The organism is Methylobacterium gnaphalii (assembly GCF_007992215.1).
Classification (GTDB): Bacteria; Pseudomonadota; Alphaproteobacteria; order Rhizobiales; family Beijerinckiaceae; genus Methylobacterium; species Methylobacterium gnaphalii.
Map to the genome: position 1 here is coordinate 332,620 of NZ_BJZV01000002.1, position 55,621 is coordinate 388,240.

General features: G+C 66.7%; 58 protein-coding genes, 1 tRNA gene and 3 pseudogenes (2 of these 62 running past the window's edge). 24 read left to right on the plus strand and 38 right to left on the minus strand.

The window, feature by feature from the left end; genetic code table 11:
• The 3 genes from MGN01_RS03585 to MGN01_RS03595 form a co-directional block, all read left to right on the plus strand.
• A protein-coding gene (locus MGN01_RS03585; RefSeq protein WP_147045185.1) for a hypothetical protein crosses the window boundary here: on the plus strand, positions 1-323 show its 3' portion. The gene continues 31 nt to the left of window position 1, outside the view; 323 of the gene's 354 nt are visible here — the last part of the coding sequence; its start codon lies off the left edge, out of view; it ends in the stop codon at positions 321-323.
• 330 nt (positions 324-653) lie between these two features.
• The gene (locus MGN01_RS03590; RefSeq protein ID WP_147045186.1) at positions 654-920 is read left to right on the plus strand and encodes a hypothetical protein; all 267 of its coding nucleotides are present in this window, start codon (positions 654-656) and stop codon (positions 918-920) included.
• A 112-nt stretch (positions 921-1,032) separates the two neighbouring features.
• Complete coding sequence (locus MGN01_RS03595; RefSeq protein WP_147045187.1) at positions 1,033-1,329, plus strand: hypothetical protein; 297 nt, start codon at positions 1,033-1,035, stop codon at positions 1,327-1,329.
• A gap of 307 nt (positions 1,330-1,636) precedes the next feature.
• Here MGN01_RS03595 and MGN01_RS03600 read toward each other — a convergent pair.
• The 9 genes and pseudogenes from MGN01_RS03600 to MGN01_RS03640 all read right to left on the minus strand — a co-directional run.
• Positions 1,637-2,419: pseudogene (locus tag MGN01_RS03600) on the minus strand (cobalamin-binding protein); the annotation flags it as partial.
• A 6-nt stretch (positions 2,420-2,425) separates the two neighbouring features.
• Complete coding sequence (locus MGN01_RS03605; RefSeq protein ID WP_147045189.1) at positions 2,426-3,172, minus strand: phosphatase PAP2 family protein; 747 nt, start codon at positions 3,170-3,172, stop codon at positions 2,426-2,428.
• A gap of 242 nt (positions 3,173-3,414) precedes the next feature.
• The gene (locus tag MGN01_RS03610) at positions 3,415-4,251 is read right to left on the minus strand and encodes a Uma2 family endonuclease (RefSeq protein WP_170245827.1); all 837 of its coding nucleotides are present in this window, start codon (positions 4,249-4,251) and stop codon (positions 3,415-3,417) included.
• Positions 4,252-4,509: 258 nt separating this feature from the next.
• Positions 4,510-4,986: a DUF411 domain-containing protein gene (locus MGN01_RS03615; protein ID WP_147045191.1), complete on the minus strand. Its 477-nt coding sequence runs from the start codon at positions 4,984-4,986 to the stop codon at positions 4,510-4,512.
• A 16-nt stretch (positions 4,987-5,002) separates the two neighbouring features.
• On the minus strand, positions 5,003-8,170 hold the full coding sequence (locus MGN01_RS03620) for an efflux RND transporter permease subunit (RefSeq protein ID WP_147045192.1): 3,168 nt from the start codon (positions 8,168-8,170) through the stop codon (positions 5,003-5,005).
• A complete protein-coding gene (locus MGN01_RS03625) occupies positions 8,167-9,672 on the minus strand; it encodes an efflux RND transporter periplasmic adaptor subunit (protein WP_147045193.1) in 1,506 nt (501 codons plus the stop codon). The genes MGN01_RS03620 and MGN01_RS03625 overlap by 4 nt, the downstream gene beginning before the upstream one ends.
• A complete protein-coding gene (locus MGN01_RS03630) occupies positions 9,669-10,064 on the minus strand; it encodes a FixH family protein (protein ID WP_147045194.1) in 396 nt (131 codons plus the stop codon). The genes MGN01_RS03625 and MGN01_RS03630 overlap by 4 nt, the downstream gene beginning before the upstream one ends.
• Positions 10,065-10,145: 81 nt before the next feature.
• Positions 10,146-10,541, minus strand: a complete 396-nt coding sequence (locus MGN01_RS03635; RefSeq protein WP_147045195.1) for a hypothetical protein — start codon at positions 10,539-10,541, stop codon at positions 10,146-10,148.
• A 44-nt stretch (positions 10,542-10,585) separates the two neighbouring features.
• Positions 10,586-10,939: pseudogene (locus MGN01_RS03640) on the minus strand (MFS transporter); the annotation flags it as partial.
• Positions 10,940-10,943: 4 nt separating this feature from the next.
• On the opposite strand from MGN01_RS03640, the pseudogene MGN01_RS03645 reads away from it, so the two are divergent.
• From MGN01_RS03645 to MGN01_RS03685, 8 genes and pseudogenes are all read left to right on the plus strand, one after another.
• Positions 10,944-11,249 (plus strand): annotated as a pseudogene (locus MGN01_RS03645) (NADPH-dependent FMN reductase family protein); the annotation flags it as partial.
• A gap of 175 nt (positions 11,250-11,424) precedes the next feature.
• Positions 11,425-12,114 (plus strand): hypothetical protein, encoded by a 690-nt coding sequence (locus tag MGN01_RS23390; protein WP_170245828.1) that lies wholly within the window; start codon positions 11,425-11,427, stop codon positions 12,112-12,114.
• Positions 12,111-14,087 (plus strand): hypothetical protein, encoded by a 1,977-nt coding sequence (locus MGN01_RS03660; protein ID WP_147045198.1) that lies wholly within the window; start codon positions 12,111-12,113, stop codon positions 14,085-14,087. Before MGN01_RS23390 ends, MGN01_RS03660 begins: the two co-directional genes overlap by 4 nt.
• Positions 14,088-14,100: 13 nt before the next feature.
• The gene (locus tag MGN01_RS03665) at positions 14,101-16,026 is read left to right on the plus strand and encodes a hypothetical protein (protein WP_147045199.1); all 1,926 of its coding nucleotides are present in this window, start codon (positions 14,101-14,103) and stop codon (positions 16,024-16,026) included.
• Positions 16,027-16,125: 99 nt separating this feature from the next.
• Positions 16,126-16,563 (plus strand): hypothetical protein, encoded by a 438-nt coding sequence (locus MGN01_RS23985; RefSeq protein ID WP_147045200.1) that lies wholly within the window; start codon positions 16,126-16,128, stop codon positions 16,561-16,563.
• Between the two features lie 318 nt (positions 16,564-16,881).
• Positions 16,882-17,388, plus strand: coding sequence for a hypothetical protein (locus MGN01_RS03675; RefSeq protein WP_147045201.1), 507 nt, complete (start codon positions 16,882-16,884; stop codon positions 17,386-17,388).
• A 509-nt stretch (positions 17,389-17,897) separates the two neighbouring features.
• Positions 17,898-19,895 (plus strand): hypothetical protein, encoded by a 1,998-nt coding sequence (locus MGN01_RS03680; protein WP_147045202.1) that lies wholly within the window; start codon positions 17,898-17,900, stop codon positions 19,893-19,895.
• 439 nt (positions 19,896-20,334) lie between these two features.
• On the plus strand, positions 20,335-20,520 hold the full coding sequence (locus MGN01_RS03685) for a hypothetical protein (RefSeq protein ID WP_147045203.1): 186 nt from the start codon (positions 20,335-20,337) through the stop codon (positions 20,518-20,520).
• Here MGN01_RS03685 and MGN01_RS03690 read toward each other — a convergent pair.
• The 5 genes from MGN01_RS03690 to MGN01_RS03710 all read right to left on the minus strand — a co-directional run bounded on the left by MGN01_RS03690 (position 20,517) and on the right by MGN01_RS03710 (position 23,921).
• Positions 20,517-20,945: a hypothetical protein gene (locus MGN01_RS03690; protein ID WP_147045204.1), complete on the minus strand. Its 429-nt coding sequence runs from the start codon at positions 20,943-20,945 to the stop codon at positions 20,517-20,519. The two genes, MGN01_RS03685 and MGN01_RS03690, sit on opposite strands and share 4 nt — an antisense overlap.
• A 13-nt stretch (positions 20,946-20,958) precedes the next feature.
• A complete protein-coding gene (locus MGN01_RS03695) occupies positions 20,959-21,297 on the minus strand; it encodes a L5-gp82 domain-containing phage-derived protein (protein WP_147045205.1) in 339 nt (112 codons plus the stop codon).
• Complete coding sequence (locus tag MGN01_RS03700; protein WP_147045206.1) at positions 21,273-21,662, minus strand: hypothetical protein; 390 nt, start codon at positions 21,660-21,662, stop codon at positions 21,273-21,275. Before MGN01_RS03700 ends, MGN01_RS03695 begins: the two co-directional genes overlap by 25 nt.
• 15 nt (positions 21,663-21,677) lie before the next feature.
• Entirely contained in the window at positions 21,678-23,294 is a 1,617-nt protein-coding gene (locus MGN01_RS03705; RefSeq protein WP_147045207.1) for an AAA family ATPase, read from the minus strand.
• 99 nt (positions 23,295-23,393) lie between these two features.
• The gene (locus MGN01_RS03710; RefSeq protein ID WP_147045208.1) at positions 23,394-23,921 is read right to left on the minus strand and encodes a hypothetical protein; all 528 of its coding nucleotides are present in this window, start codon (positions 23,919-23,921) and stop codon (positions 23,394-23,396) included.
• A gap of 323 nt (positions 23,922-24,244) precedes the next feature.
• Between MGN01_RS03710 and MGN01_RS03715 the strand changes: the two genes are divergently transcribed.
• The 6 genes from MGN01_RS03715 to MGN01_RS03740 all read left to right on the plus strand — a co-directional run bounded on the left by MGN01_RS03715 (position 24,245) and on the right by MGN01_RS03740 (position 26,312).
• Positions 24,245-24,490 (plus strand): hypothetical protein, encoded by a 246-nt coding sequence (locus MGN01_RS03715; protein ID WP_147045209.1) that lies wholly within the window; start codon positions 24,245-24,247, stop codon positions 24,488-24,490.
• A gap of 92 nt (positions 24,491-24,582) precedes the next feature.
• A complete protein-coding gene (locus MGN01_RS03720) occupies positions 24,583-24,870 on the plus strand; it encodes a hypothetical protein (RefSeq protein WP_147045210.1) in 288 nt (95 codons plus the stop codon).
• 155 nt (positions 24,871-25,025) lie between these two features.
• Complete coding sequence (locus tag MGN01_RS03725; RefSeq protein ID WP_147045211.1) at positions 25,026-25,301, plus strand: hypothetical protein; 276 nt, start codon at positions 25,026-25,028, stop codon at positions 25,299-25,301.
• Positions 25,298-25,708 carry a hypothetical protein gene (locus tag MGN01_RS03730; RefSeq protein WP_147045212.1) on the plus strand — a complete coding sequence of 137 codons (411 nt, stop codon included), beginning with the start codon at positions 25,298-25,300 and terminating at the stop codon, positions 25,706-25,708. Before MGN01_RS03725 ends, MGN01_RS03730 begins: the two co-directional genes overlap by 4 nt.
• Before the next feature lie 101 nt (positions 25,709-25,809).
• Positions 25,810-26,028, plus strand: a complete 219-nt coding sequence (locus tag MGN01_RS03735) for a hypothetical protein (protein ID WP_147045213.1) — start codon at positions 25,810-25,812, stop codon at positions 26,026-26,028.
• 17 nt (positions 26,029-26,045) lie between these two features.
• Positions 26,046-26,312 (plus strand): hypothetical protein, encoded by a 267-nt coding sequence (locus MGN01_RS03740; protein WP_147045214.1) that lies wholly within the window; start codon positions 26,046-26,048, stop codon positions 26,310-26,312.
• 7 nt (positions 26,313-26,319) lie between these two features.
• Here MGN01_RS03740 and MGN01_RS03745 read toward each other — a convergent pair whose 3' ends face one another.
• Positions 26,320-26,535 carry a hypothetical protein gene (locus MGN01_RS03745; protein WP_147045215.1) on the minus strand — a complete coding sequence of 72 codons (216 nt, stop codon included), beginning with the start codon at positions 26,533-26,535 and terminating at the stop codon, positions 26,320-26,322.
• A 268-nt stretch (positions 26,536-26,803) separates the two neighbouring features.
• Here MGN01_RS03745 and MGN01_RS03750 point away from each other — a divergent pair, with 268 nt between their 5' ends.
• Complete coding sequence (locus tag MGN01_RS03750; RefSeq protein ID WP_147045216.1) at positions 26,804-27,253, plus strand: hypothetical protein; 450 nt, start codon at positions 26,804-26,806, stop codon at positions 27,251-27,253.
• A 10-nt stretch (positions 27,254-27,263) separates the two neighbouring features.
• On the opposite strand, the gene MGN01_RS03755 is transcribed toward MGN01_RS03750, so the two are convergent.
• The 8 genes from MGN01_RS03755 to MGN01_RS03790 form a co-directional block, all read right to left on the minus strand.
• Entirely contained in the window at positions 27,264-27,458 is a 195-nt protein-coding gene (locus MGN01_RS03755) for a hypothetical protein (protein WP_238258395.1), read from the minus strand.
• Positions 27,459-28,080: 622 nt separating this feature from the next.
• Positions 28,081-29,883, minus strand: a complete 1,803-nt coding sequence (locus tag MGN01_RS03760) for a DEAD/DEAH box helicase (RefSeq protein ID WP_210246061.1) — start codon at positions 29,881-29,883, stop codon at positions 28,081-28,083.
• Positions 29,884-30,208: 325 nt separating this feature from the next.
• Positions 30,209-30,284 (minus strand) — tRNA-Ile (locus MGN01_RS03765).
• 317 nt (positions 30,285-30,601) lie between these two features.
• The gene (locus MGN01_RS03770; RefSeq protein ID WP_280178531.1) at positions 30,602-31,630 is read right to left on the minus strand and encodes a sulfate/molybdate ABC transporter ATP-binding protein; all 1,029 of its coding nucleotides are present in this window, start codon (positions 31,628-31,630) and stop codon (positions 30,602-30,604) included.
• A gap of 13 nt (positions 31,631-31,643) precedes the next feature.
• Positions 31,644-32,540 carry a sulfate ABC transporter permease subunit CysW gene (gene cysW, locus MGN01_RS03775; RefSeq protein WP_147045218.1) on the minus strand — a complete coding sequence of 299 codons (897 nt, stop codon included), beginning with the start codon at positions 32,538-32,540 and terminating at the stop codon, positions 31,644-31,646.
• Positions 32,533-33,390: a sulfate ABC transporter permease subunit CysT gene (cysT, locus tag MGN01_RS03780; RefSeq protein ID WP_147045219.1), complete on the minus strand. Its 858-nt coding sequence runs from the start codon at positions 33,388-33,390 to the stop codon at positions 32,533-32,535. The genes cysW and cysT overlap by 8 nt, the downstream gene beginning before the upstream one ends.
• A 7-nt stretch (positions 33,391-33,397) precedes the next feature.
• The gene (locus MGN01_RS03785; protein WP_147045220.1) at positions 33,398-34,453 is read right to left on the minus strand and encodes a sulfate ABC transporter substrate-binding protein; all 1,056 of its coding nucleotides are present in this window, start codon (positions 34,451-34,453) and stop codon (positions 33,398-33,400) included.
• A 619-nt stretch (positions 34,454-35,072) separates the two neighbouring features.
• Positions 35,073-35,516, minus strand: a complete 444-nt coding sequence (locus MGN01_RS03790) for a DUF488 domain-containing protein (protein ID WP_147045221.1) — start codon at positions 35,514-35,516, stop codon at positions 35,073-35,075.
• A 189-nt stretch (positions 35,517-35,705) separates the two neighbouring features.
• On the opposite strand from MGN01_RS03790, the gene MGN01_RS03795 reads away from it, so the two are divergent.
• Positions 35,706-36,569 (plus strand): glycoside hydrolase family 25 protein, encoded by an 864-nt coding sequence (locus tag MGN01_RS03795; protein WP_147045222.1) that lies wholly within the window; start codon positions 35,706-35,708, stop codon positions 36,567-36,569.
• 167 nt (positions 36,570-36,736) lie between these two features.
• Positions 36,737-37,552, plus strand: coding sequence for a Crp/Fnr family transcriptional regulator (locus MGN01_RS03800; protein WP_147045223.1), 816 nt, complete (start codon positions 36,737-36,739; stop codon positions 37,550-37,552).
• A gap of 48 nt (positions 37,553-37,600) precedes the next feature.
• Here MGN01_RS03800 and MGN01_RS03805 read toward each other — a convergent pair whose 3' ends face one another.
• The 10 genes from MGN01_RS03805 to dapF all read right to left on the minus strand — a co-directional run bounded on the left by MGN01_RS03805 (position 37,601) and on the right by dapF (position 49,352).
• Positions 37,601-39,655, minus strand: a complete 2,055-nt coding sequence (locus MGN01_RS03805) for a methyl-accepting chemotaxis protein (protein ID WP_147045224.1) — start codon at positions 39,653-39,655, stop codon at positions 37,601-37,603.
• A gap of 320 nt (positions 39,656-39,975) precedes the next feature.
• Complete coding sequence (trpB, locus tag MGN01_RS03810; protein WP_147045225.1) at positions 39,976-41,223, minus strand: tryptophan synthase subunit beta; 1,248 nt, start codon at positions 41,221-41,223, stop codon at positions 39,976-39,978.
• A 184-nt stretch (positions 41,224-41,407) separates the two neighbouring features.
• A complete protein-coding gene (locus MGN01_RS03815) occupies positions 41,408-42,388 on the minus strand; it encodes a fumarylacetoacetate hydrolase family protein (RefSeq protein WP_238258397.1) in 981 nt (326 codons plus the stop codon).
• Positions 42,389-42,503: 115 nt separating this feature from the next.
• Positions 42,504-43,145: a phosphoribosylanthranilate isomerase gene (locus tag MGN01_RS03820; RefSeq protein ID WP_147045227.1), complete on the minus strand. Its 642-nt coding sequence runs from the start codon at positions 43,143-43,145 to the stop codon at positions 42,504-42,506.
• Between the two features lie 10 nt (positions 43,146-43,155).
• Complete coding sequence (locus MGN01_RS03825; protein WP_147045228.1) at positions 43,156-43,509, minus strand: lipopolysaccharide assembly protein LapA domain-containing protein; 354 nt, start codon at positions 43,507-43,509, stop codon at positions 43,156-43,158.
• A 37-nt stretch (positions 43,510-43,546) separates the two neighbouring features.
• Positions 43,547-43,864 (minus strand): integration host factor subunit beta, encoded by a 318-nt coding sequence (locus MGN01_RS03830; RefSeq protein WP_147045229.1) that lies wholly within the window; start codon positions 43,862-43,864, stop codon positions 43,547-43,549.
• Positions 43,865-43,915: 51 nt separating this feature from the next.
• Positions 43,916-44,887 carry a signal peptide peptidase SppA gene (sppA, locus tag MGN01_RS03835; protein ID WP_147045230.1) on the minus strand — a complete coding sequence of 324 codons (972 nt, stop codon included), beginning with the start codon at positions 44,885-44,887 and terminating at the stop codon, positions 43,916-43,918.
• Between the two features lie 368 nt (positions 44,888-45,255).
• Positions 45,256-46,971 (minus strand): 30S ribosomal protein S1, encoded by a 1,716-nt coding sequence (gene rpsA, locus MGN01_RS03840; RefSeq protein ID WP_147045231.1) that lies wholly within the window; start codon positions 46,969-46,971, stop codon positions 45,256-45,258.
• Between the two features lie 249 nt (positions 46,972-47,220).
• Positions 47,221-48,465, minus strand: coding sequence for a tRNA (N(6)-L-threonylcarbamoyladenosine(37)-C(2))-methylthiotransferase MtaB (mtaB, locus tag MGN01_RS03845; protein WP_147045232.1), 1,245 nt, complete (start codon positions 48,463-48,465; stop codon positions 47,221-47,223).
• Entirely contained in the window at positions 48,462-49,352 is an 891-nt protein-coding gene (gene dapF, locus MGN01_RS03850) for a diaminopimelate epimerase (protein ID WP_147045233.1), read from the minus strand. The genes mtaB and dapF overlap by 4 nt, the downstream gene beginning before the upstream one ends.
• Before the next feature lie 260 nt (positions 49,353-49,612).
• Here dapF and MGN01_RS03855 point away from each other — a divergent pair, with 260 nt between their 5' ends.
• The 3 genes from MGN01_RS03855 (at position 49,613) to trpS (ending at position 52,337) form a co-directional block, all read left to right on the plus strand.
• Complete coding sequence (locus MGN01_RS03855; RefSeq protein WP_147045294.1) at positions 49,613-50,326, plus strand: GyrI-like domain-containing protein; 714 nt, start codon at positions 49,613-49,615, stop codon at positions 50,324-50,326.
• A 55-nt stretch (positions 50,327-50,381) separates the two neighbouring features.
• The gene (locus tag MGN01_RS03860) at positions 50,382-51,146 is read left to right on the plus strand and encodes an endonuclease III domain-containing protein (protein WP_147045234.1); all 765 of its coding nucleotides are present in this window, start codon (positions 50,382-50,384) and stop codon (positions 51,144-51,146) included.
• A gap of 129 nt (positions 51,147-51,275) precedes the next feature.
• A complete protein-coding gene (trpS, locus tag MGN01_RS03865) occupies positions 51,276-52,337 on the plus strand; it encodes a tryptophan--tRNA ligase (RefSeq protein ID WP_147045235.1) in 1,062 nt (353 codons plus the stop codon).
• Here trpS and MGN01_RS24370 read toward each other — a convergent pair.
• Together MGN01_RS24370 and MGN01_RS03875 are read right to left on the minus strand one after the other, a co-directional pair.
• A complete protein-coding gene (locus MGN01_RS24370) occupies positions 52,334-52,507 on the minus strand; it encodes a hypothetical protein (RefSeq protein WP_307725951.1) in 174 nt (57 codons plus the stop codon). The genes trpS and MGN01_RS24370 overlap by 4 nt on opposite strands.
• Before the next feature lie 11 nt (positions 52,508-52,518).
• The gene (locus tag MGN01_RS03875) at positions 52,519-53,172 is read right to left on the minus strand and encodes a pyridoxamine 5'-phosphate oxidase family protein (RefSeq protein WP_147045236.1); all 654 of its coding nucleotides are present in this window, start codon (positions 53,170-53,172) and stop codon (positions 52,519-52,521) included.
• 149 nt (positions 53,173-53,321) lie between these two features.
• Here MGN01_RS03875 and MGN01_RS03880 point away from each other — a divergent pair, with 149 nt between their 5' ends.
• The gene (locus tag MGN01_RS03880) at positions 53,322-53,591 is read left to right on the plus strand and encodes a hypothetical protein (protein WP_147045237.1); all 270 of its coding nucleotides are present in this window, start codon (positions 53,322-53,324) and stop codon (positions 53,589-53,591) included.
• Positions 53,592-53,642: 51 nt separating this feature from the next.
• On the opposite strand, the gene ilvC is transcribed toward MGN01_RS03880, so the two are convergent.
• The 3 genes from ilvC to MGN01_RS03895 form a co-directional block, all read right to left on the minus strand.
• Complete coding sequence (gene ilvC / locus MGN01_RS03885; RefSeq protein WP_147045238.1) at positions 53,643-54,662, minus strand: ketol-acid reductoisomerase; 1,020 nt, start codon at positions 54,660-54,662, stop codon at positions 53,643-53,645.
• 27 nt (positions 54,663-54,689) lie between these two features.
• Positions 54,690-55,337: a TetR/AcrR family transcriptional regulator gene (locus MGN01_RS03890; RefSeq protein ID WP_147045239.1), complete on the minus strand. Its 648-nt coding sequence runs from the start codon at positions 55,335-55,337 to the stop codon at positions 54,690-54,692.
• A gap of 139 nt (positions 55,338-55,476) precedes the next feature.
• Positions 55,477-55,621 carry the 3' portion of an acyl-CoA dehydrogenase family protein gene (locus MGN01_RS03895; RefSeq protein ID WP_147045240.1) on the minus strand. The gene runs 1,079 nt beyond the window's last position, so 145 of the gene's 1,224 nt are visible here — the last part of the coding sequence; the start codon falls outside the window, past its right edge; its stop codon occupies positions 55,477-55,479.

Here is a 55,621-nt window from a genome sequence, read left to right on the forward strand (position 1 = left end):
TCGGCCTTGCAGTCCCTGCCCAGGCTCAGGTCACCAAGATCGTCGGCATCGGCGCGTCTCCCTGCTCGCGCTTCAATCAGGACATCGGGGAAGCGCCGGCCAAGGAGCGGGATTACCTCGCCTGGGCTCAAGGCTTCATGAGCGGTGCGCTGATACGGGCACCCGAAGGTGTGGACGGGGGCCTTGACCTCACGCCGTCCTCGATGCCGCTGAACGCGCAGGCGGACTTCCTTCGTTCGTTCTGCACGAAACGACCCGACCTCGACTTCATGGACGCGGTGCACGCCCTTTACCGCCATCTGAGAACACTGCAGACATTGTAGCGGCGGCCAGGACCGACACGGCAGGCTTGGACGACCTTGGGGGGACCTCCACCCTCGTGGCGGCTGGAGAACACTCGATGAGTGGCAAGAAGGCTGCTCGGGAGATTGCGGTGGACCGCGGTGCTCGGCGTCCAGCGCGGCGGCGTATCCACATGTGCGCGGGTCAGCCTCCTGCACAAGCGTTCCTTACCCGTGACGGCAAGTAGACTACGCACCTTCGGAACCCTCCCGGAAGCGGAGCCGTTCCTCGATGCTCCCGCATCGGCCTCGTGCGATCTCAGGGTCCGCCCGACGCCGATGCAAGCCATCGACAACACACGAGGAAGCTCCATGAGGAAGTCCCTGTTCGCCATCGCCGCCTTGGCCGCGCTGGGCGCCGTCGGCATCGCCGCTCCTGCCTCGGCCGCTCCCGGCATGATCGGCGCCGCGGATGCCACAACCAACATCGTCAACGTCCGCATGGACGGCATGCATGGCCACCGGGGCCACGGCCGCATGATGGGCCATCGGCACGGTCACGGTCATATGATGCGCCACCATCACCACCGGGGCCACATGATGCGCCATGGGCACGGCCATCGCCACCACCGCATGTGATCTCCAGGGGCCCTTCGGAGCCCCTCATCGTTTCGGCCGACCTTGGGCTGCCGTTTGTGCCGGATCAGGGATGCTGCCCTGGACGTTCGCTCCTCATCGAGGAGGATGATCCATGACGCGCACCTTTACCCTGGCAGCCTTGTCGGTCCTCGCGGCCCTGACGTTCGGGACGACGGCTTCCGCCGCGCCTTTGACCCTGGACGGGTCCGTCGCGATCCGGGACGGGACGGGCCTGCCGCAGACGGCCCAGTACCATTACCATCATCGCAGGCACCACCATCATCACGGCGGGGGATACTACGGGGGTGGCCACCACCACGGCTGGGGGCACCACCGCCACTTCCGTCCGCACCATCACCATGGCTGGGGTCATCACCATCACCATCGACGGCACCACCACCACTTCTAGGCGGTCCCTCGGGCCCGGGAGCACGTCGCCGTCAGGGTGACGGCATCCCTCCGGCAAGTGCCTCCCGGGCCGCCCGGGTGCGCTGAAACCCGTCGTAGCGCCTGCGCCCGAGCGGGTCACAATGCACGCGTCGGAGCCAGCCACGCCGGACGAGGACCTCCAGCGAACGCGCGTCGAGGCGGGCGCCCTCGATCCAGCCCTCGTCTGGGACCCTGAGGAGAAGCGTGCGGTGCCTCTCGGTCAGGGGCCAGGGCGGTGGGCTGGCGGCCTCCTGCCTGACCACCCCCGGCGAAGGCACCGCTTCCAGGAGGGGATGCCCGAGCGCCTGTAGGATCGCGTCGAGGCCGTCCGTCAGGGCCGCGGGGCCGGGCTGCAGGATCAGGGGCGACTTGATCTCGACGATGCGGCCTTGGACGACCGCCGGAATGTCGGACCAGCCGGGCCGCGAGGCGATGCGGGACGGCACCACCATCTTCCCGCACCAGGAGGCGAGGATGACCTCCGGCGCGGCGGCCAGCACCGCCTGCGGCGCCACGATGCGGTCCTTGGCGGCCGCCTGGTCGGCGAGCTCCGGGAACACGTCGTCCCCGCCGGCGATGCGCACGAGCTCCGAAACCCAGCCGATACAGGAGATGAGCGGCTCGTCCCACTCCTCGAAGTATACCCTCGGACGCGGTCGGCCCCGGGCTTGCGCTGCCACCTGCGCTAGCCGGTCCTCGTATCCCGCTGCCAGCGCCTCCGCCTTGTCGCGGGCTTCGACCAACGCGCCAACGGTGCGGATCATGGCGAGGATGCCGGCGACGTCGCGGTGGTTGAACGCATGCACGGCCACGCCCGCTCGGACGAGGTCGGCGACGATGCCGGCCTGCAGGTCGGAGAAGATGAGCACCAAGTCGGGTTCGAGCGCGAGGACCTTCGGGATGTCCGCGCTGGTGAAGGCCGAGACCCGTGGTTTCTCGCGGCGGACCTGCGGCGGGCGGACGGCATAGCCGGAGACCCCGACGATGCGGTCCTGCTCGCCCAGGAGGTACAGGGTCTCGACCGTTTCCTCGGTCAGGCATACGATGCGTTCGGGCGGGAAGCGGTGCATGGGGTCCTATGCGGTGATACCAGCCTCGGCCGCGCCAAGTCCCGGCGGCTCGACCTTGCCGCGCCGCTGAAGCCGAAGCGCCGCGACCCAGCACAGCACCGCCCAGGCCGATCCCACGCACCAGCCTGCCAGGACGTCGGTGGCATAGTGGACCCCGACATAGACACGGCTCGTCCCGACTAGAACCGTGAGGAAGACGGCGAGACCCATGAAGTACGCCTTCAGCCTTGCGCCCACGGCGACGCGCGTCATGAGGGCGCCGAGCGTCAGGTAGGTCACGGCGGACAGCATGGCGTGGCTGCTGGGGAAGCTGGCGGTGAACACCTGGATGCCGCCCGGGATCTCAGGACGCGGGCGATTGAACAGGAGCTTCAGCCCGAAGCTGATGACGGTCCCACCCAGGATCGAGCCCACCACCAGGGCCGCGGCCCCTCGCTTGCGGACCAGGAGCAGGTAGCCCGCCACGGCCGCGATGAGGAAGCACAGGACGAACATGCTTCCCAGCGAGGTTACGTCCCGGGCCATCTCGTGAAGCCAGTCCGGTCCAATCGGGCCGGTGGCGCCGTGGGGACGGAAGAAGCGCGCGACCCGGGTGTCGAACCCCATCGTGTCGCCCTCCATCACCTCGCCCGCCAGGAGGCCGAACCCGAGAACGAGGGCTGCGACGCAGAAAAGCGTCACGGGAAGACCGATCTCCCTCTTGCCTATGCGAGCCATGATGCCGCCCTGGGTCGACTGAGGGGATTGGTTCATCCGTCCGAACTCCCGTTACGGTCCTGGGGCGAGCTCGCGATCACGGTGCGATGGGCTCTCGTGCGGCCTCGCCAACGATGGGTGAACCCGCATGGGCACCCTCGGATCGATGACGCGGCAAAGCCTACCGAGGGGCCAACGGCGGCAGGTTGGTTTCATCAACTCCCCCGTCGCCCGGGACGATGGTCCTCGGGAAGGGCGCCGGTGCCCGCGTGTTGGAGCCGGCCGGCAGGCCGGGCGGATCAATCGTAGCCGTTGGCGCCCAAGACGGCATCCAGGCGGTCCTGGAGGCGCTCCGGCAGTACGGACTTCCATTCCTCCATCGAAGGTGTGCCCACCAAGCCGACGATGGACGCTATGGCCGACTCGCACTCGTCGGCGTCCATCTCCGCGACCAAGGCGTCGATGTCCGGCGAGCTTGGAAAACTCTTCATCCCGGCGATGCCCGACACCTGTGCGGGAGCGAACATGACTTGGGCGGCAAGGTCGCCGGCCTCCGTGGCCAGCATCGGAATGGCCGAGTAGAACTCGTCGAGTCTCATCTCGACCCCGATGGCGTCAAGCCGGAGGATTGCGTCCGGTCCTTGGGGAAGTTGGTAGTGCCATCCGGATCCCTGCCGGTGGAAGACCTCGACCCGGCGTTGGTCCTGCGCGACGAGGACAAAGTGCCGAAGGTCGGGCAGCGCCTTGTACTTGAGCCATTTCCTGCCGCGGTCACACCGTTCGGCGGAAGGGGACAGCACCTCCAAGATGACGGTCGCCGAATTGACGCTCTTGGTCTCCGGGTCTGGTTCGACGGTATCCCCGCAGGCGACGGAGACATCCGGGTAGAAGCGCGCCGTTCCGGCCTGGAGACGCATCGTCTCACGGAACGACGCGCACGGGCCGCCGGGAGCGAAGCGGTCGCCGATGAGGTTGTCGAGGCGCTGGGTCAGGGCGGGGTGGGCGGTAGAGCCCCCGACCATCATCCGGATGACCTGTCCGTCAATGTACTCCAGCCGCTCGCCTTCCTCCACTGCTTCGCAGAGGCGCTCATACTCATCCAACCTGATAAAATCGTCGCGCAACGCAACGGGCATGGTCCGGTCCCGAGAGGTTACTCCCATACCATAGGCCTGGCCGTGGCAATCCTAAAGCGCACGGACAGGTCCGGTGGGGCGTTCGCCTTGCCACGGACGCGGCGTCGTAGGCCGCTCGCCGCGACGGACCCGTACCCGACCGCGTCGTTCCCGACCTGGATGCGTCCGATGCGATCCGGCCATATCCTCGAAGCCCTTCCATGAACCGGTGGCTCGGCATCGGGCCGCCTCTTCCCATTCGAGGGCCGTAGCCGAGGCTCAGATAGGGATGCCGCCGCGGTAGTGTGCGAAGGCGCTGCGGCCAGCAGGTCCGAAGAGGACGACCTCGTAGGTGTCGGGCTCCATGCCCTCGACCTCCATGCCGGGGGAGCCGACGGGCATACCGGGCACCGCCAACCCGGTACCCTCGGGCCTCTCCGCCAGGACGCGCCTGATCGCCCCGGCCGGGACATGCCCCTCGACCACGTAGCCGCCGACCTGGGCGGTGTGGCAGGAAGCGAGGTCGCGCGGCACGCCGAGGCGGACCTTGAGCGGGTTCACGGGTCCCTCGGTCACCATCACCGGGAATCCGTTCTCCCGCAGGTGCGCGACCCATTTCTCGCAGCAGCCGCAGGACGGGTCCTTGGTCACCGCCACCGTCGGCAGGCCCTGAGCCATGGCCGTGCGTCCGAAACATGCCGTTGCCGCCAGGCCCAGGACCACGGCACGGCGGGTCGTCCTCGTCGTCTCGATCATGTTCTCTCTCCCATCCTCACTCGGCGGCCAATGGCAGATTTTGACGTTCGACGGATTTCCTAGCGGTATCGGATCCCGGCAGCCCCCACCCCTTCACCAGGCCGTAGACCGCCGGGATCACCACGAGGGTCAGGACGGTCGAGGAGACCATCCCGCCGATCATGGGAACGGCGATCCGCTGCATGACCTCGGAGCCTGATCCCGTGCTCCACAGGATCGGCAGCAGGCCGGCCATGATGGCGACCACCGTCATCATCTTCGGGCGCACCCGCTCGACGGCCCCGACCATGATGGCCCTGCGCAGGTCGTTTCGCGATAGGGGCCGGCCCTCCTGCTCGCAGACCGCCCGGATCTCGGCCAGCGCATGGTCGAGGTAGACCAGCATGATCACGCCGGTCTCGGCGGCGACGCCCGCCAGCGCGATGAAGCCGACCGCCACGGCCACCGACAGGTTGAACCCGAGCCACCACATCAACCAGACGCCGCCGATCAGGGCGAAGGGCAGCGAAAGCATCACGATCAGGGTTTCGGTCAGCCGGCGGAAGTTCAGGTACAGCAGCAGGAACACGGTCAGCAGCGTCAGCGGCACCACGACCTTGAGCCGGGCGGTGGCCCGGTCGAGGTACTCGACCTGCCCGCTCCACTGGATCGCCGTCCCCTGCGGCAGGGCCACCTCGCCGGCCACCGCCGCACGCGCCTCTGCGACGTAGCCCCCGAGATCCCGTCCGGTGACGTCGACGTAGATGAACACCGCGAGCCGTCCGTTCTCCGTGCGAATCTGGGTCGGGCCGCGTGTGAGGCTTATCTTGGCAACCTCGCCAAGTGGGACGGTCCCACCTCCCGGTAACGGAACCTGAACCTCGTCCGCGATGGACCGCGGGTCGGAGCGGAAGGCCCGGGGGTAGCGCACGTTCACGGTGTAGCGCTCGCGCCCCTCGACGGTGTTCGTGACGCTGTCCCCGCCGAGCGCCATGGCGACGACGTCCTGCACCTCGCCGACCGTCAGGCCGTAGCGGCCCAGGACCTCCCGGTCCGGGGTGATGTCGAGGAAGTAGCCGCCCTGGACGCGCTCGGCGTAGGCGCTCGCCGTTCCGGGCACCGCCTTGACGACCGCCTCGACCTTGCGGGCAACCTTCTCCATCTCGCCCAGGTCCGTCCCCAGCACCTTGACGCCGACGGGCGTGCGGATGCCGGTGGCGAGCATGTCGATGCGGGCGCGGATCGGCTGGGTCCAGGCATTCGAGACGCCGGGGAACTGCAGCGCCTTGTCCATCTCGGCCCTGAGGCTCGCCATCGTCACGCCGGGGCGCCAGTCCGCCTTCGGCTTCAGGTTGACGATGGTCTCGAACATCTCGCTCGGGGCCGGATCGGTCGCCGTATTGGCCCGCCCGGCTTTCCCATAGACTGACAAGACTTCGGGGAAGGTCTTCAGGAGGGCGTCCTGTCTCGCCAGGAGATCACCGGCCTTGGTCACGGAGATGCCCGGCAGGGTCGTCGGCATGTACATCAGGGTGCCCTCGTCGAGGTCGGGCATGAACTCCGACCCGAGCTGCACGGCCGGCCAGACCGAGACGCCGAGCACCCCGAGCGCGATCAGGATGGTGAGAACGCGTGCCCGCAGGACGAACGCTATCACGGGACGGTACAGCCAGATGAGGAGGCGGTTCACCGGGTTGCGGTGCTCCGGGACGATGCGGCCGCGCACGAACAGCACCATCAGGGCCGGGACGAGGGTCACCGACAGCACGGCCGCGGCGGCCATGGCGAAGGTCTTGGTGAAGGCCAGCGGCCCGAACAGGCGGCCTTCCTGGCTCTCCAGGGTGAAGATCGGCAGGAAGCTCACCGTGATGATGAGGAGCGAGAAGAACAGCGAGGGGCCGACCTCGCCCGCGGCCTCGATCAGCACCTCGATCCGGGGCTTGCCGGGGTCCGCCCGCTCCAGGTGCTTGTGCGCGTTCTCGATCATCACGATGGCGGCGTCGATCATGGCGCCCACCGCGATGGCGATGCCGCCCAGGCTCATGATGTTGGCGCCGAGCCCCAGGGCCTTCATGCCGGCGAACGCCATCAGGATGCCGACCGGCAGCATCAGGATGGCGACGAGCGCGCTGCGGACGTGGAGCAGGAACACCACGCAGACCAGGGCGACGATGACGCTCTCCTCGATCAGCGTGCCCTTCAGGGTCTCGATGGCCGCCTCGATCAGGTACGAGCGGTCATAGACCGGCAGGATTCTCGTACCGAGGGGCAGGCTGGCCTCGACCTCGGCGAGTCGGGCCTTCACACCCGCGATGACGTCGAGGGCGTTGGCCCCGAAGCGCTGGAGGATGATGCCACCGGCGACCTCGCCTTCGCCGTTCATCTCGGTGATGCCGCGCCGCTCGTCGGGGCCGAGCTCGACCCGGGCGACGTCCTTCACCCGAAGCGGGGTACCGGCCTCGGTCTTGAGGACGATGCTCTCGATGTCGGCGACGCTCTTGAGGTAGCCGCGGCCACGGACGACGAATTCGAATTCGGAGAGCTCGACGGTGCGCCCGCCGACGTCGGCGTTGCTCGACCGGATCGCCTCCCGGAGCTTGGAGAGGGTGATGCCCTGCGCCCGGAGCCGGCTCGGGTCGACGACCACGTTGTACTGCTTGACGAAGCCGCCGACGCCGGCGACCTCGGCCACGCCCTCGGCCCGCGACGCCCCGAAGCGGATCACCCAGTCCTGGAGCGACCGGAGTTCGGCCAGGGTGCGTTCCTTGGCGACCACCACGTACTGATAGACCCAGCCGACCCCGGTGGCGTCCGGGCCCAGGGTCGGGGTCACGCCGGCCGGCAGGCGCTTGGCCACCGTGTTGAGGTATTCGAGCACTCGGCTCCGGGCCCAGTACGGGTCGGTGCCGTCCTCAAAGATGACGTAGACGAACGAGACCCCGAAGAACGAGAAGCCGCGCACGACCTTGGACCGCGGCACCGTGAGCATCGCGGTGGTCAGAGGGTAGGTGACCTGATCCTCGATGACCTGCGGCGCCTGGCCCGGGTACTCGGTGTAGACGATGGTCTGTACGTCCGAGAGGTCCGGGATGGCATCCAGCGGCAACGTGCGCAGGGCGTAGAGCCCGGCCCCCACCGCGAACACCGTCCCGATCAGCACCAGCACCAGATTCCGGGCCGACCAGCCAATGATGCGGGCGATCATGGCGCCCTCCCATCGGCCGCCGCCTGCGGACCCGGGTCGGCCTTCGGCTCGGAGAGACCCTGGAGCGCCGCCTTGAGGTTGCTCTCGGCATCGATGAGGAAGTTGGCCGAGGTCACGACCCGGTCGCCCGCCGCGATGCCGTCCCGGACCTCGACGTAGCCGTCGCCCCGGGTGCCGAGCCGGACTTGGCGCGGTTCGAACCGACCCTCGCCCCTGTCCAACAGCACTACCTGCCTGACGCCCGTGTCGATGACGGCATCGTCGGGCACCGAAACCACCGGCCTGGCGTTCCCGGTCGCGATCTCGACGTCGGCATACATCCCGGGCCGGAGGTCGCCGTTCGGGTTGGGCAACTCGATCCGCAGGCGCGCCGTGCGCGTCCCCATGGCGAGGTGCGGGTAGATCCGGGTCACGGTGCCGGTGAAGGCGCGGTCCGGGAAGGTCCTGGCCCGCACGATGGCCGCCTGGCCTTCCGCGACGGAGGCGAGGTCGCGTTCGGGGACGTCGACGAGAACCCAGACCCGGGAATGGTCGACGAGCTTGAACAGGGTGTCGCCGGACTTCGCCCGCATCCCTTCCGAGACGTTGCGCTCGACCACCACCCCGTCGCGGGGAGCCGACCACGTGATGGTCGACGGCACCTTCCGGGTGCGTTCGACCTCGTCGATGACCTCGGGCGGAATTCCAAGGTTCTCCAGGCGGCGCCGCGCCCCCTCGTAACCGATGCCGGTCAGGTACTGCGCGGCGGCTGCATTCATCTCGGGCGAGAACAGGCGCATGAGCGGCTGGCCCTTGTGGACATGGTCGCCGGTGGTGACGGCCTCGACCTTCTCGATGAACGCGTCGGTTCGCATGGCGATGACGGAGATCCGGCGCTCGTCCTCCTCGATGGTGCCGGGTGCGCGCACCGGCCTTGATAGCACCCGGCGCTCGGCGGCAGCCGTTCGGACGCCCGTACGCTGCACCTTGCCAGGCGAGAGGGCGACCGTGCCGTCGTCGATGTCCTCACCCTCGTAGACGGGGAGATAGTCCATCCCCATCGAGTCTTTCTTCGGCACCGGCGAGGTGTCCGGCAACCCCATCGGATTGCGGTAGAAGCGGACCTTGCGGGCACCCGTCGCAGGCGCCGTAGCTTGCGCCATCGACATGTCGCCGTGCCCGGCATTGGGCATCGTCCCTGGCTCGTCGGGCTCGTCGAAGCGCACGTCCTCGCTGGCGCGCACGGCGCGATAGTCGCGACCGTCTGCCGTACGCGTCGGCTCCGAGGCGTAGGACGGCCTGCCGTCGGGGTCCTGATAGTAGACCACGGGACCTGTCGCCTTGGTCGATACCGGCAGAGGCACCGAGGAGCCCGGCCGGGCGCCCGGTAGCCAATGGGCGAACTCGGTCCGCGCCTGCCGGAGGAGCGCCGGCACGGGGTTGCCCTCATGCCCCGCGCCATAGCCCAAGATCCCCGCCGCGAGCGCGGCGAGGGTCCCGGCTGCCCAAGCCGACCGGCTCACTTGGTAGCCTTGAGCACCAGCTTGTTCTCAACGGTGCCGGTCTCGCCCTGCACCTTGGCCCCGAGCGAGAGGCGCCATCCGCCGGCCATCGTCAGCTTCGCCTTGAAGCGGTAGATGCCGGGCTCCGGCGAGGGCAGTTGCTCGATCTTGGAGGTCATCTCCTCCATGCTGTCGGGCGCCATGTCGATGCGCTTGGCGAAGATCACGGCGTTCGGCACCGGCTTGGCCGTGCGCTTGTCGACGAGGCGCACGTCGAGAATGGCCTCGCCCTGCTTGGCCTCGTCCTTCACGAGTTGGAACTCGTAGTCCGTGGTGTCGGCCCGCGCCGCGGCGGTGAGGGCGAGGCCGAGCAGCGCAGCCGGCAGGGCACGCGAAAACGATGTCTTGGTCACGATGGGAGATCTCCTGAAAGCGATGGAAGGTCACGCGCGGACGCGCGTCACCGTGCCGACGCAAGCGCCGGCGGCATCGGTTCAGGATCGGGGAGGCTCGGTGGGCGGCCCCTGCGAGAGGCTGTCGAAGGAGGCGATGACAGCCCAGGCAGTCCCCTCGACGACGGCGACGCGCCCCGGCAATCGGAGGGCGCCGGGCAGGCCGGTGGCCACCTTCGCCAAGCAGAGCGCCATCAGCGGGCAGCCCTTCGAGCAGTCGGGCATGTCCGGCCGCTCTTTGGGACAGCACGGCATTTCGTCCATGGCCATCCCGGCCATGTGGACCACGGCCTCGTCGGGCATCACCATCGCGTGACCCTGAGCGGCCGTCGGCGCAAGCATGCCCGCGGCGGCCGCGGATGCGGTCACAGGCGCAAGGGTTAGGCTGAGCACCGCGAGGAGCGGAAGCAGCCGCCGAAGAGCGAGCCAGAAGGACACGAACGGACGATGCCACATCTTGGAACGGCGAGGAAGAGAAAGAACTACCTGACGCGCCATAGAGATAGGGCGAGCGCGACGTTCAGCAGGGCAAGCGTGGTCAAGAGGGCGAAGGTCGCGTCGGCGCTCGCGTGCGTCAGCACGACCGCTTCGAGTGAAGGCGCAAGCGCCTGCGCCACCAGCCCCGGACGCGCGAGCCTTCCGACGAGCGGGGCGTACCGCTCGGGTCCGAAGAGCGCAAGAGGCACGGTGCCACGGGCGATGGAGTAGATCCCATTGCCGGCTCCGTAGAGGACCAGCGCCAATCCGACCACGGGCGAGCATACCGCTAACGCCGCGATCCCGATGACGACCAGGACCATCGCCGCGGTAAGGGTCCAGAGAGGGTGATGCCGGCCCTATACGGGCGGCTCGCAGTCGTTCAACGCGGTCAACAACCTGCGGGTCCTCGGGCGCTGGATGCGGATGATCATCATCCCGAACCAATCATCGGTGCCGATGGCGTACAAGGAGTTCGACGACGCCGGGCGGATAAAGGCGGGGCCGCTCTGCGACCGCGTGGTGGTTGTCCGCGAGGAGCTGATGAAGTTCACGCTGCTGACCCGGGAACGGGCCGACTACCTTGTGGACCGCTATTCCGAGCGCAAGAAGCGCGAACCGGAGCGCCTGGAAGCCGTCGCCACCGATATTGAGTTCATGAAGCGCTGAAGCCTCCTGGCTGACGGATGTAAGGCCAGGCCTGCATCGTTGGGCTCACCATCACGACGTTGATGGTCAAGTACAGCGGGCTTCGTGGATGGCCTCAGGGAAGGAACGGCTTGGCCATGCCGGCATTGTCCCCCTCGCACGCCTTTGAGGTTGCGGCACCAACGGTCCCGGGAAGATGACGGCGGGTACGAGCATTCCGGGAACGGCACCGACCGACGCCGCGCCCGCTCGCGAAAACCGCACCGGCTACAACAATCGCGACGCCATCAGGCTGCTCTTCATCCTGGCCCTGGGCAGCGAGCCGGTCGACCCCGCACGAGCCGCCCCGGGCGACCCCCGGGTGTTCCGCGGCGAAAAGCGGGCGATGGCCATGGATTTTCTCGTCCGATATCCCGACTACCTCGCCGATGCCCTGCTGGACCGCTACGAGGCAGAGGCCGACGCCTCCTTTCTCGCGCAGGCCGAGGCGATCTTCGATGCCGACGAGCCCAGCGTCAGGCTGGTTGGCATGGTGCGGTGGCACCGGGGCGCCTTCCAGAACATCGAGACCGCCCTCTCCATCCTCCGGGCCTACGGGATGGTGACGCCGCTGCGCCAGGCTGGCGGCCATCGGCGGCACGATTTCCGGATCGAGCCGCCGGCGTTCCCGTTCATGGAGGAAATGATCCGGGAGCATCCGTTGCTTGCCTGGTACCGGGACCGGGCCGGGCTGGTATCGACGCTCGCCGGCCTACGCAGCGGGTCCAGCCTCAAGGACGAGCAGTACCTCCACCAGGAATACAGGGACGCGCCGCTCGGCACCGAGATCCCGTCCATCAAGGACCGGGTGCTGGCCCGCATCCGGCGGCTGAGGAACAAGGCATGACGGCGACGCCGACGAATGCGGACGATTGGGTCGGGACGATTGCGACGAAGGCCAAGGTCCCGCCCGAGGAGGTCCAGGCCGTCCTCGACCGGCACGGCATCCTGCCTCAGGCGGCGTTGCCGCGTCGCCGTCAGCTTCGCCTCGCGTATATCGCGCTGGCCGGACGGAAGCAGGGCACCGACGACGATCGCGACATCGATTTTCGTTGGCCCCAGGGCGACGGCGAGATGGGGGCCGGGCTCTGGGCCTTCCTGTCGGACAGGAATTCGCGGGGCAAGTCGAGCCTGCTCAACCTCATCCAGGCCGCGTTGCGCGGCGAATTCCCCGGTATCGTGAAGCCCGACGTCTGGGGATGGCTCAGCCTCGTCGAGGTAGCCTTCCGCATCGACGCCACCCCCTATCGCGTACGGGTCGAGAAGGAGGTAGGCGAGGTCGATCCGCGCATGGCCCGTGGGACACTCTCGCGCGGCGAAGGCGATGCGCGGATCGACCTCTATGCTGGTTCGGCCGACAAGCCCTTCGAGAAGGCCGTGGCCGACAACATGATGGAGGAGTTCGGCTTCGGCTCCTTCCACGCCTTTAACAAGGCGTACGGTCCGCGTACCCACGGCTGGAACGCCATCGCCACCTCGTTCTTCGTCCACGGGCCTGGCTCGGCGGTCTTCGGCAACGTGACCCGCGACGGCGTGCCCCTGCGCCTGCTGCAGATGTTCATGGGCCTGCCGTGGATCACCACCTACTCAGCGGCGTCCACGGCGTTCAAGAAGGTGTGCGCCGAAGGCGAGAAGGCCTCGTCGGCAGACCCGGCCAGGGGACGGCTGGCCGAGCGTCTCAAGGCGACCGAACAGGAGCTGGACGACCTGCGGGCCCGAAGCGGGACGCGGGTCGACCGCCCGCGCCTTCGCTTGGACCTCGTGACCCGCGACAGGGAGACGATGCCCCTTCGCGCGGCGGTCGCCCTGGCGGAGGAACGCGTCGACACCCTCGACCGACAGGCCTCCGCGGCGCGGGGGTCGGTGGCCGAGCTCAAGCGGACCCTGCAGCAAATGCGGGACGAGATGGCGGCGGGGATGGTGTTCAGGCGGCTTCGACCGGTGTGCTGCCCGTCCTGTGACAACGGCATCGACGCGAAGCGTTTCAACACCGCGGAAGGCGGCGGGACGTGCGCCCTTTGCGGCGAGAAACATGTCGAGGAAGATGACGAGGGCCCTCGCATCGACGACCTGCAGGCCGACGTGTGCGAGGCCGAGCAGGTTGTCGCCCGCCTGAACGCGGAGCTCGCCGCGGCGAGGCGGCGCCTGCGCGAGTCTGAAGCGGAGCGCGACGTCAATCAGGCGCGCATCGGCGAAATCGCGGCGGAACTCGCCTCGGTCGAGGATCCCGATACGGAGTTCCGCGTCAGGGCCCTGGAGGCGCAGGCCGAGCAGCTCAGGGAGATCATCGCGGAGGTCGCGGCGCCGGCGGCGACCGCCGTGGCGGACGACGCCGCGGTCCTGCGCCAGGTCGAGAAGGTGACCCGCGAACTGTTCGACGACATGCAGCGAGACGTCCTGAAGGAGGTGTCCGACGAGGTAGCCGCCCTCTCCCGGCGCTTCGGCGTCCAACACGTCGAGGGCATGGATTGGTCCGGCAACAACACTCTCGCCATCCGGCAAGGCGGGGCTGACATCACGTTCTCGGACCTGTCACCCGGCGAGAACCTCCGGGTGCGCATCGCCGCGGCCCTGGCGGTCGTCGCCGTCGCGCGCCGCCGCCGCTTCGGGCGATACCCGGGCCTGCTCGTTCTCGACAGCCCGCGCTCGCAGGAGATGACCGACGACGATTTCGCCGCATTGATGGCGAGCGTGCAGGAGGTCATCAACGAGACAGGCGACGCCCAGGTCATCGTCGGAGCGGCCACCAAGCCCGCGCTGGTGGGAGTTGTCCCAGGCCAGCAAACGCTCCACGCTCAAGGCAACCGATTCCTTTTCTGAGACGGGTTCCACGGTGGCGGAGGACGTTCTGCGACGGCTTCTGACCGAGGGGAGCGGCGAACCCGCCGACCTCTCGTCCGTCTCGTCGGCGCAATTACGGGAGGTCGTCCGTGGATCGGCGCGGGGCTTCGGAGGGGCCGACCTGTTCGTCGCCCTGGCCTCCCATCCCAACGTCGAAAAAACCATTCTGGCCGCGGTCGAGATCGTCCGCGAGGCCGGCGACGTCGTCGCGATGGTCGGCATCGCCGCCTGGCTCAGCCATGGTGGCCGGTTGCGCCCAGAGGACGCGAGCGCGCTCGGGCGTGCGTTCCTGGAACGCGCCGGGGACCGCACCGGCGATTACGGCACGCGCGCCCACGCGCTCAAGGCGGCGATGATCCTCGCCCAGTCGGACCGCGCCCTCCTGCGACGGCTTCAGGCGGAGATGATCGATCTCGACCCGGCGGACGACGGTGACTTCCTGCGCCATGCCGCCGCGATCACGGGCGCCCTCCTTGCACGCGGTCCGGACCCGGATCTGCACGCGGTCCTGGGCAAGCTCCTCGACGTCGAGGAGGCGGAGGACGAGGTCGCCATGGAACTCGGGCTCGACGCACTCCGTGCCGGTCTCGACGCGACGACGCAGGACGATGCGCTCCGGTCGTTCCGGGAGGCCCGGGACTGGTTTGTGCGGTCCGAGGCGACGAGCGACGAGCGCCCGGACGCACGGCTGTATCGCCGCTGCCTGGACATGCTGGTCGCGTTCCAGACCGGCCGGCCCCAAGGCGATGTCCGTGTCGGCATCGACGGCATCAAGGAGGCCGCCTTCGCGTACACGGCCTACCTCTCGCCCTCCGACCGCCCCGAGGAGACGTCGTCCTGGCTCGGTGCCCGGGGCCGGGAGCGCGTCCACTGGTCGATGCTCGCACTCAGGCTGGGCGCCCTCGACACCAGCTTGGGTAAACGGGCCTGGCTCAACGCCGCCGCCGTCATCCAGGACGAGCTCGTGTCCGTCTACTCGGCGAGCCGCAGCATCATGGTGCGCCGCGAGGACGGCGGCCTTGAGGCCGTCCTCCAGCCCCGAATCGTCGGTGCCCTGAAACGCGAACTGCATTCCCTGGACACCCTCGGCCAATGGATCGAGGAAAATGCCAGTTCGGGCCTTTTGCCCGACGTCGCGGGGCTCCGTACCCTGGTTGCCGACGCCCACGAGGGAGTGGTCGCCCACCGCCCTACTGAGGCGGCGACCGGGAGCTCACCGGTCACCGCCATCCTGGAGAGCATCCCCGAGGCCGGCCGGGCATCGGCGATGGCGCGCGTCGCTGGCGCCATGACGACGCTCGTCGACGAGAGCACCTCCGTGGTGGTCTCGGACCTGTTCGACCGCATCCTGGAAGCCCTCGGCGGGAACGAGCACTACCGTAGGCACCAGGACGCCCGCAGCCTCTTCGAGGTCGCCCTCTGGATGACCACCCTGTTCGTCGTCCAGCGGAGCAATGTCAGTTCCAGCACGTTCAGGCGGGTCAAGTATCTCTTCGAGCGGGATCCGGCCAAGCTGCCGCTGGAGGAAGTCCTCCAAGAGGACTACCTCGATTTCCTGTGCGGCTCCCCCCTCGCCGGGATACTCGGCGCCGAGGCCAGCGACGTCGCCGGGGGGCGCGTCGACGTCCTGTTCAAGCACATGCGCACGACCTTCGTCGCGGAGTTGAAGAAGACGGACCGCAAGCTCACGAACGCGCAGGTCGTGGACGAGTACGGGCTCCAGAAGGTGGCTTACGACGTGACGAATGTCAGCTTCGGCATCCTGATGATGCTCGACCTTCACGACCTGGGCGGCGGTCAGCCGGACGTCGCCGAGCGGATCTCAGTCCACCACGTCACACCGCCCTGGGGCACTACGGAGCACGCCGTCGTCCTCTTCCGGGTCCAGGGGCGCCGTAAGACTCCGTCGAAACTCTGAGGATGCCGAGGTCCGGGCGCGGGCCCGTCTCCCGTCACCGGTCGGGCTTCGACGGGGCGAGCCGGGCTCGCTCCACATGAGCGGGCGATACCGGCCGCTTTGGAACTGCTCGCCGTCGGTGCGCTCGGCGAAGTAGGCGTCCATCGGCCTGACCCCCTGCGTCACCGTCTCCATGAGCGCTGTCACGAGGACCTGCCCTTCGCCGAGCAGCGCCTCCCGCAGCCGGTTGGCCAAGGCATCCAAGATTACGCCGCCGGGAAGCGGCACCGTCTCCGGCATCGCGAAGGACCGGACTTATGGATGCGCCTCGTCGAAGGTAACCAGTTGCTGCTGCCACGGGTCGATCGCCCGGCGTCCGAGAAGCCGTCGCAGCGTCTCCGCATCGACGTCGAACCGCAGCGCCTCGTAACAGCGCCGCCGTCCAAGTTCACCGGCGAGCGCCCTTATGACGCCTTGCGCACCGTCGAACTCTCGTTCGAGATCATAAGTTCGGAGATTCAGGTAAGGACGCACCATCGACTCGACCATGAATCCTAAGGCCAAGTTTCACGATTGAGTGGGATGCTGTTCAGCCGCAATCCTGCCGTGGCTGGTTCACGTCAAGCGCCTGGTCGCGTCGGGTCTGCACCCGGACGGCGAGCCGGACGCAACGAACGTAAAGCTGAGAAAGCATCTATTAAGCACTTTTGCTGCCACCTCTTGCATGCCCGGGGCGCAGAGGATATTATCTTATCATAAAATTTTATCAAAATCCGATAATTCTGTTAATCTTCGAGCCTAATGCCGCGTGCATCTACTTGCTGCATGCTTATGACTCCTGTCGGTAGGCCGGATGGCCACGCGCAGGAGGTTCAAATGACCGAAGATACCCTGGAAGAGCTACTGCTCAGAAGTGCGCAGGCAACGGACTTTGAGTTCCGTTCCTTCAGCATGGAGGCACAAGCCAAGCGCATCGCGCGGGCTTTTCAATACTCAAAAGTCGTTGTGGCGCTCTACCCAACGCACGACGAGACTGGCTTCGCTCACATGTTGCTCAAGGGCACACCGGCAAGGCTCGAGTTGGAAGTGCAGGAAGCCGCACGACTAATGGGGCCATTCCGCATGCTGCGGCCAACGTGGTTCGCATTGACGGTTACGAGTCCAGATGTAGCCAGAGCTATAAGAGATGTCCATGAAATGAAGCGACACGAGCGCGCAACGAAAGCCAAGGAGAGTAAGTTAACAAGCGAGTTCCGGGAGGAGTTGACCCCTCTAGGACTCAAAAGGTTTTCTCAGACGAATGTGGTCGCACGATACACGCACTACGTGCGATCGAAAGGCCTGACGCTCCGCAAAATTCGGATCTCAATGGAGCGAGCATAGCCGACGTAATGGCCGGATAAACTATAACAATCCGGCCATTTAAAAAATTAAGTCGAGGACTGAACGACTGAATAGTTCATTGCTTAGCTTGGCCAAGCCGCTGTTCTAAATTTACATCCGAACTATGTGGACAGGCGTTTGCGGCGCTAAGCGCACGCTCGTAGCAGGGCGCCTAAATCGTAAGCGTCCACACGCCGACTGCTCAACATTTCAGCACGTTCTTTATGCAGAACTGAGCGCCTGCCCAGCGGTGCAGGGGCGGTCAAAACTGCGGTTTTTGCCCCTTGGTAAGATTTTGGCGTCCGTGGTGACGAACGGGTACGTGGCGAGGCTGCCTGGTACGGTCTAGGGTCGCCAGAATCGCTCCACACCCACGCTGATGGGTGATGTCGGTTGAGGTGCTCGCCTGGATGCTCGCGGGTGCTCTGGCAGCTTTCCGGGCCGGATGAGATACTCGATGCACGTCGCGTCGGGTCGTGCTGCTCCGCCGCCACAGCCGGACCGTCGCCTTGCTCTACCTCCCGTCCTCGTCCTTCGTTCGCCTCGACGCCTATGCGCCCATGCTCCTGCCGCAGGCGGAGCAGCATCGCCTGGCAGAGACGTTCCGCGCCCGCGTTAACGTCGGCCCCCGCGCAGCCCACGCAAGGACGCTTCATCCCGACCTTGAGGGCGCCAAGGGCAAGGTGAGCCTGATGCGAGTGACCGGCAACGCCGGCGAGGAGCGCTGGGAGACCCGCGTCGTCACCGTCGGCGAGCTCGCCACGTCCGACGCCCTGCTTTGGGCGACACACATCAGCATGCAGCGATTCTACGGCGCCCGCGGCAGCACGAGTCTCGTCCAGCTTCGGTCCCTCATCGCGGACGCGGACTGCCACGACCAGGCCGCCTTCCGCGGACTCAGCCCCGAGGAGATGGCCGGCATCCTGATCGAGCGTCTGCGCGCGGCGGGCAAGCCCCTGCCGTCCTACGTTCTCTTTAGCGGCCGCGGCCTGCACCTCGTTTGGGTGCACCAGCCGCTCATGGCGACGCCAGGCATCACGCGGCGGCACCGCTCCGTCCAGCGCCACATGCACGGACCCAAGGGCGGCGTTCCGTCCGCGACGGTCCGGACCGCCTCGGGCACCCGTCTGCAGGACCCCGAGGTCATCGCCCACGAGGAGAGGATGGCTGCGGTCTGGCGCGGCACCGGCCTCGACCGCGGCGCCTCGGACACCGCTCGCGTCCTGCGCCTCGCCGGGTCGTACAACGCGAAATCCGGGCAGGTCGCGCGGCTGGTCTGGCCAGCATCCTGGACCGACGTGGTCGAGCACGATTTTGAGGACCTCGCGACGTCGTTCCTGCCCTACACCCGGGAGCAAATGGCGGCCATCAAGGCCGAGCGCGATGCCTCGTGGCGTCAGCGCGAGGCCGTCCGCCAGGAGCGACGCGCCGAGCAGGAGGCCGCCGGCATTACGCTCGTGGAGGAACAGACCCGGCGCCGGATTTCCGGCGGATACTGGGCGAGCGTCGTCGATGCCCTCGATGCCATCCGGGTGTGGTGGGGCGGGACGCCTCCTGAGGGCAAGAGGGAGTTGTGGGGCTTCCTCTCGGCCTGCGCCATCGCCCAGGCTGAGGGTGGCGACGCGGCAACGTGGGCCTCGCGCCTCTGCAGACCAGCCGGCCTAACCGAGGGCGAGCTCCGGACGTCCCTCGGCGCCCTGGATCGGCAACTCCGGCGGCATGAAAACGGCGAGACCCGCGATCACGACGGCACAGAGCGGTCCGTCATCTACGAATACTCGAAGGCCCGGATGCTCAGCCTCCTCGGCCTGTCCGAGGACGACGCCCGGGCCGCCGGAGCCGGCGCGCTGCTGCCCGGCGGCGTCGCTCGGTCTGAGCGGGAGCGCAGCGCGTCCCGTCGCGCCGAGGCCGGCGTCCAGCCCCGAGCCGTCACCGTGTCCGCCCGGCTGGCTGACGGTCGCGAGGCCCTCGCCATGCAGGCGGTCGGGAAGGCGATGCGCGAGATCGTGGCGGCCTTCGGCGGGCGCCGCGGCGAGACCAGCCTCCGCCGGGCGATGGCCGAGGCGGCTGCCGAGCCTCTCGCCGAGACCCTGCCCGAGACCGTCGTAGCGGCCCCCGTCGAACCCGTCTCCGAAGCCCGGGGGGAACAGTCCGTCTCGGCTCCTCACGGTTCGACCGCTACTATAGTGGCCATGCCGGGGGCCTTGCCCCCCTTGGGCGCCGAGACCGCTCCCGAGCCCTTCCACCACCCCCTTCTGGACCTGCCGGAGGGCGATTTCGACGCCCCGATCCTCTCACGGCACCTGGCAGCCCCGTACAGCGCATCGACTATCCGGATGAACGCGGACACCACCCCGTCGTCGCGAGCCCCGTTCCCGGCCTTCCCTGTGCCTCGGTCCGGAGCCGATCCGCTCCCGAACGCCCCGGTCTCCGATGCCGGAAGGGTCCCGGTCCCCGCCTTCCTCCTACGGTCTGCGAGAGTGTCCGGAGGGCGCGCTTCTCCTTGATGCAGGCTCGGCCGCGGGGTAGTATCCTCCCTGCCGACAGGTCCTAGGTGCAGCACACCTCCAGGGAAGCCCGCTCCAGCCACAGGCCGGGGCGGGCTTCGTCGTTTAGGGTTCCCCTGCCGGGACCGCGAGGGGCAAGACCTCGCCGGGTCTCCCTCCGTCGCGGTCCCGACGCGCGCACGCTCTCCTAACTACCCCTCAGGAGCCCTGCCGTGTAATTCGCCCTCGCTGCCGCCCCGCCCGCCGACCCGTCCCCGGCGACGGCATACGTCACGCACGACCGCTTCGGCGGCTACCGCGCCACGCTCACGCAACACGCCGTCCCCTGGTTCGCCGACCGAGTTCATGGGCCTGGAGCCGGTCCTAGAGGGCCTGACGGAAAGGCTCGCGGAACTTGAGGCGCTGGCGGGATGGCGAGGGTGCCCCGAGCGCCAAGACGATGGCATGGGCTCGGGAATGGGCGCTGGCAACTGCGGCTGACGTGCTCGCCGCGGCCTGGGAGCAGGACCTCGTCGATGACGTGCGAGCGCGTCTCCAAGGGATCAAGCGGCGCGCTGCCGAGCAGGGCCGCGCTATACATGCCGCGGCCCGAGCCAAGGCCGAGGCCGCGGCGTCGGCGACCTAATCCCCGGTCGAGAGTTCACCCATCCCGCGCCGGGGGCACTCGTTGACGCCGACCATCTCGCCGACGAGGCGCAGGTCCTCAGGTCGGGCGCGATCCTGGCTCACGACGAAGTTGCCGCACCGGCCGTCGCTTAGATCCCAGCGCCCTCCGAAGCCGGGGGCTCGCCCCCTGGTGCTCTCGCCGGTGCCGACGACGCGCCGGATGACGCGCCCGGTGCGCGTGTCGCGCACGCCGCACTCGACCCGGACGGTCCACCGCGCCGAGCGCCCCGGCTCCGCGTCGACGATGCCGTAGCGCTCCTGCGCGGGCCCAGCGGGCTCTTTCAGGACGTACTGCCAGCCGCTATCGAACGTGGGCCGCAGGTCGTCGCTGGCGAGCGCGACCGAGGGAACGAGGGCGGCAACTGCAAGGATAGCGACACGCATTCTTGGCGACCTTTCAGCGAGGGTTGACCGCCCAGCACGAGCCATCGGCGGCGAGATGGACGAAGGCGGCTGCGCTCACCGGCGTGCCGTCCTCCAGCGTGAATTCAGCCCCTCGGTAGGGGCAGAAGCACACCCGAACCGCCCCGGGCGGGGGCGTGTTCGATTCGACTGGGACGCCCCGGACGAAGGCGACGACCTCTCGGGCCCGTCGGGCCTGCACCCGGCGAACCCCGGCGGCCGAGACGCGGAACGAGACGTCCGCTAGGGCCAGGGTCGCCACCTGTCCGACCACGCGCCCGCGCTCGCGCAGGGACCAGACCTTGCGCCTCAGGTGCCAGTGCACGTCGGGCATCGAGCCCTCGCCACCGGCTCGCCGGGCTTGCGCCAGGACCCGTCTCTGCCCTCGGCGTCCCGGACGAGCGTGTTCTCCCTCCAGGGGAAGGGACGCGACGGCGCCGGCGGCGGTGCAGGCCTATCGCGGGGGACGTGCCGCGCCTCGTCCAGCGGGACCACGTGCGAGGCGAAGCGGACGACCCTATTGCCGAGGACGAGCCCCTCGGCGACGGTCATCTCGCCGCCGGAGATGCTTCGGGCCAAATGCCCGAGGTACTCGTCGAGAACGAGGCCGAGGCGATGGTCGCAGAGCCCGGCGCCCCGGTAGCCCCCAAGGGCCTCGCGGAAGAACTGGAAGACGGGGGCGTGCTGACGCTGGTTCATGCTCGCTCTGCCCCCTCAGTTCGCCGGGCCGACGTGCCGCCCGTCCAGGACGCACTCGACCAGGGCTTGGAGCGTCCGGACCGACCCGCCGCGCCAGTGTTCCGCCACCAGGTCGAGCTCGCCCGGCGTCAGGTCGGGCAGCCATAGCTCGTCGAGACCCCGCTCCCGGCGGACGTCGGCGGTGATGCCCTTGGCCAGGACGGGCAGCGAGGCGACCGTCGGTCGGGGCATGTCGATGACGCGGAACCGGGAGAGGAGCGCCGGGTCCAGGCCGTCCGTGCTGTTCGCCGTGGCGATGTAGGAGACGCCCGACAGGTCCACGGCGCACTCCAGGAAGGGGTCATGGAAGAGCTTGGAGGTCTCCTTCTCGGTCAGGTTGAGAATTCCGTCGGTCAAGCGGCCGTTGTCCGTCCGCGTCCCGGCGCGCGAGATCTCGTCGAGGACGATCAGCACCGACGCCGCACCGGCCCGCTTGATGGCCTGCAGGGGGACGCAGGCGCGCCCCGTTGACCACTGCCGCGACGTGCCGATGAACGAGCCGTCCGCGACCGCGCCGCAGCCGTAGACCGTAACCGCCAAGCCGAGCTCCTCGCCGATCCTCCGGGCGAGCCGGCTCTTGCCGCTGCCGGGCGAGCCCCGCAGCAGGATCGGGGCCAGCCACGCGTACGGGCGCCCGGCGAGCGGCGCTAGGATGGCATCGATGATCCTCTCGCAGTCGGGAAACTCCCGCGCGAGGCGCCTCGTCACGCGCGCCAGGTCGGGCGCGACGACGAGGGGGAGCTGCCGGCCCGCGACAGGGGCATACTCGCCACGGGCGTTCGACGAGACCGAGCCGGGCTTTCCGTTGCTGTCGCCGTCCTTCACGCTGCCAGGAAGGTGCGCGACGGACGCCAGCACGAGTAGGCTCGGGCCGTCCTCGATGGGCTCCCTGCGTGCCTCGGCGATGGCCTTGGCGAGCGCGGGCAGGCTTCCCACGGGGGCGGCCGACGCGACCGCGCCCCGGAGTTCGACGCGTCCGTGCCCGCGCCACTGCCCAACGACGTCCGTCAGCGCATGCTCCGGTAGCCATTGCACCCGGACCTCTCCCTGGAGAATGGTCCCGCCGACCGCGGTCGCGAGCAAGTCCTGCATGTCATCGTCGCCGGGGCTCGCGTCGCGGAGGGCCTGCCACGTCAGCGCGAGGAGATCCTGGGCAGCGGACCCTTCCCCGAGCCCGGCGCAGTAGAACGCGAGCCGGCCGCAGAGCTCGTCGAGCGGGTCCGAGAACCGACAGGACCGGTCGAAATCGATGTCAACCGCCGGCCGGAGGTCGAGCAGCCGTCCGAGCTCCGACCGCATCGCTGCGAGCTGAGTGTGGAAGGTTCGCATCGCACCGCGCCCTGGGCGGCCGCGCCGGCTGGCGTCGAGCAGGCGCGCAGCGGCGGTCCACGCTCCCTGGAGGAACTCGGCCATGGTCCAGGAATCCCCGACCAGCCGGTACAGGCCGAGGCGGTCGTCAACGACGAGGGGCGGCCACATCAGGGCGAGGTAGGCGTACAGGTCGCGGTGAACGCTCTCGCCGTAGAGCGGTGCGCCGGCGAGGAGTGCGCGCAGCGAAGCGGGCACCCCGAATGCGGGAGTGTTCTCGTCCATGTCGGTACATCCGGGTTGGCGCGAGCGGCACAGGCCTCTCAGCGCTAGGATGCACCCCTTCTATCAGGCGCGGCCCAGGGAAGGGTTAACCCGACCCATTCACTTGTCTGGATCGTCCCCGGGACGCGTCACCCGCCCGCGCCGGACCGCACGGAGGCTCGCTAGTACGTTGAGCGCACCCCGCTCGGCGTCGGCTAGGCGGTCGACCGGATGGTCCCGGTCCGAGCAGCGGTCCGCGTACCAGGCAAGGGCGTGCGCCAGCCGGCCGATCCCCTCGGCGTCGTCGTGGCAGGCCATGACGCCAAGCTCGCGAAGGACACCTGGGTGCATGCCGTTCTTCGCGAGGCGGTCCCGCTGCAGGGACCGTCTGTTGAGCCCGAACGCCTCCGCCAGAGCGTAGGTCCACCCCTCCGGCCAGAGCCTGGATGCCGCCTCCTCGACAGCCGGGGCGAGCGCGGAGTTCACCTCGACGGGATCGAGCGGCTCCGCGACGCCGCCGGCGATGCGGTGCGGACGGCGCGCCTCATCGTAGGCCAACGCGTCGCCTGCGCCGATGAAGCCGACCGCAAACCAGCCGTCGGGGATCTCGAACAGGGTGTCGTCGACGTAGGCGAGGCGGATCTCCATGCTCCGGCGTACCACAGGACCGTAAACGAGAAAGGCCCCGGCGCGTTGCCAGGGCCCTTTGGGTCTCGGTGTGCCCTCCCGCTGGCGGGAGGCTGGTCCCGCACTGAAGTGCGAGAAGTCAGGGTTAGAGTTGCCCTCCCGCGAACGGGAGGGTTACGGGCACCTCGCCGGGGGCGTGGCGCATGAAGGTTTGCCCTCCCGGCGGGAGGAGAATTTCGAAATCTAAGCGTACTGCCATCCCGGTCAAGGCCTTCACCACGCCTCCTTGTGGATAGCGACCCCTCGCGGGAGCCTCCCTCTGAGCGGAACGGGAGGCAATTCGCATGGACGGGCGGACCACGAGCATGGAGGGGCATGTACGCGCGCTCGGGGCCGCCATCTCGCGGCGCGAGTGGAGCGAGGTCGAGGCTGCGCATGCCGCGATCCGGGACCGCGCCCGCACCGCGGCGGTTTCCGACGCCGAGCTCTCGGCCATGGAGCGGATGGGCTGGCCCGAGATCAACGCCTTCCACCAGGAGCTCGCCCGCGGGCAGGACGTCCGGGAGTACGGGGGCGGCTACTGGTGCTAGGCGATCCGCCGCCTGTTCGGGCTGCCCTCCACGCTGGACACCGTCGAGACCTACCAGGACGTCGCCCGCGCCATGGTCTGGAGGGCCGCCTAATGCTGACCGACACCGAGCTCCATGGCCTCGCCCGCACCGTGGTCGACCTGCCGCCGGAGCAGGAGCGCGCCGTAGCCGACGCGGTCGCCGGCATCCGAGCCGAGCGCGCCCAGCGGAGGGAAGAGCGCCTCGCGGAGCTGCGGGCGATGTCCGACGAAGACGTCATGATGCTGATGTTCGCCCGGCATCACGACAACTGGCCGAACCCGGATGCCCTGACGCTCCTGCGCGAGGCCGGCTTCGTCCGGGGTGCCGTCCTGGAGAAGGCCTGCCGCGAGGGCTACTAGCGCTATGGCCACGAGTTCCTTGGCGACGGGCGCCCCCCATGTCGGACGAGGACGACCCCGATTAGGTGGCGGCGCGCGCCTATGACCTCGCCGACCTGATGAAGGGGGCCTAAGCTATGCGACCGCTGGACCCTCAAACTGACCAACCCATCGAGGTGACCATTCACCGGTACGGTGCAGGTGGCTATGAGCCGATGCGGCCGCTGCCCGGTTACCCCGACGATGTCGAGGGCTACCCTGACGACGAGCTCGGGGTCGCCGAGGGGGAGCCCGCACGTCCCCGCTTCGAGGGCAACCGCCGGGCACGCCGGAGGGCGGCCGCGCTGAAACGGAAGGGCGTCCGGGTCGTGGTGGGACCGCCGGTCTTCTACCCAGTGAGCCCGGACACGCTGCGCGTCGCCCGTGGGCAGGCGGAGGTGAGGAAGGCATGACCGAGCACGACGGCTATACCGACGCCGACCTCGCCAGCCATGGATGGTCTCCCGGCCTCTACTCCCTCCGAGGCCGCGACTGCCGGGAGCGCGCCATCGGCGACAAGCGGGCGATCCGCTGCCGGCCCTGCGCGGTCTCCGTACTCCGGCTGGCGGAGGCCTACCCGCCGTCGGCAGAGGCCGCGGGCGCGCCGGTTCGCCGCTACGCCGTCCGGGACGCTGCCTCGGGGCTCATGTTCCGCAGCCACTCCATGCACCCGCAGCGCCGGTCGTGGGACGGCCTCGCGACGGCGCAGGTCTACCTCCAGCGGTCCGCGGCCGAGGCGACCGCCCGCCAAGTGCGCCAGCCCTGGGAGCAGTTCCGGCCGCATCACCCGACGCTCTACTCGGAGCGCCTGGAGCCTTAGGTCGTCGAGGTCGTCGAGGTCGAGTTGAGGATCGCGCCATGAGCGAGATCCAGTTCTGGTAGGCCACGGTCCACGGCCACGACCGCCCCAAGGTCGTCGAGGTGATCATCGAGGACGGCAAGCCAGCGTACGTTTGCGAAGCGGGTGCGCCGAGCATCGCCGCAGACGATTTCGACCGGTGCGAGGTGCGCCTGATCGAGCGGGTGCTCCCGGCCGGGCGCGCCACGGCGGCGGTCGAGAAGCTGCGGGAGGCGGCTAACACTCGGTGCGGGGACGACATGTGGAGCCTCATCTGCGAGACGATTGCGCTCATCAAGTAGAGCGGCGGGAACAAGGCATGACGACCGACGCAACCGCGCTGGCCAAGCTCGACGAGTGGACTGGCATCTGCGGCGACGCACCGGAGTTCCTCGTCGAGGAGCTCGCCGCCCTTGGGTTCGTGGTCGCCCGGAGGGAGGACGTCGAGCACCACCGGCAGGAGCTCCGGGAACGGCGCCGCCGCGGCGAAGGCCACCTGGCAACGGCGTGGTGGCGTCCCTGTCCATCCCCTGTTCGCCGCCTGAATCTAACAGGGCCCCGACATCGCTGCCGGGGCCCCATCTGACGCCTGACTAGATGGCTGAGTTCTCGCACTCGGCGAGGAACTCGGCCACCTCCTCCAGGCTGTCCAGCCAGTCGGAGATCGCCGCAGCGCGGTCGCTCTCCTGCCAGCGCTCGGACATCTCGTCGAATGCCGCCCGCTGCACCTCCACGAAGGTTCGCAGTCCGCCTTCGGCTTGATCGAGCACTTTCGACAGCCCCGAGGGGATACTGGTCTTAACCGACATGCTGGGTTCCTCCACGGCCCGGAACCGATGCCGGGCACTTAGTGAGGACGGGTCCTCGCCGGCGTCGTCGGTGTATGAGCAGCTATGCCAAGCGGAGGGATGCCACGGTGCCGGTTGCAGGCCGGTTAAGCCGACCCGCGCAAACCGCTGGGGATGCCTCACCCGGCGGCAACCGTGGCCCTAAATGGCCCGCCCCGATTCGGATCCGGGTAACCCGCGACGCCTAGGGTTCGCGCACCAACAGGGGGGGCGCGGCATGAGCACTGAGATGACCGTGAAGACGGCGTGCGCCGTCTCAAGGGTGAGGGAGGCGCAATTGCGGCTCGCAAGGGCTGAGCGGGTCGCGAAGGCCGCCGTCGATGCGTGTAACGAGTGGCACGAAGGCGAGTTTACGTCGGCGCTTGTCTTCGTTCCCATGCCTGGGATGCAAGCCGCAGTCGATCTCGTACAAGTCGACCGCGTAGCTCTCAATGCGGTCTACGACCAGGTCCGGGTCACGTCTGACTTGCCGGAGGGCATCATGATGCATGTGCTCAACCGGCGTTTCCAAGTGATGTCCGTCAAGGAGTGGTGCGAGCAGGCGCGCGCGTTGGGGGGGCCAAAGATTGGCCATCACTGGCTGCGTTCCTACGTTTCCGACCGCCTCTACCGCAGCAATGGAAAGGACATCGACGAGCGTGTCCGGAGGGCGGCAATGCTTATGGACGGGCAGGTCTGAAGCCAGCGCATTATCCGCCGAATTTTCGGCGGGCCTCCCGACGGCGCGGACCGAGCGCCTTCGCTAGGTCCGCCGGCCGGGACGCCCGGACGAACCCGGGGCCGTCCCGGCGCGCGGCCGCCGCATCGGCCAGGTCCTGCGCCAGCGCTCGCCAAGCGGCGTCCCGCTCCTCGCCCGCGGCGGCATACGCCAGCATCTCGTCCATCACGCGATCCTCCATTGACTAGAACATATGGAGAACAAGATAGCTCGTTTAAGCGTGGCCGCTGATGGGCAAGGACGGGATGGGCGAACCTTCGAGCTTGGGGTCGTTCCCCTACCGGCGAGTGGTGGTCACATGCGCCTGGTGCCCCCGGCGTCGGGGTGACTACGACACCTAGCGCCTGATCGCCCGCCTAGGCGCCGGGACGTCCCTCGACGACGCGCTGCGCGTCCTCGTCACCCGCTGCCGGTGGCCGAAGCCCTGGGGCGTCCGGGGCCCGAACCACTACCGACCTTGGTGCCGGGCGCGGTACGAGGACCTCGCGAAGGGGTGGCCGCCGGACCGGGTGTCCGGCGGGTCATTAAAGCAGCATGACACTTACGCGACTTCTTCCGCAAACGGCATCTGTCCCGGGGCAGCAGCAACGTCCAACATCATTTGAAGCCGTGCCACGTCTTTGCTGAGTATCTGCTGCGCGCAGGCGATGCAGTAATGGTCCCAACTCCGACCATTCCGAACCTTCAACCTCATCTCACCCTTGACGATCCGGTGCTTCGAGTTTGCCTGGCATTCGTGCCCGCGTAGAGCGTGGTCGAAGGCTATCGTCTCGACCAGGGAGCGCACCCTAGGCATCGACGACGTCCGCAATGGCTCGGGCGACGATGCCATCAAAGTCCGCCTCGATGACATCGAGTTGTTGACGTGAGAACTCGCTTCGTTGGCCAGTGCCGAGCCCAACCGTCGCGTTGGCTTGGCGGTCTAGGGCTCCCTTCAGAATGACGTAGTTGGTCTTGCCCAGGTGCCGGCGGTCGAGGTCACGTCCATCATGGCGCAGGCCCCGCTCACCGAGGATACGACCCACTGCAGTGCGGATACGCATATCGAGGGACTGTCGCATGGCTTGGCGTTCCCGAGCGCGGGTCGTCGGGACGGCCTCCAGTTCAACCGAAGCCTGTGTGATCTGCTCGGTGCTGTAGCCCTGCGCGTGGAGCTGCCGGAGCAGGTCGAGCGCCTCTGGGTTGTCCCGGATCAGGGGAATCTCCTGAAGATCGATGCCGCCCTGGGCCTGGACGTGGACCTGGTCCGGGAAATCCCGCGGTGCGGGCTCAATCTCGATCTCGTCGCCCCGCCCGAAGTCGAGGCCCTCGACCGGCAGTAGCTGATCGAAATAGTCCCGGTCGGCCTCGGTGTAGGCCTGGAAGTCGGTCCAGCGGCTGGCGATGTTCGCGCCCGCATGGAACACCACGACGCCCCGGTTCACGGGGGCATCGGGTGCCCCTTGTTCCACCACCCGCATAATGCGGCCAACGAACTGCACGAAGGGCGACAGGTTCGCGAACAGACTGAACACCGCTGCAACGGCGAGCAGTGGATGGTCAAATCCCTCGCCCAACTTCCGCACCTGCACAATCACGTCAAGGCCGTTTGCTTGTAGGCGACCCATGACGCGCTCGTTCGCTACCGCGTCCTCACGGGAATGGACGTAGTCGGAACGGAGATTGCGCGCTCGGTAGGCCTCGACGACTTGGCGGCAGTGGTCAAAGTTCAGAACCGAGGCAATGATCTTAAGGTGAGGGTTGCCACTCTCGTTCCGAAGCCGCTGGAGTTCCCGGATTGACGCATCGACGATTGTCGTCAGTGTCTCCTGTGAGGTCACGATCCCGCGCCGGAAATCCGCGTCCGTCTCCCCCAGCCGGCGCACCTCTTCAAGGCTTACGTCAACCTCAACGCCGTCCTCCTGTCGAACGTAGCGGAGGGTCCGGGGATTCAGGACCACCGCCTTAAGCCGCTTGACGTAGCCCTCTCGAATAGCTCGGACGATAGGGTACGAGTAAATGATGCGGCCGGACATTAGCTGCCCGTCCGACCGAAGGGGGGTGGCACTGAAATTCAGGATCCTGGCCTGCGGGAAGGTTGCCTTGAGGGTGTTCCAGCTCTGCGCAACCGTGTGGTGTCCCTCGTCGAACAGGATTAGGTCGAAGAAGTCAGGCGGCAATCCCTGGAGCCAGCGGTTATCCGCACCTGCAAGCTGCTGAATATTCGTGATGACGACGTGCGCTTCGTCCAAGTCGGCGCGGTTCGAAGTGCGTCCCCTGATCTCGACAGGCTCTGGCCAAGGACCACCCTGAAGCACGTTGCACTTTCGATAGAACATGGTGGGTGATGACGGGTCGAAGTCAGCCGCCAACTGCTGCGCAATGGCGACGTTGGGGGCGACGACGAGTGTGCGGCCAGATCCAAATGCGAACGGGGCCAGCGTGATGGTCCCGGACTTGCCGCAGCCAACCGGTAAAACGATACCTGCCTCTCGCTCGTCCTCGGTCGCGAACGTCGAAATGGCCTCGAATGCTTCCCGCTGCGGGGAGCGGATGCGCGGATTGCCAATAATTGACGGCTGTCTGTCGGCGAACGGACTGGGCAAGGGCACACCTAATCGAGTTGAGCGGCCCGCCAGCTTATTGTGGTTCCCGTCCGCGGGAAGATGCCAACCTCAGATGTCCACCATCGCTTGCACACCGCCGCGACCGATCCGCTTATTGGCGTGGCCCGGAACGGGTCACGGGAGCGGTGGGACACTGCCCCCGTGACGCCCCAAGGGCCGGCCACGAGCCGGCGTCCCGCGTCGCCGACCACCCCGCCGGAGGGCCTCCGAGCGGGGCTTTCGCACGTTTGCGGTTCCGGTTTCGGTTCCGGTAGCCCCTGAACGCGCGCCCCAGCTGGTCGATTTCCAGGGCTTCGCAGAGGGGAAATAGTGGTGGGCCCGGCAGGACTCGAACCTGCAACCAGACCGTTATGAGCGGTCGGCTCTAACCATTGAGCTACAGGCCCACGCCATGTTTCCGTAGAGGGAAAGGGGGGCGGCCGTCCAGCGGGTCCGCTGGTGAGAGCCCTAAAATCTGCGCATCTCCGCCCGCTCTTGTACTGCGCTTCCAGGCATTGGGCAGCTTGCGCTGCCTGTACAAATTCAGGCATTTTTCCTGCGACCGCTGGAAGCGACGCGGCGGCCCGAGCCTAAAGGCTCATGACCCCTCTCGGAGCATGAGGATGCAACCGGTGCCGAGGTGCTGGCGGCAGCGACACGGCATCAGGTACGCTCGCGCCGTCTGCCACAGTGCCATGGGCGGCGGGCGATTTCCGTCCTCTTATCAATCCGCGAAGACGTAGCCGCTGTTGATCCTCAGCCCCACCGGCAGGCCGGCGGCGAGGCGGGCATTGTCCGACGCCTCAACCACGAGGAGCCCGCCGCCGGGCCGGTCGATCTCGATGCGCTGACGGCCTTGCGCTCGATAGGATGAGCGGACGAAGCCATTGAGATGGGCGTGCTCCTCGTTCGCGAACTGAAGCTGCCAAGGCCGCACGTAAAGCTTGACCGGGCCGACCGCGTTCGTAGGGGCCGTGACGGGAGTTTCTCGGCCGTTGACGAGCACCCGGCCCCCCTGGGCGATCGCCTCGACTTCGATCGTGTCGCCTAAAAATTTCAGCACCGTCGGCGAGGCCGGCTGCTCCTGTACTTCGTCGGGGGTGCCGATCTGCTCCAGGCGGCCTCTGTCGAGGACTGCCACGCGGTCGGAGAGTTCGAGTGCCTCGTCCTGGTCGTGGGTGACGAAGATGGTGGTCTGGCCGGTGCGGTCGTGAATCTCGCGCAGCCAGCGGCGCAGGTCTTTGCGCACTTGCGCGTCCAGCGCGCCGAAGGGCTCATCGAGCAGCAGCACGCGCGGCTCTACGGCGAGGGCGCGGGCGAGCGCGATGCGCTGACGCTGACCACCGGAGAGCTGCGAGGGGTAACGGTCGCCGAAGTTCGACAGCTTGATCAGGTCGAGCAGGTCGCTGACGCGCTTCTTGATCTCGGCCTTGGCCGGGCGTTCCGAGCGCTTCCGCGCATTCAGCCCGTAGGCGATGTTATCGGCCACGGTCATGTGCTTGAACAGGGCGTAGTGCTGGAAGACGAAGCCCACGGCGCGCTCCTGCACCGGCATCCGGGTGGCGTCGTCGCCACCGAAGATGATGCGCCCGGAATCCGGCCGGTCGAGACCTGCGATGATGCGCAAGAGCGTCGTCTTACCCGAGCCCGAGGGACCGAGCAGGCCCAAGAGCTCGCCAGCGCGCACGTCTAGCGAGAGATCGTGCAGCACGGCGGCCGTGTCGAAGGTCTTGGAGACACCCTCGACCCGGATCGCCGTCGAGCCGCTAGTGCCGTGCGGACGCTGCGAGATCGCCCGCGTAGCGCCACTCGAGAACGGATTTGATGACGAGGGTGACAAGAGCGAGGCCGGCAAGGAGGGAGGCGACGGCGAAAGCGGCAACGAAGTTGTACTCATTGTAGAGAATCTCCACGTGCAGCGGGAGTGTGTTGGTCAGGCCGCGGATGTGGCCCGAGACGACGGAGACGGCGCCGAACTCGCCCATGGCACGGGCGTTACAGAGCAGCACCGCGTAGAGCAGGCCCCAGCGGATGTTGGGCAGCGTCACGGTCCTGAAGGCGTGCCAGCCGGAGGCGCCAAGCGTCAGTGCAGCTTCTTCCTCGGCCGTGCCCTGCTCCTGCATCAGCGGGATCAGCTGACGGGCGACGAAGGGGAAGGTCACGAAGATCGTGGCCAGCACGATTCCGGGCACCGCGAAGATGATCTGCACGTCGTGCGCGAGCAGCCATGGGCCGAGGATGCCCTGCGAGCCGAAGACCAGAACGTAGATCAGTCCCGAGACCACCGGGGAGACCGAGAACGGAAGGTCGATCAGCGTGACCAGCAGGTCCCTGCCCCAGAACTGGAATTTCGCGATGGCCCAGGCCGCGGCCACGCCGAAGACGAGGTTGAACGGTACTGCGATGGCGGCCGTGACCAGGGTCAGCCGGATCGCGGCATGGGCGTCGGGCTCAGCGAAGGCGGCGAGATAGGCCTGCAGGCCTTTGGCGAAGGCCTGAACGAAGACGGTGACGAGCGGCAGCACCAGGAACAGCGCCAAGAAGATGATCGCGACCGCGATGAGCAGGGCGCGAACCCAACCCTTTTCGGTGACGACGCTCGCAGGCGGCCTGAGGCCAGCGTCGGCGACGGGGAAATCCGACGGGGTGATCGCCTCAGACATAGCCGAACCTCCGCCGGCTCCAGGCCTGGATCAGGTTGATGAAAAGCAGCGTCGTGAACGAGATCGCGAGCATGATCGTCGCGATGGCGCAGGCCCCCGCATAGTCGAACTCCGAGAGCTTGATGACGATCAGGAGCGGCGCGATCTCGGAAACGTAGGGCAGGTTCCCGGCGATGAAGATGATCGAGCCGTACTCGCCGACGCCTCGGGCGAAGGCGAGCGCGAAGCCGGTGAGGACAGCCGGTATCAGCGGCGGCAGCACGACCTTGGTGAGTGTGCCAAGGCGAGTCGAGCCGAGGATGGCCGAGGCCTCCTCGACCTCGCGGTCGATCTCGGCAATCAGCGGCTGCACGGTGCGCACCGCAAAGGGCAAGCCGATGAAGACCATGGCGATGAAGATGCCGACCGGGGTATAGGCCGCCTCGATGCCGACCTTCGCCAGTTGCGCGCCGATGAGACCGTTCGGAGCGTAAAGCGAAGCGAGCGCGATGCCCGCCACCGCCGTCGGCAGGGCGAAGGGCAGGTCCACGACCGCGTCGATGATCCGCCGTCCGGGGAAATCGTAGCGGGTCAGTACCCAGGCAACGATGCTGCCGAAGACCGACGCCGTCAGCGCTGCGATGAGCGAGACGCCGAAGCTGACCCGCAGGGCGCTGAACACCCGCGGGTCGGTGGCGACCTCCCAGATCCCGGAGAGGCCGAGGCCCGAGGCTCTCACCACCAGGGCGGCGAGAGGAAACAGAACGATGAGCGAAAGGACGGTGAGGGTGTAGCCCAGCGTGAGCCCGAAACCCGGGATCACGCTGGGCTGACGAAACCGCCGCTTCGGACGTACGGACGCGACGGCCATGGCTACCTCAGTGCCCCTGCTTGCCGAGCTGGTCGAACAGGCCGCCGTTGTCGAAGTTCTTCTTCTGGATGTCGTCCCAGCTGCCCTGGAAGTCCTCGATCTTGAAGAGCTTGATCTCGGGCAGGAGCGCGATGTCCTCTTTCTTGGCGGCCTCACGCTTGAGCGGGCGGTAGTGGTGCTTGGCGAAGATCGCCTGCGCCTTGTCCGAGTAGAGGAACTGCAAGTAGGCCTCGGCCTGCTTGCGGGTACCCTTCTTGTCGACATTGGCGTCGACGAGGGCGACCGGCGGCTCGGCATAGATCGAGGTCGGCGGGACGACGATGTCGAACTTGTCCTTGCCGAACTCGTCGAAGACGAGGAACGCCTCGTTCTCCCAAGTCGGTAGCACGTCGCCGAGGCCGCGCTGGGCGAAGGTCACCGTCGAGCCGCGGGCGCCGGTGTCGAGAACGGGAACGTTCTTGAAGACCTGACCGACGAAGGCGTTGGCCTTCTCGGCATCCTTGTTGTTCTGCTCGTAGGCGTAGCCCCAGGCCGCGAGGAAGTTCCAGCGTCCGCCGGCCGAGGTCTTCGGATTCGGCGTGATCACCTTGATGTCGGGCTTTACCAGGTCACCCCAATCCTTGATGCCCTTCGGATTGCCCTTGCGGACCAGGAACACCACGGTCGAGGTGTAGGGCAGCGCGCCGTTCGGCTGCTTATTGCGCCAGTCCGGATCGATCTTCTTCGTGAGCCGCGCGATCGAATCGATGTCGGAGGGGATCCCGAGGGTGACGACGTCGGCGGGGATGCCGTCGATCACGGTGCGGGCCTGGGCGCCCGAGCCACCATGTGCGGCGCGCACCGTCACGGTCTCGCCGGTCTTGGCCTTCCATTCCTCGGTGAAGGCTGCGTTGATGTCCTTGTAGAGCTCGCGCGTCGGATCATACGAGACGTTGAGAAGCTCGGTATCGGCAAGAGCCGGTCCGGCCTGAGCGAGTCCCAAGGCCAAGCCCGTTGCCGTAATGAGCGCGGCTCGCCGCGTTGCGAGGAGGGCTGCCCGTCGGCGGTATCCGGAAGTCTGCATCAACGGCCTCAAGTTTAAGGAAGCGAACTCGGAGCGCAGTCGGCGTCCGAGTGGTCTCTTGTCGTTCTGTAAAACGAACGATGTCAAGTCAAGCGAAGTGTTTTTTGTGTGCGGCGCAACAGAGGCTGACTATTGTCTTGTCCAAAGAAGCGCATTTCCAAGCCTAGAGCGAATAAGTAATTCTGTTGTGGGTCGAGATAGGGGCGGAATCTTCTCCAGCGACCTCGTTCTATAAAAAGAATTTATTGCATGACGAGAGTCGGGCTGAGCCTGCCTTTCGCGACCCAGTCCGCTGAGCTTGACGCGGGTCCAGCGCCGATTTCCAAGCGGAAGATCGTCGTAGGGAACCGCACGGCGGATTGCCCGATACCGTCGCCCCTCCCAGCCGCTCGTTCAGAGAACACTCCGGCGGCGGCAGTGTTTAATCGGCATTCCGTCCGCCGTGCCGATTAACCCTTCATTGACCATGAAGGGGGATGATCGCTGGATGATCGCCCTGGTCGCCATCGCTGGTATGTTGACGCTGGGTGTAGCATTGGCCGGCGCTGCCCAGTGGGTCGCGATCAGTGATGCCAACCGCCAGTGTGGCGGCTACTGGTAGCCTTCCGGCAGCCCCAGCTCAGCCGAACAGATCCACCGTCGCAAATCCCTTCGAAGCCAGCCGTTCGGCCAGGATCCGGCGGTGGCAGAGCGAGGGATCCCGCTCGAAACAGAGCAGGCAGATCGGCGCCGCTTGAGCGAGTTCCGCGAGCGCGTCGAGGGCAAGGCCTCCATCCGCTGTGTCGAGCACTTCCTCGCAGTAGATCCGTCGCATCAGAGCCGCGTCATGTGCGCGGGCCGCCTGCCGCCCGGCCTTCGGCGTGCCGAGACTGCGCAGGTGATCGTAGCCGAGGCCGGCCTCCTCCAGTCCTGCCTTCAGCGCTCCTTTCGAGAATCCGCGCTTGCGCGAGTTCGCCACCGCACGCACGTCCACGAGCCGTGCGACGCCCGCGTCCTTGAGGGCACCAGTCAGCCTCCCGGGATCGAGGCCTTCGTAGCCGATGGTAAACAAGGTCTTCGCCATTTAGCCCCCGGAGAAACACGAGAAATCTCAGGACATTAATATCGCCGCCGCCGTCGGCCGCAGCCGAGATGTGACTGTTTTGTCACCGGTATCAAGAAACCGTTCGGTTGCCGTCAAAACTCCGTTAACCGCGTCCAGGGCATCGATTAGCCATAGTGGTTGCGCGGCCAAGGTCGAGCGGGGGCGTCGATGTCTTTCGGAAGCGAGTCCTTTCTCTCGTCTTCGTCGCGCGATGGCGGCCTTCGCCGCTGGATCGGTCGTTTGACGGCCGCCGTGCTCCTGACTGGCCTTGCCGCCTGCGCCGGAGATACCTTCAATTACTACCCGACCAAGGGTGACGCGAAGCCTCACCCGGGTGTGGCCAAGGCCAAGCAGCATCCGATCCAGGGTATCGACATTTCGAAGTGGCAGGGTCCGATCGACTGGGCCTCCGTCAAGGGTGCCGGCACCCAGTTCGCCTTCATCAAGGCGACCGAGGGTGGCGACCATGTCGACGATCGCTTCCGCATCAACTGGGAAGGTGCCCGCTCCGCCGGCGTTCCACGTGGCGCCTACCACTTCGTCTACTGGTGCCGCTCGCCCCAGGAGCAGATGGCGTGGTTCAAGCGCAACGTGCCGAATGATCCCACCGCCCTCCCCCCGGTATTGGACGTGGAGTGGAACGGCCATTCTCAGAGCTGCCCGAAGAAGCTGCCAAAGGCCGAGGCGCTCGCGATGATCCGCTACATGCTCAACGAGATGGAGAACTATACCGGCAAGCGGCCGATCATCTACACTGACATCACGTTCCACAAGGACGTGCTCGAAGACGAACTGCCCGATTACCCGCACTGGCTGCGTTCCACCGCGGCCGAGCCCGAGCAGCGCTTCGCCAACCGCAAGTGGATGCTGTGGCAGTTCACGTCCACGGGCCGCGTGCCGGGCGTGCAGGGCAATGTCGACCGCAACGCCTTCTACGGGACCAAAGCCGAATGGGCGTCCTTCCTTTCGACGGATTGTGACCCGCGCGAGCACCCCCGCCTGGCGAGCCAGGGCCTTTGCTCAAGCAAATAACTTGTGCCCACACCCAAAACTCCGCGACGACGCGTTTCGGCAACGCTCGCGGTCGAACAGTCTGATACGAAAGTAGGATTTTTGGACAAAGTCTACTAGCGTACAGACGTCCGTGGCTCGAATGCGCTAATCAGCAGCGTAGACGAACCGAGAACATAGTGTGGCGAATGTCCGCAACGGCCGAGCTCATCGAAGGCAACTTGCTCCTTAAGGCCTTGCGTAAGGCAGACTGCGCGCTGCTGGAGCCCCATCTTGAGCCTGTGGAATTCAACCGCGGCGAGACTGTCTTCTCGGCAGGCGGCGAGATTTCCTACATCACCTTCCCATGCGAGCGAACGGTCGTCACCCTGGTGATCACGATGCTCGACGGACGCAGCGCCGAGACGGCAACGATCGGGCGCGAGGGCGCTGTCGGAGGCATCGTCAGCAATGGCGGTCTGCCGGCCTCGACCCATGCCATCACGCAGCTCGGTGGGCCGGCCCTACGCATTGATTCGACGCGTCTTCAAGAGGCGAAGCGCATCTCTGAGCCGGTTCGGAACCTGTTCAGTCGCTACGCCGACTGCCTGCTGGCCCAGGTGCTTCAGTCGGTAGCCTGCAACGCCCTGCATCCGATCGAGGCGCGCTGCCTGCGCTGGCTGATGACGCTGCAGGACCGGCTCGGCTCTGACATCCTGCCGGTGACGCAGGAGCTGCTCGCCGCAATGCTCGGCGTCCAGCGCACCTATCTCACGCGCATTCTCCGTACGCTCCAGTTGAACGGTCTGATCGAGATTGGGCGCGGCCGCATCACCATCCTAGACCGGCCGGAGATGGAGAAGGCGGCCTGCGAGTGTCACAACAGCGTCAGGCGTCATTTCGACGCCGTGCTCGGCGCCGTTTACGGACCGACGGGCCGCTTCATCGCCTTCGAGCCGCCACCCGCGCCGAAGCGACCGCGCAAGAGTCCAATCGTCACGACGGCTGGCGGCATCGACGTCTGATGTGATCTGGGCGCCTGATATCTCGGGAACCCAGATCGCCGATCGGCGTCAGGCAGCGCGTACCGTTGCCAGGAAGCCGCCGATTTCAGAGCGGAGTGCCTGCGCCTGCTGAGCGAGGTCGGTTGCGGCGCTGAGCACCTGCTCCGAACCCGCGCTGGTCGAGTCCGCGGCTTGCGCCACCCCAGCAATGTTTTCCGAGACGAGGCGGGTTCCGCGAGAGGTCTCCGCTGTCGTGCGCGCGATTTCTCCAGTGGCGGCACCCTGCTCCTCGACCGCCGAGGCGATATCGGCCGAGATCCGCGACAGGCTACGGATCGTCGCGGTGATGCCGGAGATCCCGCTGACGGAGGCTTCGGTCGAAGCGGTGATCTCGCCGACACGGGCGGCGATCTCCTCGGTGGCCTTGGCAGTCTGATTGGCGAGGTTTTTCACCTCGGCGGCGACGACCGAGAAGCCACGGCCGGCCTCGCCCGCTCGCGCCGCTTCGATGGTGGCATTGAGGGCGAGCAGGTTGGTCTGACCTGCGATCTCCGAGATCAGCCCGACGATCTTTTCGATGCTGCCGGCAGCGGCGGCGAGGCGTTCGACCTCTCGGGTCATGTGTGCGGCGTCGTTTTCGGCGCTGCCAGCCGCATCAGCCGAGGCGCTGACCTGCGTCGCGATCTCACGGATCGAGGCGGTGAGCTCCTCGGTCGCGGCGGCAACGGTATCGGAGTGGCGCGCGGCCTGTGCGGAGGCTTCGGTGACGGCCAGACTCCGTTCAGAGGTCTCTCCGGCAGTCGTGCTCATGGCGCGGGCTGCGGCTTCGAGCTGCTGCGATGCGGCCGAGACCGCCTCGACGATGCCGCCGACCCGTGCTTCGAAGCTGTCTGCGACGCCCATCATCGCCGCGCGCTGGCGCGAGACCTCCTCGGCGGTCATGCGCTGCTGTGCCTCGCGGCTGCGCCGACGCTCAATCACGCTGTCGCGGAACTCGGATGCTGCGGCGGCGATGGCGCGCACCTCATTGGGTCCATCCGTCTCGATTGTGACGTCGGTTTCACCGCGTCCGATGGCAGTCAGCACAGAGGCCATACGTGCGAGAGGCCGCGCGATCGCCGAACCGAGAGCGAAGGCAAGCAGGCCGGATAGCGTGAGGGTCGCCAGTCCAGCACCGCTCCACATCCAGACCGCGTTCTCGGCCCTGATGCGGGCCTCGCCAGCGATGTCCACGAGTTCGCGCGTCAACCGGTCCTCAATCACCTTGAGCCCGTCGATGCGTTGCGTCGCGAGCTTGAACCAGCTCTTGGCATCGGTGTAGGCGAGCGGCTGGCCTGGAAGGGTATCAAGCAGCACGGAGCGGATGCGAGCGACTTCGCGCGCTGCCTCTGCCGCGTTGGCGGCATCGAGAGCCGCAGCATGTTCAGCTGGGCTTCCGAGACGGAACAGGCCCTCGAAGGTCAATTGGCTGGAAACGAGGCCGTTCACTCGCTTGAGCCCAGCGAGGTCGAGTGAGCCGGATGCGAGGATCGCCGAGGCGGCAGCGCGCTCCTGACCGGCGAATTCCTTGAGCGACAGAAGGGCCGAATAAGCCGAAACACGCGCGCCGATCGTGGGGTCGGACGCGACCAGCGAAACCTCGCGCACGACATTGAGGGCATCGGCGATGACGCCGGTATAGACCGCGCTGTTCTCTGCTGCGGTCAGTCCCAGGCCGTCGACCAGGAGCCGGTGCCGATCGATCTTAGCAAGGGCGACGCGGAATGACGCGATCTTGCTCGCGAACGCATCACCGCCCCCCTGCATGTCGGCCACGTCGAGGTCCCTGTTCAGGGTCTCGCGGGACGCGTCCAAAAGTTTGCGCTGGGCGATCAGTTCAGGGCCGAATTGCGCACCTCGGGAGCCGAGGAATAGGCTTGAGGCGCCTCGCTCCTTCTGCGCCTCATGGACAAAGGCGCTGACCTTGCCCGACAGGGTCACGAGACCCTCGAGCCGGCTCATCTCGCGGCCCTGCGTCATGCGGTCGAACACGGCGAGCATCGCAACCGCCGCGAAAGCAAGACAGGGGATCAGCGCGACCGCGACAATGCGGCTGCGCAGGGACGAGAAAAGGCCGCCGGGCATCGGTTAACCTGAGCATTGGGGATTTGCTCGAAGTTGACCTTTGGCGATGAAGAAAGAGTTGCCATAAGCATGGGCAGATTCATTACGATCATGTGATCGTGCACATAGTTTCAGCAGATGCCGCTGCTTTTTTGAGCTTTCTTTTGTCAAAACCTCAAGACGTCAGCCGCTCGTGACCGCGAACTTGTTTGAAAACGGCGCTGCTACCGTGTATCCTGCACCACGGCCAGCTTAAGGGACAGCTGGACCGCTGCTCAGGATCAGAAACGCAATGAGCTCCTGTCGAACTCAACGGTTCTCGCGAAGGAAGCGGTGCAGACCTATACGCCGACTGTTTTGGCGAAGATCTCTGATACCTGCGGGATGTCCTTGTCGCCGCGGCCGGAGAGGTTGACCACCATCAGGTGATCGGCCGGTCGCTGCGGTGCCAACTCGATGACACGTGCGAGGGCATGGGCTGGCTCTAGGGCCGGGATGATGCCTTCGAGCGACGAGCACAACTTGAACGCCTCGAGCGTCTCTCCGTCGGTTGCAGAAAGGTACGTCACGCGGCCGGCTTCGTGCAGGAAGGCGTGCTCAGGACCGATGCCGGGATAGTCGAGGCCTGCCGAAATCGAGTGGGCGTCGGCGATCTGGCCGTCCTCGTTCATCAGGAGGTAGGTGCGGTTGCCATGTAGCACGCCCGGCTTGCCGCCAGTGAGTGAGGCGGCGTGCAGCCCGCTTGAGACGCCATGCCCAGCCGCTTCGACGCCGAAGATCTCGACGTCGCGGTCGTCGAGGAATGGGTGGAACAGCCCCATGGCGTTCGAGCCGCCGCCGATGCAGGCGATGAGCGAGTTCGGCAGCCGCCCTTCGAGGGCGAGCATCTGCTCCTTGGTTTCGCGGCCGATCACCGACTGGAAGTCGCGCACCATGGCCGGATAGGGATGCGGACCGGCGACGGTCCCGATGCAGTAGAAGGTGTCGGCGACATTGGTGACCCAGTCGCGTAGAGCCTCGTTCATCGCGTCCTTGAGCGTCTTGGTGCCAGACTGGACGGGCACGACCTCGGCGCCAAGCATCTTCATGCGAAACACGTTGGGGGCCTGACGCTCGACGTCGACGGCACCCATGTAGACCACGCATTTCAGACCGAAGCGGGCACAGAGCGTCGCCGTTGCCACGCCGTGCTGGCCAGCGCCGGTCTCGGCGATGATCCGCGGCTTACCCATGCGGCGGGCCAGCAGGATCTGGCCCAGCACGTTGTTCACCTTGTGCGAGCCGGTGTGGTTCAGCTCCTCGCGCTTGAAGTAGACCTTGGCGCCCTGCCCTGCCGGCGCCATCGCGCGCAGGTGCTCGGTGAGCCGTTCGGCGTAGTAGAGCGGGCTCGGGCGGCCGATATAGTGAGTGCCGTAGCTCTCCATATCCGCCTTGAAGGACGGATCGGCCTTGGCTGCCTCGTAGGCCTTCTCCAGGTCGAGGATCAGCGGCATCAGCGTCTCGGCGACAAAGCGGCCGCCGAAGATGCCGAAGCGGCCCCGTTCATCCGGGCCGGTGCAGAAGCTGTTGGGTTCGGGGGCGACGGTCACGGGCTGTCTCTATCGATCTCGAAACGCATGATGGCCCGAGGCTTTCGCCAGCCGGGCGAGGTTGCGCGGACCATGCGGCGAAGCGGGTTGCCGTTGCAAGCCGCCTCGCGAGGATGGGACGACCTGCCGCCGTCATTCCACGCCGCCCGAGGCAGTCCCGGAGCGGGATCGACGTGTCGGGCTCTCAGACAAGCTTGAACTTCAGCTCTCCCAATCCCTCTAGGCTACAGGCGATCTCGTCGCCGGCTTTGAGCCACTGGCGCTCGGAGCGGGGCTTCTTCTCGCCGAAGATCACGCCTTGCGGGGTGCCTGTGTAGAAGATGTCACCCGGCTTGAGGGTCATGATCTTCGAGGCGAAGCTGATCAGCTGCCGGCAGTTGAAGATCATGTCGTTGGTGTTCCAGTCCTGCCGCTGCACGCCGTTGACGCGGGTCTCGAGCCGGAGGTTGTTCGGGTCCTTCACCAAGTCGGCCGTGACGAGGTAAGGGCCGAGCGGCGCGAAGCCGTCCGAGGTCTTGCCGATCATGAACTGCGAGGTCAGCGTCTGCAGGTCGCGCGCCGAGAAGTCGTTGCCGGTGGCGTAGCCCGCCACGTAGTTGAGGGCGTCGGCCTCGGAGACGTCGCGGCACTCGCGGCCGAAGACGATCACCAACTCGGTCTCGTAGTCGAACTCCCTCGCCGCCGCCGTCGGCAGCTTGATCGTGCCGCCATGATGGTTGAGCGCGTTGTTGTACTTGTTGAACAGCGGCGGGTTCTTCGGAATAGGCGTGCCGGTCTCTTCGGCATGATGCTTGTAGTTGAAGCCCATCATGATGATTTTTTCGGGCCGCGTGACGAGTGGCGCGTACGCGATGCTCGCCTCGTCGAGAAGATGCGCCCGGGGCGCCTTCTCTGACGCTGCCTTGACCAACGTGTCGAGCTGCTCGCCCTTCCCGTTCTGCAGCAGGTCGTCCATGTCGGCCGGATAAGCGAGCCCGAGGGCACGCCCGGCCGCCGTGACGTCGAGCACGCCGGCTTGTGTTTTCACGCCGAGGCCGTAGCCCCCCTCGCGGCGAAGGTTCAGCAGCGTCAGATTGCGCGGCATCGCGAAGCCCTCAGGCGCCGCAGCTCGCTCGGCGGCCTGCGCGGTGCCAGCACCCGTCACCATCGCAAGTCCACCTGCCATCTTTAGAAAATCCCGACGATCCGTCATGGCGTCCTCCCTTTATTGTATTCAGAATCCCATAGCACGGCACATGGGATCGGCAGGGAGGAGAGATGGTCCGCTCACGCGGAAGTCATCAGCCGCGGGCAGCCTTGATGAAAGCCGCAATGGCGGCGGGGTCTTTGGTGCCGGGGGCGCTTTCGACGCCCGAGGACACATCGAGCGCCGGTGTTCCAGTCAGTAACAGGGCATCCCGCACGTTGTTTGCCGTGAGGCCGCCCGAGAGCATCCAATCGGTCGGCAGCGTCGCTTGTGCGATCAGGGCCCAGTCGAAGACCAGCCCGTTTCCTCCCGGCAGCACAGCATCCTTCGGCGGCTTGGCATCGAGGAGAATCCGGTCGGCCACCGCAGCATAGGCCGGCACCGCCGCCAGATCTGAAGCAGCTGCGACGCCGATGGCCTTCATCACGGGGCGACCGGACAGGCGACGGATCGCGGCGACGCGCTCCACACTCTCGTGCCCGTGGAGTTGGATCAGGTCCGGAGAGATCGCCTCGACGGCTGCCGTGACCAGGGCATCGTCCGGGTCAACGAGCAGCACGACTCGCTGCACCCGGCCGCCGGCCTGCCGCGACAGTGCACCCGCCCGTTCCAGCGAGACGTGGCGGGGACTCTTTGGAAAATGCACGAAGCCGACGAGGTCGGCGCCTGATTCAAGCGCTGCGTCGAGGGTCGGCTCGGTGCTCAGCCCGCAAATCTTGACTGAGACCGGGCGCATGATGCGAGGATCAGCGCGGAGCCGGCAACGCCGTAGCGCCGGTGCCGTAGGCCGGGCCAGCCGTCTCTGGTGCGAAGGTCCGGAGTTGCGCCGTCTCGCGCTCCAGCTTCTCACGCTCCCTGCGGTGATGGCGGGCGCTCGCGCGGGTCTTGCCCTGGCTGAGCCATGAGCCGATACCGCCGATGATGATGCCCAGTGCCACTGCCGCGAACACGATCGCGTAGAGCGGCAGCGCGACGCTGAACACGGGCTCCGGCGAGAACGGGTCGAAAGACAGCGTGACGCTCTCGCGGTTGGCGACGGCCAGCAGCACCACGATGATCGCGATGGGCAGCAGGATCAGGGCTTTCAGGAAGCGGATCATCTCAGGTCTCCGGCGGGGTTTCTCGGCAAGGTCGGGATCAGCCGGCCGCTGCCGCTCCGGATTCCTCGCCGATCCCCGCCTGGTTGAGGCGAAGACGCATCTCCTTGCCCGTCTTGAACACGGGGATCGCCTTCTCGGACACGGCAACGGCCTCACCGGTGCGCGGGTTGCGTCCGCGGCGCGCCTCACGACGCTTCACAGAGAAGGCCCCGAAGCCGCGTAGCTCGACCCGGTCGCCGCGCGCGAGTGCATCGGCGATGGTGTCGAGGATCGCGTTGACGAGCGTCTCGACGTCGCGCTGGTAGAGATGCGGGTTCTGCTCAGCGATCTTGAGCACCAGTTCCGATTTGATCATGCGTCAGTCTTCCGAAGTGCGAAGGGGGCGGGAGGCGGCCGGTTGTTGCGGTCAGGGCGCCGGGCGCCAGAGCACGAGAAGACCGCCGCCGGCATAGCTCTCCGCCTCCGAGCCGATGGCGCGAAGTCGTCCGGCGAGGTCGTCGAGGCCTAAGAGAGAGGCGCTGGTGCCGAGCGCGGACCACAGCTTGAACCCGCTCCCCGAGGTCGGCTTCCAATCCTTCACGGGAAGGCCTTTGGCGACACCTTTCTCCTTCTCCAGCCAAGCGACCGCCTGACGCTCGGCGCCGAGCTCGTCCACGAGCTTCAGTGGGATGCTCTGCCGGCCAGAGAAGACGCGCCCATCGGAGACCTTGCTGAGCTCTTCGTCGCTCAAGTGGCGACGCTCAGCCACTAGCCCCTTGAACCACCCGTAGGTGTCGGACACCACCGAGGCGAGCGCGGCCTTTGCCTCCGGCGAGGTCGGTGTGAAGCCTGACGGCTCGGCCTTCAGCGGCGACGACTTGATGGACTCCATCTTGACGCCGACCTTGTCGAGCAAACCGGAGACCTCCGGATACTGGAACAGCACGCCGATAGAGCCGACGAGCGCGGTCTCGCGAGCGACGATGTGGTCGGCTGCGATGGCAGTGATGTAGGCGCCCGAGGCAGCGGTGCCGTCAACGAAGGCGACGATCGGCTTCTTCTCCGCCAGCGCGCGCAGGTTCCGGTAGAGCTCTTCCGAGCCGGTGGTGGTGCCGCCGGGGGACGAAATCGAGATGACGACGCCCTTTACGGCGCTGGCCTCGCCGACGCGCTTGATCAGGTTGGTCGTGGACTCGCTGCCGGCGATGAAGCCGCCGATGGATATGCGGGCGATCTGGCTCGGGGCAGCAGTGAAGCCGAATACCTCCGTGCCGGCTCTGGCGCGGTAGCCAACGGCACCCGCCGCCACGATCAAACCACCGATGCCGAGCACCCGCCAGAGGGTCAGCTTCCGGCGCAAGCGCCGACGGTCGATCAGAACTTCGGCGTCTGCAGCCATGCGGCGGCTCACTCCCTAGCCCAGCGGCCACATTGGGCCGGTTCTCGCCCCTTGCGCTGCGTTGCCGATCAGGCAGGTCGCCAAGCGCGTGAGGCCGGTCAAACCTCGACTCGCGGACCTCAAGGATTCCATGGGAAGCCGCGGTTTGCACCCGCTCTTTTGTGCAGGACGATCAGAGTTGCCGCAAGCGGCAAGTCCTTGATCGACATGGGCTCACGACCGTCGGCGCGCGGCCGCCGGGTGTTCTAGACCTGCCGGCGCCGCATGGGCAAGGGCCTGCTGGCCCTGGACTGCCGACCATGTCCCGAAAACAAAAAAGCCCCGGAGCCGACGAGCGGCTCCGGGGCGATCTTTCGAGCGAGACGATCTTACTCGTCGTCGCCCTTCTTCTTGTTGAAGGCGGCGCCGAGGATGTCGCCAAGCGAGGCACCGGAATCGGCGGAGCCGAACTGGGCCATCGCCTCCTTCTCCTCGGCGACTTCGAGCGCCTTGATGGAGACCTGGACCTTGCGCGCCTTGCGGTCGAACTGGATCACCCGCGCGTCGAACTTCTCGCCGGCGGCGAAACGCTCGGGGCGCTGGTCACCACGGTCGCGAGCGAGCTCGGCGCGGCGGATGAAGGTGGTCAGCTCGGTATCGGCGATCTTCACCTCGAGACCGGAATCCTTCACCTCGAGAACCTCGCAGGTGACGATCTGGCCCTTCTTGAGGTCGCCGGCTTCGGCCATCGGGTCGCCGCCGACCTGCTTGATGCCGAGCGAGATGCGCTCCTTCTCGACGTCGACGTCGAGAACCTGGGCCTTGACCATGTCGCCCTTCTTGAACTCCTCGATGACCTGCTCGCCGGGGCGCTGCCAGTCGAGGTCCGAGAGGTGGACCATGCCGTCGACGTCGCCCTCGAGGCCGATGAAGAGACCGAACTCGGTCTTGTTCTTGACCTCGCCCTCGACCTCGGAACCGACCGGGTGCTTCTCGGAGAAGGCCTCCCACGGGTTCTGCAGGGTCTGCTTGAGACCGAGCGAGATGCGGCGCTTGACCGGATCGACCTCGAGGATCTGCACTTCCACTTCCTGGGAAGTGGAGACGATCTTGCCGGGGTGGACGTTCTTCTTGGTCCAGCTCATCTCAGAGACGTGGATCAGGCCCTCGATCCCCGGCTCCAGCTCCACGAAGGCGCCGTAGTCGGTGATGTTGGTCACGCGGCCCTTGAGCTTGGCGTCGACCGGGTAGCGCTGGGCGATGCCCTCCCACGGATCGGCGAGCAACTGCTTGATGCCGAGCGAGATGCGATGCGTCTCGTGGTTGATCTTGATGATCTTGACCTTCACCGTCGCGCCGATCTGTACGACCTCGGACGGGTGGTTTACGCGGCGCCACGCCATGTCGGTGACGTGCAGCAGACCGTCGATGCCGCCGAGATCGACGAACGCGCCGTACTCGGTGATGTTCTTGACGACGCCATCGATGACCTGACCCTCTTCGAGGTTGGCCACCAGCTCGCTACGCTGCTCGGCGCGGCTCTCTTCGAGCACGGTCCGGCGCGAGACGACGATGTTGCCGCGGCGACGATCCATCTTGAGGATCTGGAAGGGCTGCGGCGTGCCGAGCAGTGGGGTCACATCGCGCACCGGGCGGATGTCGACCTGGGAGCGCGGCAGGAAGGCCACGGCGCCGTCGAGGTCGACGGTGTAGCCACCCTTGACCTGGTTGAAGATCGTACCGGTGACACGCTCGTTGGCCTCGAACGACTTCTCGAGCTTGACCCAGCTCTCCTCGCGGCGAGCCTTGTCGCGCGAGATCACGGCTTCGCCGAGCGCGTTCTCGATGCGGTCGACATAGACCTCGACAACGTCGCCGACCTTCAGCTCGCCTTCGCGGCCGGGGCCCTGGAATTCCTTGAGGGCGACGCGACCCTCCGTCTTGGCGCCGATATCGATGACGGCGACATCCTTCTCGATGCCGACGACGGTGCCCTTGACGACCGAGCCTTCGGTGATCTCGTGCTCGAGGAAGCTCTCTTCGAGCAGCGCGGCGAAATCGTCACGGCTCGGCGCGGCATCGCGCGCGTTCAGACCTGCAGACATTCTCTCTCCTGAATGGCCTCTCTTTCGAGGCCGGCGTCGGCGGCTTGTGTTGCGGAAGACCCTCTTCCTCGCCGCCCGGAGACCGATGACGGTCCAGGCTCACCCTTCGATCAAGAAAGGGCCGACGCATGCTCGAAGCGATGGTCGAGGGTCGACCTCCAAAAGGATCCGAGGCGGTATCACCCGCAACTTACGAACCCGACTGGAGAATCGGTCAGGTCATTACCGGAGAGGCCGATGTTTCGCAACTCAAGCGGCCGAAAGCCGCTGCCCGTCATGCCCGTCGATCACCACGGTGACGAGATCACCTGGGCCAACCTGCCGTTCCAACACAGGGCCAAGCCTCACGCTCGTGAACGTCTCAGTCCGTCCCGTCCCGCCGCGCTCGACCAGGACTTGGCGGCTCTGCCCGACCTCTCCGTCGAGGTGACGGACTAGGGCGTCGGAACCCGCGTCGCGCAGCCGAGCGGCACGGCTCTTGACGATATCCGGCGCCACCTGCGGCATGCGCTCGGCCGGCGTGCCGGGGCGGGGCGAGTACGGGAACACGTGCAGATGCGTCAGTCCGCATTCCTCGACGAGATCGAGGGAGCGCGCGAACTGCGCTTCGGTCTCGGTGGGAAAGCCCGCGATGAGATCGGCGCCGAACACCGTGCCGGGCCGCAGGCGACGGATCGTCTCGCAGAAGCGGATCGCATCCGCGCGCGCATGCCGGCGCTTCATCCGCTTGAGGATCATGTCGTCGCCGGCCTGGAGAGACAGATGAAGATGCGGCATCAGACGCTCCTCACTCGCAAAGGCGTCGAGGAGATGGTCGTCCGCCTCCACCGAGTCGATGGACGAGAGCCGAAGCCGGGCGAGATCGGGCACTTCGGCCAGGATCGCCTTGACCAGACGTCCCAAGCCGAGATCGGGATCGAGGTCGCGGCCATAGGCAGTCAGATCGACGCCGGTCAGCACCACCTCGCGGCCACCATGCGCGACGATGCGGCGGACCTGGGCCACGGCGTCGTCGACGGGCACGGAGCGCGAATTCCCCCGGCCGAACGGGATCACGCAGAAGGTGCAGCGGTGGTCGCAGCCATTCTGGACCGGCACGAAGGCGCGCGTGTGCCCGCTTACGCCAGAGATGCGCGTCGGAACAGCCTCGCGCTCGGCCATGATCTCGCGCGTACGGCTCTGTTCTTCGCCACCCCACGTTTCCGCGCGCAGCTTGTCGGCATTACCGACGAGGCGCGCGACCTCTGGCATCTCGGAGTAGGCGGTTTGCTCGATCTCCGCGCCGCAGCCGGTGACGACGATTTCGGCGCCGGGGCGCTCCCGGGCCAGCTTGCGGATGGCCTTGCGAGCCTGCCGCCCGGCTTCGCTCGTCACCGCGCAGGTGTTCACCAGAACGAGGTCCCGCCCGCTGGCGTGGTCGAGCGCATGTCCGCGCATCACCTCCGACTCGACCGTGTTGAGCCGGCAGCCGAAGGTGAGCGTCTCGACGCTCACTCTTGGATCCCGGCAAAGATCTCGGGCGCGAAGGTGCCCTCCCCTTCGAGGAAGACCGGGCCGGTCATCAAAACGTGGTCGTCGGCGCGCCACTCGATGGAGAGCTGGCCGCCGGGCAGGGCCACGGTGGCCTGGCGCCCGATCATGCGCAGCCGTGAGGCCGCTACCACGGTCGCGCAGGCGGCTGTGCCGCAAGCGAGCGTAAGCCCGGCGCCGCGCTCCCAGACCCGCAGCTTGATCAAGTCGCGGCCGAGCACCTGCGCCACCGAAATGTTGGCCCGCTCCGGAAAGATCGGGTGAGCTTCGAGCATCGGCCCGATCTGCGCGAGATCGTACTCGTCGGGATCGCGGTCGACGAAGAAGATCGCATGCGGGTTGCCCATGCTGACGGCGGCCGGCGAATGCATGATCGGGTCGTCGATCGGCCCGATCTGCAGTTCGATGCGCCGCGTATCCGGGAACGGATCGCGCAGCGGGATCTCGTCCCACTTCAGCCTCGGCTTGCCCATGTCGACGGTGAAGCTGCGATCGGCGACGCGCTTGACGGCGACGAGGCCGGCCTCCGTTTCGAGGGTTAGCGAGCCCCCCTCGGCGGGCCGCGCCATCGCCGGATCGTCGAACATCGCATAGGCGACGCAGCGGGTGCCGTTACCGCAGGCGCCCGAGCGTGAGCCGTCGGTGTTGTAGATCCGCAGATAGGCGTCCGTGTTCGGGGTGACGGCATCGTGCATGACCATGAGCTGGTCGAAGCGCGAGCGTGGATCCTCGGCGATGGCGCGCGCCTCTGCCCCGCTCACGGTGATCCGGGTGCCGCGCAGGTCGAGCACCACGATGGCGTTCCCGGCGCCGTGCATCTTCAGGAAGCGGTGGTTGGCGAGTGCGTTCATGCGAAGCTGTCGGTCGATGGTTGCGGCCAGAAATGTTCGGGCAAGGGATCCGGGTCGGGTTCGGGGAAGGACCGCGTATATGGCAAACCGTGTCGCTCGACGCGAGAGCCGAGCCGGCATGCGTCGTGCGTATCGGCCTCGCGAAAGCCGCAGATCATCGCTAGCTTGCGCGCAGCACTGTGCCCTTGCGCTTCCCGTGGGGCTAAGACCGGAGCGTCGCCTTGATCCCCCCTCGTTCCGTCAACGCAGGCCTTGCCGCGATGCTCGCGCTCGCCCTCGCCATTTCTCCCGTCTCGGGCGAAGAGCCGCCTGCCTCCAAGGTGCCCTCGCCTGCCGAGACCAATCCGCTCTCGACGACAACAGCGCCAGACACGTCATCGAAGCCGCCTGGCACGGCGATGCCACTTCCCGACAAGGCTCTGACGCCGCCTACCGCGCCCGGTGGGTCTCCGGCGCGCTCCTCTGCCGCACCCGCGCGCCAGACGCTGGTACCTGCGCCGACCGAGGCCAACGACGTCGAGGAGGTCACCCTGCCGGCAAAGCCAGCCGCGATCATCTCGGGTAAGGCAACCTGGGAGGAGGCCGTAGCCAGCCTGCGGTCCACCTTCGCCCGTATCGAGGATGAGCTGTCCAAGGCCGGCATCCGTCCCACCGGACGGCCGATCTCGGTCTTCACCAAGACCGAGGACAATGGCTTCCAGTACGAGGCGATGATCCCGATTGACGCCGCGCCGTCATCCGCACCCACCAGCGGAGAGGGCCTGCATTTCGGCGCGACGCCGAGCGGCAAGGCCCTGCGCTTCCGCCACGCCGGCACCTACGACCAGATCAGCGGCACCTACGATACCCTGATCGCCTATTTTGATGCCAAGGACATCGCGGTTCAGGACCGCTTCATCGAGGAATACGTCACGGATCTCAGCGACGCCGCCGACGTGAAGCTCGACATCAACATCTACGCGCTGCCGAAATAGCGATCGCCAACGCCGCAGGAGGGAACAGGCAGGACTCGCCGCGGATTCTGGCCATATGCCAGTCTCCTCCGCGCAGGCCCGTCCCGCCCCCCAACGCCGGTCAACACCCCGCGAGTCCCATCGGGACGAAGACCTCACGAACAAGGCGCTTGAGATCGATCGGCGCCTCTGTCGATCGTTCGATTGCCCGATCGCCTATTTTCACAGCCTCGACCCCGTCAGCGAACTCGTCTCGTCTCTGCTCTCGCACCGAACCCGCAACGCGGATTCCGGGCGCGCCTTCAAAGCCCTGAGGGCGCGATGGCCGAGCTGGGAACAGGTGGCCGAAGCCGATCCCGCCGAGATTGAGGAGACGATCCGCGGCGTCACCTGGCCCGAGCTGAAGGCGCCGCGCATCCGCGCAGTGCTCCATGCGATTCTGGAACGGCAGGGCTCGCTCTCGCTCGACCTTCTCGCCGAGATGGAGGTCGACGAGGCGCGCCATTGGCTTGAGACCATCCCGGGCATTGGGCCGAAGACGAGCGCTGCGGTGCTCTCCTTCTCGAACCTGCGTATGCCGGCACTGCCGGTCGACAGCCATCATCACCGCGTGGCGCAGCGTACGGGCCTGATCGGCCAGCGAGTCGATGTAGGCCCATCGCACGACATCCTGCGCGCGCAACTGCCTGACGATTGGTCGGCGCAGAAGCTCTACGACAACCACGAGGTGCTGATGCTGCACGGCCAGCACGTTTGCCACTACCGCAATCCTACCTGTGGGGACTGCGTCCTGCTCGATCTGTGTCCAACGGGCCAGGCGCGGACGGCCGCTAAGGGTTGAGCAGGATCTGAACAGGCCGCTTCGATCCGTCCCCGGCATATCCTTGACCGCACGACGCACCGGGTGCCAGAACCCGGCCCTTCGATCGGGCGGCGGTCCGCTCCGGCTATGGCTTGAAGGATCGCGCCGATGACGGCGTTCGCGGAACTGGTGTTTTCCGGCGTCCAGCCGACGGGAAACCTGCACCTCGGCAACTATCTCGGCGCCGTGAAGCGCTTCGTCGAAATGCAGGAGCGCGATGCCCAGTGCCTCTACTGCGTCGTCGATCTGCACGCGATCACGCTATGGCAGGATCCCGAGGCCCTCAAAGGGCAGATCCGCGAGGTTACCGCCGCCTTCCTCGCCGCTGGCATCGATCCGAAGCGCTCGATCGTATTCAACCAGAGCCAAGTTCCTCAGCACACGGAGCTGACCTGGATCTTCAACTGCGTTGCTCGCCTCGGCTGGCTCAATCGTATGACGCAGTTCAAGGACAAGGCCGGCAAGGATCGCGAGAACGCTTCGATCGGGCTCTACGACTACCCCGTACTGATGGCGGCCGACATCCTGGCCTACCGCGCGACCCACGTCCCGGTGGGAGAAGACCAGAAGCAGCATCTCGAGCTGACCCGCGACATCGCACAGAAGTTCAACAACGACTTCGCCGGCTCCATCCTCGCACACGGCCATGGCGAGGGTTTCTTCCCGCTGACCGAGCCGCTGATCGGCGGCCCTGCAGCCCGCGTGATGAGCCTGCGTGATGGCAGCAAGAAGATGTCGAAGTCGGATGCGTCCGACAACTCACGCATCAACCTCAAGGACGATGCCGACACCATCGCGCAGAAGATTCGTCGGGCGAAGACCGATCCCGATGCCCTTCCCTCCGAGGTGGAGGGGCTGAAAGGCCGACCGGAGGCGGACAACCTCGTTGGCATCTTCGCGGCGCTTCGTGGGATCAGTCGCGACGAGGTCCTGCGCGATTTCGGCGGTGCTCAGTTCTCGACCTTCAAGCCGGCGCTCGTCGAATTGGCGGTGGCAACGCTCGCTCCGATCGGCGCCGAGATGCAGCGGCTCGTGGCTGATCCTGGCCATATCGACGCTGTCCTCGCCGATGGCTCCGAGCGAGCCGAGGCCATCGCCGCGCCGACGCTCGACGCGGTGAAGGACATCGTCGGCTTCGTGCGGCGCGGGCCGGCGCTGAAAACAGTTTAGGCCGCCCGCACCGTCGCCAGGACCCGGTGCACCTCGGTGTTGAGGTGCTCTGACCGGACCGACAACTCGGAGGCCGAGGCCGCGCCATGCACCTCGACCGCAGCGGCGACCGCGAAGCCGCGGCCCGCCTCTCCGGCCCGCGCCACTTCGATCGTGACATTCAGCGCCAGGAGGTTGCCAGTTAGGCTTCCCCCCTCATGAGCTTTTCACCATAGGCATCAAGGTTCAGCACGCCTTCCTTCTCTGCGCGAGCGCGATCCTCATCGGCGATTACCTCCTGAACCATGTCGAGCCGCTTCCATTGTGCGAGCGGCGTCTCGGCCTCAGGCTTCGGTACGTAGCGGCTTTCGCCGAGCTTCTTGTGGGGGTGGATGTAGCGGGGACAGTTCACCCAAATCTGCGTGACGTCGACACGCACAACATACTGCGCCTCGGCGAATTCGATGAGCAGCGGGTCGTCTCGCATGACCCGGGCGGTGCCCTGTACACGCAGGCGATGCGGCGTCTCGAAGTCGATGAATAGCATGCCAACTTTCCCCTGGCCGGCGATGTTGCCCATCGAGAGGAACATGCCGTTGCCGTCATAGCCGGGGAAGGCCAGCGCGTTGGGGCCGACAACCCGCACGAAGCCAGTTGGGCCCCCCTTGTACGAGACCGTCGGGTTGCCCTCGGGATCGACCGTCGAGAGGAAGAACATGTCGCGCTTCTCGATGAAGCCGCGCTCCTGCTCACCGATGGCGAGTTGGACATGGTGCTTGTCGAGGAAGTCGGCGAGCTTGCGCGTACCGAACTCATCCTGAAGAGCGCGGTGCTCCAAGCTGTAGAGTGTGCTCAAACGTCGATCCTCCCGGTGCCAAATTTTGGGCGCACCGTGGCAGAGGACGTGGATCTTCGGAAGAGCCTTGCTTGGGTTTCATAAGTGGCGCGAGAATGCTGGACCGATCGTCAATCGAGGGCGGTCGAGCGGCCTAAAGGACGCGCACGATGCCCGTACTACGCCATCCGTCTTCGCTGTTGATTGTCCTAGCACTTCTTGCCCCAGCTGGAGCTTTTGCGGAGGTTCGTCCTGATCAGACTGGGACCGGTGGTGGTCCCACTTCGACCATCACCGCGCCGAATACCAACGCCCTCGGCGTGACGAAGCCGCCTGGCGTCGAGGAAGGACCGGAAACACCGCAGGAACGCCGCGAGCTCGAGCGGATCGAGCGGCGCAACCAGCGGATCGAAAACGGCATCTGCGACGGCTGCCGTTAGAGGTCCCGTTCGAGGTGGAAGGCCGAGCAACGCCCGGCCTTCCATGCAATGTTAGTTGCGGCTCTTGTCCACGAGTGCCTTCTCCGAGATCCACGGCATCATGCCGCGGAGCTTGGCGCCGACTTCCTCGATCGGGTGGGCGGCGAGCTTGGCGCGGGTGGCCTTGAACGAGGTCTGGCCGACCTTGTTCTCCAGCATCCAGTTGCGGGTGAAGATGCCCGACTGAATGTCGTTGAGGACGCGCTTCATCTCGGCCTTGGTCTCCGGCGTGACGATGCGCGGGCCGGTGACGTACTCGCCGTATTCGGCGGTGTTCGAGATCGAGTAGTTCATGTTGGCGATGCCGCCCTCGTAGATGAGGTCGACGATCAGCTTCACCTCGTGCAGGCACTCGAAGTAGGCCATCTCGGGGGCGTAGCCCGCCTCGACGAGCGTCTCGAAGCCGGCCTTGATCAGCTCGACGAGGCCGCCGCAGAGCACAGCCTGCTCGCCGAACAGGTCGGTCTCGCACTCTTCCTTGAAGGTGGTCTCGATGATGCCAGCGCGGCCGCCGCCATTGGCCGAGGCGTAGGACAGACCGAGGTCATGGGCGTTGCCCGAGGCGTCCTGCGCAATGGCGATGAGTGTCGGAACGCCGCCGCCCTTGAGGTACTCGCCGCGCACTGTGTGGCCGGGGCCCTTCGGGGCGACCATGAGCACGTCGAGGTCCTTGCGGGGCTCGATCAGGTTGAAGTGCACGTTGAGGCCGTGGGCGAAGAGAAGGGCAGCGCCCTGCTTCATGTTGCCCGCGAGCGACTCCTTGTAGATGTCGCCCTGCAGCTCGTCGGGGGTGAGCATCATGACGACGTCAGCCTGCTTGGCCGCATCGGCGACGTTCATCACCTTGAAGCCTTCGTGCTCCGCCTTCTTGGCAGTGGCCGAGCCCTCGCGGAGCGCGATGACAATGTCCTTCACGCCAGAATCGCGCAGGTTGAGCGCGTGGGCGTGGCCCTGGCTGCCGTAGCCGACGATGACGACCTTCTTGCCCTTGATCAGGTTCAGGTCGGCGTCGCGATCGTAATAAACCCGCATGTCTCGGTCCTCTCTCAATGATCCGTTTCAGGATTTCGGGTGGCTCGGGGCCTGGCCATAGAGGGCCAGGAACTGGTCGACAGCCGCTTCGGCGTCGCGGTCGATCTCGGCGGTGCTGAGGGGTAACGCATCACCGAGAAGCAGACGGATCTGGATGTCTCGGCCGACGAGGCCGAAGAAAGTACGGAATGCCGCCTCACTGTCTTCGAAGGCGAGGAGCCGCGCTTCGCGGCCAGCCTCCAGCAGCGGCTTCAGGCGCTCACCGATCGCAAAGCGGCCATTGGCGAGGACGATGCTGCCAAGGTTGCTCCGACCGGAGGCTGCGTGGCCGATAGCGATGCGGTTCAGCGCGATCGAGGTCGAGCTGGCGATGACTTCGAGCCAGTTGGCGGCGAAGCCCTTGAGACTGTCGCGCAAGGTCGCGACGTCGAGAGGCTGACCATCATAGCGGCCGGCACGCACACGCGAAGCCTGCCATTGCACGGTTGCCCGCAGCAGACCGTCGCGGTCGCGATACCACTTATACAGCGTTTCCTTTGAGCAGCTGGCGCGGCGCGCGACGGCGTCCATCGTCAGTTGGTCGCCACCCTCGACGATGAGGTCGAGCACGGCGTCGAGCACGACCTGCTGGCGTGCCGAGGGCGTCTCGATGCCGCTTTCCGCTTCCTGAACCATCGCACCGCTAGAGCGAACCGTACGTTACGGTTCGCTCTAGCGGCAATCGGTTGGCAGTTCAAGCGAGGCTGCAGCGATGACGGTGAACCGAGTTCGGTCCGGCAAGAGAGCGGTTTGTCGGACGTAAGAAACTACTGCCTCAAGTCGTGCCGACGCGATATTCCCGCGGCGGCCGCGTTCCGTTGACAGCGAATTCCCCGACGCTGCGCTCCCGGTAGATCCGTGGGTTGTGTGATGCGAGCGTGCGGGCGTTGCGCCAGTATCGATCGAGTCCGTGCTCTTCC

Bases quoted from the DNA above. Each gene is read 5' to 3' on its own strand.
- MGN01_RS03590 (WP_147045186.1), top strand. From the start codon at position 654: ATGAGGAAGTCCCTGTTCGCCATCGCCGCCTTGGCCGCGCTGGGCGCC.
- MGN01_RS03595 (WP_147045187.1), top strand. From the start codon at position 1,033: ATGACGCGCACCTTTACCCTGGCAGCCTTGTCGGTCCTCGCGGCCCTG.
- MGN01_RS03605 (WP_147045189.1), bottom strand. From the start codon at position 3,172: ATGAACCAATCCCCTCAGTCGACCCAGGGCGGCATCATGGCTCGCATA.
- MGN01_RS03610 (WP_170245827.1), bottom strand. From the start codon at position 4,251: ATGCCCGTTGCGTTGCGCGACGATTTTATCAGGTTGGATGAGTATGAG.
- MGN01_RS03615 (WP_147045191.1), bottom strand. From the start codon at position 4,986: ATGATCGAGACGACGAGGACGACCCGCCGTGCCGTGGTCCTGGGCCTG.
- MGN01_RS03620 (WP_147045192.1), bottom strand. From the start codon at position 8,170: ATGATCGCCCGCATCATTGGCTGGTCGGCCCGGAATCTGGTGCTGGTG.
- MGN01_RS23390 (WP_170245828.1), top strand. From the start codon at position 11,425: ATGACGGCGGGTACGAGCATTCCGGGAACGGCACCGACCGACGCCGCG.
- MGN01_RS03660 (WP_147045198.1), top strand. From the start codon at position 12,111: ATGACGGCGACGCCGACGAATGCGGACGATTGGGTCGGGACGATTGCG.
- MGN01_RS03675 (WP_147045201.1), top strand. From the start codon at position 16,882: ATGACCGAAGATACCCTGGAAGAGCTACTGCTCAGAAGTGCGCAGGCA.
- MGN01_RS03685 (WP_147045203.1), top strand. From the start codon at position 20,335: ATGGCATGGGCTCGGGAATGGGCGCTGGCAACTGCGGCTGACGTGCTC.
- MGN01_RS03690 (WP_147045204.1), bottom strand. From the start codon at position 20,945: ATGCGTGTCGCTATCCTTGCAGTTGCCGCCCTCGTTCCCTCGGTCGCG.
- MGN01_RS03695 (WP_147045205.1), bottom strand. From the start codon at position 21,297: ATGCCCGACGTGCACTGGCACCTGAGGCGCAAGGTCTGGTCCCTGCGC.
- MGN01_RS03700 (WP_147045206.1), bottom strand. From the start codon at position 21,662: ATGAACCAGCGTCAGCACGCCCCCGTCTTCCAGTTCTTCCGCGAGGCC.
- MGN01_RS03705 (WP_147045207.1), bottom strand. From the start codon at position 23,294: ATGGACGAGAACACTCCCGCATTCGGGGTGCCCGCTTCGCTGCGCGCA.
- MGN01_RS03710 (WP_147045208.1), bottom strand. From the start codon at position 23,921: ATGGAGATCCGCCTCGCCTACGTCGACGACACCCTGTTCGAGATCCCC.
- MGN01_RS03715 (WP_147045209.1), top strand. From the start codon at position 24,245: ATGGACGGGCGGACCACGAGCATGGAGGGGCATGTACGCGCGCTCGGG.
- MGN01_RS03720 (WP_147045210.1), top strand. From the start codon at position 24,583: ATGCTGACCGACACCGAGCTCCATGGCCTCGCCCGCACCGTGGTCGAC.
- MGN01_RS03730 (WP_147045212.1), top strand. From the start codon at position 25,298: ATGACCGAGCACGACGGCTATACCGACGCCGACCTCGCCAGCCATGGA.
- MGN01_RS03740 (WP_147045214.1), top strand. From the start codon at position 26,046: ATGACGACCGACGCAACCGCGCTGGCCAAGCTCGACGAGTGGACTGGC.
- MGN01_RS03745 (WP_147045215.1), bottom strand. From the start codon at position 26,535: ATGTCGGTTAAGACCAGTATCCCCTCGGGGCTGTCGAAAGTGCTCGAT.
- MGN01_RS03750 (WP_147045216.1), top strand. From the start codon at position 26,804: ATGACCGTGAAGACGGCGTGCGCCGTCTCAAGGGTGAGGGAGGCGCAA.
- MGN01_RS03755 (WP_238258395.1), bottom strand. From the start codon at position 27,458: ATGGACGAGATGCTGGCGTATGCCGCCGCGGGCGAGGAGCGGGACGCC.
- cysW (WP_147045218.1), bottom strand. From the start codon at position 32,540: ATGTCTGAGGCGATCACCCCGTCGGATTTCCCCGTCGCCGACGCTGGC.
- cysT (WP_147045219.1), bottom strand. From the start codon at position 33,390: ATGGCCGTCGCGTCCGTACGTCCGAAGCGGCGGTTTCGTCAGCCCAGC.
- MGN01_RS03785 (WP_147045220.1), bottom strand. From the start codon at position 34,453: ATGCAGACTTCCGGATACCGCCGACGGGCAGCCCTCCTCGCAACGCGG.
- MGN01_RS03790 (WP_147045221.1), bottom strand. From the start codon at position 35,516: ATGGCGAAGACCTTGTTTACCATCGGCTACGAAGGCCTCGATCCCGGG.
- MGN01_RS03795 (WP_147045222.1), top strand. From the start codon at position 35,706: ATGTCTTTCGGAAGCGAGTCCTTTCTCTCGTCTTCGTCGCGCGATGGC.
- MGN01_RS03800 (WP_147045223.1), top strand. From the start codon at position 36,737: ATGTCCGCAACGGCCGAGCTCATCGAAGGCAACTTGCTCCTTAAGGCC.
- MGN01_RS03805 (WP_147045224.1), bottom strand. From the start codon at position 39,655: ATGCCCGGCGGCCTTTTCTCGTCCCTGCGCAGCCGCATTGTCGCGGTC.
- MGN01_RS03815 (WP_238258397.1), bottom strand. From the start codon at position 42,388: ATGGCAGGTGGACTTGCGATGGTGACGGGTGCTGGCACCGCGCAGGCC.
- MGN01_RS03820 (WP_147045227.1), bottom strand. From the start codon at position 43,145: ATGCGCCCGGTCTCAGTCAAGATTTGCGGGCTGAGCACCGAGCCGACC.
- MGN01_RS03825 (WP_147045228.1), bottom strand. From the start codon at position 43,509: ATGATCCGCTTCCTGAAAGCCCTGATCCTGCTGCCCATCGCGATCATC.
- MGN01_RS03830 (WP_147045229.1), bottom strand. From the start codon at position 43,864: ATGATCAAATCGGAACTGGTGCTCAAGATCGCTGAGCAGAACCCGCAT.
- sppA (WP_147045230.1), bottom strand. From the start codon at position 44,887: ATGGCTGCAGACGCCGAAGTTCTGATCGACCGTCGGCGCTTGCGCCGG.
- rpsA (WP_147045231.1), bottom strand. From the start codon at position 46,971: ATGTCTGCAGGTCTGAACGCGCGCGATGCCGCGCCGAGCCGTGACGAT.
- dapF (WP_147045233.1), bottom strand. From the start codon at position 49,352: ATGAACGCACTCGCCAACCACCGCTTCCTGAAGATGCACGGCGCCGGG.
- MGN01_RS03855 (WP_147045294.1), top strand. From the start codon at position 49,613: ATGCTCGCGCTCGCCCTCGCCATTTCTCCCGTCTCGGGCGAAGAGCCG.
- MGN01_RS03860 (WP_147045234.1), top strand. From the start codon at position 50,382: ATGCCAGTCTCCTCCGCGCAGGCCCGTCCCGCCCCCCAACGCCGGTCA.
- trpS (WP_147045235.1), top strand. From the start codon at position 51,276: ATGACGGCGTTCGCGGAACTGGTGTTTTCCGGCGTCCAGCCGACGGGA.
- MGN01_RS03880 (WP_147045237.1), top strand. From the start codon at position 53,322: ATGCCCGTACTACGCCATCCGTCTTCGCTGTTGATTGTCCTAGCACTT.
- ilvC (WP_147045238.1), bottom strand. From the start codon at position 54,662: ATGCGGGTTTATTACGATCGCGACGCCGACCTGAACCTGATCAAGGGC.
- MGN01_RS03890 (WP_147045239.1), bottom strand. From the start codon at position 55,337: ATGGTTCAGGAAGCGGAAAGCGGCATCGAGACGCCCTCGGCACGCCAG.